Annotated in this window: 34 protein-coding genes and 1 tRNA gene (1 of these 35 running past the window's edge); 17 read left to right on the forward strand and 18 right to left on the reverse strand. The window is 42.1% G+C overall.

Going from position 1 to position 57,671, the window contains the following annotated elements; translation table 11 throughout:
- Positions 1-1,039: 1,039 nt before the first annotated feature.
- The 8 genes from ABJF11_RS06900 (at position 1,040) to ABJF11_RS06935 (ending at position 25,470) form a co-directional block, all read left to right on the forward strand.
- Positions 1,040-1,210, forward strand: coding sequence for a hypothetical protein (locus ABJF11_RS06900; RefSeq protein ID WP_348118993.1), 171 nt, complete (start codon positions 1,040-1,042; stop codon positions 1,208-1,210).
- Between the two features lie 11 nt (positions 1,211-1,221).
- A complete protein-coding gene (locus tag ABJF11_RS06905) occupies positions 1,222-2,571 on the forward strand; it encodes a response regulator (RefSeq protein ID WP_348118994.1) in 1,350 nt (449 codons plus the stop codon).
- A gap of 238 nt (positions 2,572-2,809) precedes the next feature.
- The gene (locus ABJF11_RS06910; RefSeq protein ID WP_348118995.1) at positions 2,810-4,234 is read left to right on the forward strand and encodes a hypothetical protein; all 1,425 of its coding nucleotides are present in this window, start codon (positions 2,810-2,812) and stop codon (positions 4,232-4,234) included.
- Between the two features lie 154 nt (positions 4,235-4,388).
- Entirely contained in the window at positions 4,389-17,033 is a 12,645-nt protein-coding gene (locus tag ABJF11_RS06915) for a LamG-like jellyroll fold domain-containing protein (protein ID WP_348118996.1), read from the forward strand.
- Positions 17,034-17,528: 495 nt separating this feature from the next.
- Positions 17,529-20,189 carry a tetratricopeptide repeat-containing sensor histidine kinase gene (locus ABJF11_RS06920; RefSeq protein ID WP_348118998.1) on the forward strand — a complete coding sequence of 887 codons (2,661 nt, stop codon included), beginning with the start codon at positions 17,529-17,531 and terminating at the stop codon, positions 20,187-20,189.
- A gap of 460 nt (positions 20,190-20,649) precedes the next feature.
- On the forward strand, positions 20,650-22,347 hold the full coding sequence (gene ggt, locus ABJF11_RS06925) for a gamma-glutamyltransferase (protein WP_348119000.1): 1,698 nt from the start codon (positions 20,650-20,652) through the stop codon (positions 22,345-22,347).
- A gap of 585 nt (positions 22,348-22,932) precedes the next feature.
- Complete coding sequence (locus tag ABJF11_RS06930; protein WP_348119001.1) at positions 22,933-24,078, forward strand: T9SS type A sorting domain-containing protein; 1,146 nt, start codon at positions 22,933-22,935, stop codon at positions 24,076-24,078.
- A gap of 24 nt (positions 24,079-24,102) precedes the next feature.
- A complete protein-coding gene (locus ABJF11_RS06935; protein WP_348119002.1) occupies positions 24,103-25,470 on the forward strand; it encodes a S8 family serine peptidase in 1,368 nt (455 codons plus the stop codon).
- A 42-nt stretch (positions 25,471-25,512) separates the two neighbouring features.
- On the opposite strand, the gene ABJF11_RS06940 is transcribed toward ABJF11_RS06935, so the two are convergent.
- Complete coding sequence (locus ABJF11_RS06940; protein ID WP_348119003.1) at positions 25,513-27,939, reverse strand: ATP-binding protein; 2,427 nt, start codon at positions 27,937-27,939, stop codon at positions 25,513-25,515.
- 167 nt (positions 27,940-28,106) lie between these two features.
- Between ABJF11_RS06940 and ABJF11_RS06945 the strand changes: the two genes are divergently transcribed.
- The gene (locus tag ABJF11_RS06945; RefSeq protein ID WP_348119005.1) at positions 28,107-28,691 is read left to right on the forward strand and encodes an RNA polymerase sigma-70 factor; all 585 of its coding nucleotides are present in this window, start codon (positions 28,107-28,109) and stop codon (positions 28,689-28,691) included.
- A 30-nt stretch (positions 28,692-28,721) separates the two neighbouring features.
- On the forward strand, positions 28,722-29,732 hold the full coding sequence (locus tag ABJF11_RS06950; protein WP_348119006.1) for a FecR domain-containing protein: 1,011 nt from the start codon (positions 28,722-28,724) through the stop codon (positions 29,730-29,732).
- A 63-nt stretch (positions 29,733-29,795) separates the two neighbouring features.
- Here the strand turns inward: ABJF11_RS06950 and ABJF11_RS06955 are convergent, their stop codons facing one another.
- The gene (locus ABJF11_RS06955; RefSeq protein ID WP_348119007.1) at positions 29,796-31,028 is read right to left on the reverse strand and encodes a 3-phosphoshikimate 1-carboxyvinyltransferase; all 1,233 of its coding nucleotides are present in this window, start codon (positions 31,026-31,028) and stop codon (positions 29,796-29,798) included.
- A gap of 271 nt (positions 31,029-31,299) precedes the next feature.
- Here ABJF11_RS06955 and ABJF11_RS06960 point away from each other — a divergent pair, with 271 nt between their 5' ends.
- Positions 31,300-31,479: a hypothetical protein gene (locus ABJF11_RS06960; protein ID WP_348119008.1), complete on the forward strand. Its 180-nt coding sequence runs from the start codon at positions 31,300-31,302 to the stop codon at positions 31,477-31,479.
- A 21-nt stretch (positions 31,480-31,500) separates the two neighbouring features.
- On the opposite strand, the gene aroB is transcribed toward ABJF11_RS06960, so the two are convergent.
- Positions 31,501-32,553: a 3-dehydroquinate synthase gene (aroB, locus tag ABJF11_RS06965; RefSeq protein ID WP_348119009.1), complete on the reverse strand. Its 1,053-nt coding sequence runs from the start codon at positions 32,551-32,553 to the stop codon at positions 31,501-31,503.
- A gap of 215 nt (positions 32,554-32,768) precedes the next feature.
- Between aroB and ABJF11_RS06970 the strand changes: the two genes are divergently transcribed.
- A complete protein-coding gene (locus ABJF11_RS06970; protein ID WP_348119011.1) occupies positions 32,769-34,706 on the forward strand; it encodes a YgiQ family radical SAM protein in 1,938 nt (645 codons plus the stop codon).
- 3 nt (positions 34,707-34,709) lie between these two features.
- Here ABJF11_RS06970 and ABJF11_RS06975 read toward each other — a convergent pair whose 3' ends face one another.
- Positions 34,710-36,827, reverse strand: a complete 2,118-nt coding sequence (locus tag ABJF11_RS06975) for a molybdopterin-dependent oxidoreductase (RefSeq protein ID WP_348119013.1) — start codon at positions 36,825-36,827, stop codon at positions 34,710-34,712.
- 122 nt (positions 36,828-36,949) lie between these two features.
- Entirely contained in the window at positions 36,950-39,040 is a 2,091-nt protein-coding gene (metG, locus tag ABJF11_RS06980; protein WP_348119079.1) for a methionine--tRNA ligase, read from the reverse strand.
- A 106-nt stretch (positions 39,041-39,146) separates the two neighbouring features.
- Between metG and ABJF11_RS06985 the strand changes: the two genes are divergently transcribed.
- Positions 39,147-39,695, forward strand: a complete 549-nt coding sequence (locus tag ABJF11_RS06985; protein ID WP_348119014.1) for a hypothetical protein — start codon at positions 39,147-39,149, stop codon at positions 39,693-39,695.
- Here the strand turns inward: ABJF11_RS06985 and ABJF11_RS06990 are convergent.
- From ABJF11_RS06990 to ABJF11_RS07035, 10 genes are all read right to left on the reverse strand, one after another.
- The gene (locus tag ABJF11_RS06990) at positions 39,692-41,413 is read right to left on the reverse strand and encodes a hypothetical protein (protein ID WP_348119015.1); all 1,722 of its coding nucleotides are present in this window, start codon (positions 41,411-41,413) and stop codon (positions 39,692-39,694) included. The genes ABJF11_RS06985 and ABJF11_RS06990 overlap by 4 nt on opposite strands.
- Before the next feature lie 90 nt (positions 41,414-41,503).
- Positions 41,504-42,823 carry an RIP metalloprotease RseP gene (rseP, locus tag ABJF11_RS06995; protein ID WP_348119017.1) on the reverse strand — a complete coding sequence of 440 codons (1,320 nt, stop codon included), beginning with the start codon at positions 42,821-42,823 and terminating at the stop codon, positions 41,504-41,506.
- Positions 42,823-43,974 carry a 1-deoxy-D-xylulose-5-phosphate reductoisomerase gene (locus tag ABJF11_RS07000; protein ID WP_348119019.1) on the reverse strand — a complete coding sequence of 384 codons (1,152 nt, stop codon included), beginning with the start codon at positions 43,972-43,974 and terminating at the stop codon, positions 42,823-42,825. The genes rseP and ABJF11_RS07000 overlap by 1 nt, the downstream gene beginning before the upstream one ends.
- Positions 43,975-44,096: 122 nt before the next feature.
- Positions 44,097-45,593 (reverse strand): GH3 auxin-responsive promoter family protein, encoded by a 1,497-nt coding sequence (locus ABJF11_RS07005; RefSeq protein WP_348119020.1) that lies wholly within the window; start codon positions 45,591-45,593, stop codon positions 44,097-44,099.
- Between the two features lie 2 nt (positions 45,594-45,595).
- Entirely contained in the window at positions 45,596-46,183 is a 588-nt protein-coding gene (locus tag ABJF11_RS07010; RefSeq protein ID WP_348119022.1) for a DUF6624 domain-containing protein, read from the reverse strand.
- Complete coding sequence (locus tag ABJF11_RS07015; RefSeq protein WP_348119023.1) at positions 46,180-47,232, reverse strand: M42 family metallopeptidase; 1,053 nt, start codon at positions 47,230-47,232, stop codon at positions 46,180-46,182. Before ABJF11_RS07015 ends, ABJF11_RS07010 begins: the two co-directional genes overlap by 4 nt.
- A 100-nt stretch (positions 47,233-47,332) precedes the next feature.
- Positions 47,333-47,416: transfer RNA gene (locus ABJF11_RS07020), tRNA-Leu, on the reverse strand.
- A 102-nt stretch (positions 47,417-47,518) separates the two neighbouring features.
- Positions 47,519-48,493, reverse strand: coding sequence for an L-histidine N(alpha)-methyltransferase (gene egtD / locus ABJF11_RS07025; RefSeq protein WP_348119025.1), 975 nt, complete (start codon positions 48,491-48,493; stop codon positions 47,519-47,521).
- Complete coding sequence (gene egtB, locus ABJF11_RS07030) at positions 48,486-49,772, reverse strand: ergothioneine biosynthesis protein EgtB (protein WP_348119081.1); 1,287 nt, start codon at positions 49,770-49,772, stop codon at positions 48,486-48,488. The genes egtD and egtB overlap by 8 nt, the downstream gene beginning before the upstream one ends.
- Positions 49,773-49,849: 77 nt before the next feature.
- Complete coding sequence (locus ABJF11_RS07035; RefSeq protein WP_348119026.1) at positions 49,850-50,818, reverse strand: cytochrome c peroxidase; 969 nt, start codon at positions 50,816-50,818, stop codon at positions 49,850-49,852.
- Positions 50,819-50,897: 79 nt separating this feature from the next.
- On the opposite strand from ABJF11_RS07035, the gene ABJF11_RS07040 reads away from it, so the two are divergent.
- From ABJF11_RS07040 to ABJF11_RS07050, 3 genes are all read left to right on the forward strand, one after another.
- Complete coding sequence (locus ABJF11_RS07040) at positions 50,898-52,040, forward strand: cytochrome c peroxidase (protein WP_348119027.1); 1,143 nt, start codon at positions 50,898-50,900, stop codon at positions 52,038-52,040.
- Positions 52,009-52,743, forward strand: a complete 735-nt coding sequence (locus ABJF11_RS07045; protein ID WP_348119028.1) for an MbnP family protein — start codon at positions 52,009-52,011, stop codon at positions 52,741-52,743. Before ABJF11_RS07040 ends, ABJF11_RS07045 begins: the two co-directional genes overlap by 32 nt.
- A gap of 75 nt (positions 52,744-52,818) precedes the next feature.
- Positions 52,819-54,351: a carbon-nitrogen hydrolase family protein gene (locus ABJF11_RS07050; protein WP_348119029.1), complete on the forward strand. Its 1,533-nt coding sequence runs from the start codon at positions 52,819-52,821 to the stop codon at positions 54,349-54,351.
- Positions 54,352-54,416: 65 nt separating this feature from the next.
- On the opposite strand, the gene ABJF11_RS07055 is transcribed toward ABJF11_RS07050, so the two are convergent.
- The 3 genes from ABJF11_RS07055 to ABJF11_RS07065 form a co-directional block, all read right to left on the reverse strand.
- On the reverse strand, positions 54,417-55,019 hold the full coding sequence (locus ABJF11_RS07055) for a superoxide dismutase (RefSeq protein ID WP_348119030.1): 603 nt from the start codon (positions 55,017-55,019) through the stop codon (positions 54,417-54,419).
- 110 nt (positions 55,020-55,129) lie between these two features.
- On the reverse strand, positions 55,130-55,588 hold the full coding sequence (locus ABJF11_RS07060; protein ID WP_348119032.1) for a nucleoside deaminase: 459 nt from the start codon (positions 55,586-55,588) through the stop codon (positions 55,130-55,132).
- Positions 55,585-56,139: a hypothetical protein gene (locus ABJF11_RS07065; RefSeq protein ID WP_348119034.1), complete on the reverse strand. Its 555-nt coding sequence runs from the start codon at positions 56,137-56,139 to the stop codon at positions 55,585-55,587. The genes ABJF11_RS07060 and ABJF11_RS07065 overlap by 4 nt, the downstream gene beginning before the upstream one ends.
- A gap of 133 nt (positions 56,140-56,272) precedes the next feature.
- On the opposite strand from ABJF11_RS07065, the gene aspS reads away from it, so the two are divergent.
- A protein-coding gene (gene aspS, locus ABJF11_RS07070; RefSeq protein ID WP_348119035.1) for an aspartate--tRNA ligase crosses the window boundary here: on the forward strand, positions 56,273-57,671 show its 5' portion. Its footprint extends 356 nt past the window's final position; 1,399 of the gene's 1,755 nt are visible here — the first part of the coding sequence; the start codon lies at positions 56,273-56,275; its stop codon lies off the right edge, out of view.

The following is a 57,671-nucleotide window of genomic DNA, read 5'->3' on the forward strand; positions in this document are numbered from 1 at the left end:
TGATGAAAGCATAAAGCGCAAAGAAAGAGGCACTTATATTGAAGAGGCATAGCACCGCTATGGTGATTCAATAAATATATGTTAAGTGTCTATTTCAAAGTGCTTTATGATTGGAATAGATTATCTAATGCATATTTCAGGTTAAAACACAAGGAACTCCCATCTACTTATTAGACGCCTCAATCTTAGCATCCAGGCGGCTAAATATTAGAGAAATAGTAAAACCCATAGGGAGCAAATAAATTCACCTATTTCCAGCACCTCAATATTATACTCGGAGCAAACAAGGAGTTCCAATTTGCTTTGTACTGTTGCGCAAATAGACCTTCGTACTAATTGAAGGACTCATGCATATGCCGCAAATCATGAGTCATGGTCTCATTATCACAATTATCCACCCTTAGCTGTCCGAATTCCAAACTATTTAGTCCAATTAAAAGACGATTTACCTGATACCTTTACAATAATTACAACGGACTGCTTAAGTATCTTCAAAATTCAATTGTCGACCACATTATAATATTAGAAGTCTTGTAGTCTATTTATTTCGGGTCGTTCTTGAAAGGCAAGTAGTATTTGTAGAAAAATAAAGTGAATGATTTTAAATAAGTTATTTGAAACAGGTTCCATTTACTGAATCTCTATGATTTTCTACTGAAAAGAGAATCAAAAGAGAATCAAAAGAGATTCAGATGATGAGGGAGTCTACGCAACTCAGGAAATCATACGGCCCATTGGCCTCATAAATAGAAACTAAAATCACTTATACGTGGCTGATCTTATTCAGCTGATTGCGGGGTAATAATAAACCCCAACGAGAAACCAGCTTAATTCTTTTTTTGACATTGAAATCATGTCATCGGATCGCTTAATTGAGATATGATGATACGCAATGACCAGTGGCCTTGCAGCCACCTAACTCAAAAGGAAACCTTTCCAACCTGCCTGATTAAGGGTCGTACTTTTTACGGACCCAATAGATCAATGTCTGTCTGGCTATTTGTAGTTGATTTTTTTTGATTCATCATCAAATGAGGAGATGAAAAATATAGAGGTACAATTCAATAAGGATAGTAAGTTTTGGCGAGAAGAATTAATAATTATTAAAGAAGCTGTTTCATCTTCTCAGATCGCAGAAAACAATTTATTGTTCAATCAAGGAATAGAAAAAGTCTCCGGATATGAGCCCGCTAGAAGAAGTCACATGTAGCAAAATCGAATATGCATAAGGAAGAAAATCCGTCTTATTACGTCTATAATCAAGCTGTGTATGTCTTTGATACCCTCAGAGAGACCGCTTGGAAAAAGGGTATCAAATTATTTATGGACTATCACAAGATCGGTAACCTTCGAATTGAAGGAGATCGGAGGATCTTCAGAGACTTGCTTACGCTACTGATCAAGCATGCCTTGAGGTCTTTTGAAGAGCCGGAGTTTATCGAAATCTCGTTCGGCGAATCTGCAAACAAGCAACTTTTGATCGAACTCAATATTAGTAAATCCGATGTGGCTAATGATGATTCCAAATCATTAACAGGTCACGATCAGCCGCAACATAGTGGAATGAGTGATTTACTTCGAAAAGTTAGAGGTAGCGTCGAACTCTGTAGGCTTGAAGATTTATTGCTGGATATCAGTGGAAAATTGAAAATGACAATAGTATCTAACCATCACATCAATCTTGAAATTGTACTACCGATAGTAAAGTTGTCAAATATGGACAATTCATTACCCAGGGGTGTATTGGGTTCTATCGAAGAAGTCAAAGTGAGTGCTGATGAGCCGAAAGGCCAAACAACTGCTCAAAACAGAATGACCTTAATTGTAGAAGACTTGCAAGAAATGGCAGATTTTCTTAAAGCTTCAATCTCAACAATTAGCCAGGTACATCAGGTGTCCAATGGGAATGAGGCACTCGACTGGCTGAAGGAACACGCCGAAATAGATTTGATTGTTTCTGATGTGATGATGCCAGAAATGGACGGTTTCGAGCTGGTTGAAAAAATCAAAGCAGATGATCGACTATCACAAATACCGATTGTTATGCTCTCCTCCCGATCAGAAATTTCTACAAAACTCAAAATATTTAACCTGGGTGCTGATGACTATATCATCAAACCATTTTATGATTCAGAGCTGTTGGTGAGGTGTGAAAAGCTTTTTCAGCGTAATCATGAACGAAAGCTCGCCAATGTCGCAGAGCAGAGCATGGAAATAAAAAGCCTGGAGAGTATTTCAGCCAGTGAGCGGTTTATTAATCAGGTAAAAGAGATCTTATTGCGCGAAATTGCCAACTCTGCTTATAATCTGTCACAGTTGTCAGAGGATTTAGAAATCAGTAAAACCACGCTTTTTAGAAAAGTGAGGCAAGCCACAGGCATGAGTGCCAATCAATTTTTCAGAGAAACTAAATTGCAGCAAGCGAGAATTTATTTGATCCAGGGAAAGTATAAGTCCGTGGCTCAGGTAAGCTATGCTGTTGGCATTGATACCCCGAGTTATTTTTCCAAACTTTTTTATGAGCGCTTTGGAATCAGGCCATCTTCTTCGCTCTATGATTCTTTGAAGTAGCAGCATCGGACCATGTTTGGTCTGGCTACCGTTGAAGTGTGCCGAACGACCCAATAATCAGAGCATATTCACTAATTCATGCCACAAACATTCCAATCCTATATACAAATGATTCATATGGTCTCCTTTAAGAAAAAGATCTGAGAAATATTGACCAGATTAGAATTTACCTATCTGGCCGAAACAACCCATCTGACCTCTATTGTCAATTTACATAATATTAAAACATTCATCGATTATGAACACATTAGAGCAAACCTTCGGATCAAGGCCAAATCAATCATTTTTAAAAGCGCGAATGCTGATCATGCATTTGACCCTGTCATGGGTATTTATACTGGTCTTGAGTACTATTTCTTATGGGCAGGACTACTCAGCCATGGATTTCGAGGCCAATCATAACGGAACCAATTCCGTTCGAGGCTACAAACAAACTGCTACAGAAAAGCCAATCTTCTTTAGGGTGACCACCACAGGTACGGATAAAAGTGGCTACTATGGAGGCTTTGAATTTTGGAATAGTAGTAATTTCGATAATACAACCGAAGCCAAAAGGTTGTTTGGTCTTTATGCTCAAAATAATACTATCCAATTTAAAGCTGGTACGGATGTCGTATTCGATTATAACGGTTCAAATTTATTTACTATTTCTTCTTCTTTGAAGGTCACAGGAGATTTGGATGTATCTGAGGGCATGATAGTCAAAGGCCTTTTGGAGGCAACTCAGGGTATGAAAGTCACAGGCCTATTGGAGGCAACTCAGGGTTTGAATGTCATAGGCCTATTGGAGGCAACTCAGGGTATGAATGTCACAGGAGATTTGGAAGTCAATGGACATTTGAAAGCAAATAATGGCATGACAATCACAGGAGATTTGGGAGTCTCAGCCGCGCTGACAGCTAATCATATGGAGGCAAAAAATGATATGACAGTCGGAGGCCATTTGAATGTATCTAATATCATGTCTGACGTAGATAATGTTGATTTTGAAAGCAATATAAAATTTACTAAAAATAATTCACTTTCGTTTTCAAGAGGGTTTGGGCAAAGGATCAATTTAACTGAAATAGTTTCATCAAATACCAAATCAGACCAGTCAACAATAGCATATGGAATAGGTGTGCAAACCAATACGCAATATTTCAGAAGCGCCAAGAACTTCGCTTGGTTTAAAGGAGGCTATCATAGCAATAATGAGGTGAATTCGGGTTATGGGAAAATAATGATGGTATTAAAAGACGGAAAATTGGGAATTGGCACTGATACTCCAAGTGCAGGATTAGAAGTAAAGGGAACGGCCAAAGTATCTGGCTTGGCCACTCTGGGCGGAGGAATGATCGTCGGAGGCGTCTCTGAGATAGAGAAAATAAAATCTCCTGAAATTACAGTTATTCCAGACATGACCCCTGATAAAAATAATGGCGCATGGCCAGACTATGTGTTTGAAAAAGACTACAAGCTGACTCCGCTGAACGAAGTAGCTCAGTTTGTAGAAGATCATCATCACCTACCAGAGGTGCCATCGGCAGCGGATATTGCAGCAGAAGGCTATAGCCTGGCAGAGATGGATGCCATTCTACTCAAAAAGATCGAAGAGCTCACCTTACACATGATCAGACTCCAACTGGAAAATGAGAATTTGAAGGCCCAAATGGGCCAATAATCTCTCGAAATCACCAGAGTGATGAAGTAGGAGGTCTGCAGAAAAATTCCTCATATTATTTCAAACTCCATTCTATTCTGACCTCCTCTTGTTTTGCTTCGAAGATATCCGACAAGCAAGTTGTAAGATCATTTTATAGCACTTAAAATCAGAAATGATGAAAAAAATATTTACTTTAATTCTGCTGCTAGCGTATAGCTTGGTATCGCAGGCTCAGACTGAGGACTCAAAAGAGCCGATCAGGATAAATGTTAATGACAATCTTGTTTTTTATACCGCCCTAGGCGATTCGCCTATTATACTGACACTAGGTGATGCCAGCGATGTTTTTGTGAATGCTGACAAGATTACTGGGTATACCAGCACTAATGATGCCCTCTATATATTTGGAGATAAAGTGAGCATAACTGGTGGGCCTTCTACGGGAGGTTTTGAAACCATAGGGCTTGGTGAATATAATAAGGTAAGTGCAAGCGATTTAAATCTTTCCATAGCCGATATAAGCGATAACCGAATTAGTTTGATATGGAATGCACAACACGACGCTGATGGTTATTTAATATTCAGAACCGATAATTTGGGGGGTGAATTCTCAGCCATGGATTATGAAAATCCCTATGCTGTTATTGCAGGAGCCGCGATCGGTGGCTACGATGACAATGAGGTGAGTCTAGGTCTTAATACCGTTTACAGATACCAAATGTTGGCCTATCGTATTTCTGATTCTTATTGGATCTCTGCACTTTCTGATGAGGTGGAGAAGGTCACTACCAGACCTAAGTATACCGTTTCAAACCTAAACGAATATATAGTAAATCACAATATCTCTATTACAGCGGATGCCTTAAGCAATACTGAAAATAATACTTTAATCTACAAAATAAAGGATAACGATACGTTTTTGAGTGAATTTGAAGGAGAATTGCATCTCTATGAGAATGATAACACAGGGATGTCTTGGGATTATGCGCTGAGCCTGGATGGAGAGGATAACGAAGGGATGTATATTGAATTTCCAGTCGAGGTATCCAATCTTACGGATGATTGGACAGTGGAAATGGTGATCAAACAAAATGACAGCGAAAGTACGCCAGCCTACCTAGTCACCTCCGATTTTTCTGTAATCGGTGACGGAGAAGGCAAACTCCAACTCGTCAGTACAGATGGTGCTCTCATTGCTGAAGTATCATATACCGCCGCTAGTGACTGGCTTCACTTCACCATGGTCAAATCAAGCACCAATTTTCTAATCTATGCGAACGGAAGCCTGGCGACATATACTTCAGGGTCTTCTCCTGCGACTACAGTTACGACGCCAATCAGTATTGGTCAATACAAAAACGTTCATTTCTTCAAAGAGGCTCAATTGGGTATGGTCAGGGTATGGAAGAGCGCAAGATCCGCTCATCAGATCGTAAACGACAATAATAAACTCTATCGTAATGTAGAATCCAATACTCAGCCTCAAGACTTGGTCAACGAATGGATTTGGGACATCCCGAATGCTAGTGACAACTCTGGCTTGCTAAACAATCTACTTTCTGTAAAATCAACGGATCTTGAGAAGTATACAGCTACATGGAGCGATGTATCCGATGAGATGATTAGTGCTGGTAATATTTCTTTCACCCAATACGTGACCCCTGGCTCTTCGCATGACTATGATGTGTTGTTCTACGAGCAAGGGTCTGGCCTTCTACTAGCTACTATTTCTGCTAAGCCAAATGGTGCTACTGCCGCTGATAAACTTGTAGTGCAGAAAGAGTTGGACCCTGAGGTTAGAGCTGACCCTTCATTGGTGGAGGCCGTTGGCGAATGTATCGAATCTACAGAAAAATACAGTGTCAAACTTGAGTATTTGACCAACTTAGCGGCTGAGCGATTTATAGTCAAAAGACAAGAAATTGGAAGCGACGTGATCATAACGCTCGGAGACCTTACCTTCGATACAGACTCTGATTGCACCTCCTCTTCTTATTCAAAGCGAGGCGTATATTTTGATACATTTGATGGCGAAGATGAAAATTCGATAGTAGGCAATACGGAATATACCTATACTATCACTCCGTATTATGAGTACACGGAGCATTCAGGGACACCCACAATAATTTCATCATCGACCTATACATCATATTTCACGGCGACTCCAGCTACTGATCAGGTAGACTTATCCTGGGATCAATCCAGACTGGCCAGTACATTCTCCGCCGACACAGTGCTGATCATTCGTGATGCCGAGATCATTGCCAGACTAGTAGACCAAGGGGCCTATACCGATACGGATATGACCTACGGCAAAACCCATACCTATGGTGTGCACCCGCTCGTAAACGGTGAGCAGGTATTTGCAGAATATGTTGAAGCAGGGGTAGATGCAAATGGAGCAGTCTCCGGTTGGTTGCTGAGTGAGAATGGATTCTTCTTATCAAATTTCTCTTTAGAAGCAGCTACTTCTATTGGCGGAGATGTAGGCCCCATACTGACTTCAGAAGCAGACGGCAGCTTTAGTGCGACAGATATCTTTTATGATGCTAAGGCTACATTTGAATTGGGCGAGTTCGATGATGGGAACCCTGAAACCAAAACTGCAGATTCAAACGATTTTTTTACGCTTTCTAAACAAGACAATGAACTCACGAATCAAATTATAGTAACGGATTATGTCGTAACAAATACTCAAATAGAGCCCTCTGATTTTGGTTATATTGACCAGACTGATTACTTCTCTGGCAGCAGCTATGTGCAGTTCGCAACTACCTTTGGTTGTACCGTTTGTGGGAACCATGGTCCGTATAGAGTACCGGTGATGGTTACATTTAGAGACGATGTGATCATAGGGTTTACAGTAGCAAGTATTAATACTAGGAAAAACCATTATAATTTTAACTTCACGGATACAACTGGTGTGCCAGGACAATCATATGAGTATAAAATTTTGGCTCAGTATTATGATGAAAAAATAAACAAGTTTTATTACAATTATGTCATAAAAAATATTATCTATCCGGAAGTACCTGAGGTAGGTAACTTAACCGTGAAGGCTACAAAGGAATTGGATAATACCGACGTTGAAGATGCTGTAGTCATAAATTTTGATTATGAAAATGTTAGCAACACAGCTGTAGGATATGCAATAGTTGATATTGATTTAGACTTCACCTATAAAGATTTTTTTAAACTGTATCGTCGAGCCGATACTGAAGGAGCTGAGGAAACCCTTATTCAGGAATTTGATTTCGACAATACCAAAACTGATCCATATTCCTACACTGACTACACCGGTATCCCTGGAGCTACCTACACCTATTATGTGACAGCCGGACAGGGAGCAAACGAGTCAGATTATGAGGGAATTACAATAGAGTATCCGTCTAGTAGCTGGGAGTTTACCGTAGTCAATACCTCTTCGGGAAATTCAGATTATTTAGAATTTGAACTCACCACTCTCTCCACCGAAGCCGAACTAAACAATGGCAATGTAGACGGCCTGGTGGTGATCGATGCTCAGACCCAAGCACATGTGCATTGGATTCCTATGACTGATTTTCGGGACGTATCTGGAACCATCACCTCTCCCAAAGTATACTTTTTGGATACAAAAGGTGATGATGCGAGTAGAGCGTTCTATCTGCACTACTACAAGTCCAATGAGAATGGTAAGGTTGTATTTGCAAATACTTCTGATACTAATATCAAAAGCATAAGTAGGGAGAAATTGGGACTAGCTGATTTGAATACCACTTTCATTGAAGGAGCTGGCTTTTACAAAGTGAGCTGGACTACCATCGGTAGCGCAGCAGCCGACGAACGCAGAGCCTACAAAACAGTGATCAGTAAGAACAAAAATAGCACGACAGGTTCATTTGAAGTAGATCACGCGAAAGGATCCTGGGCAGGAGAAGACGGCTTGGGAGCAGGTACTCGCTATCTCCTACAGGTAGATAGTGAGGGTAGCATTGCTTCCTCAAATACGCTCGATTTTACGGCTCAGTCAAATAAAGGATATGCTGACTTTCCTGAGATAGGTAATCTTACGGTCAGCAAAGACCTACGGACAGGAGTGGTGCTCACCTGGGAATACGAGGATTTCGCCGATGCTGGTTTTGAAATCTTCCGGGACGGAATAAAAGTAAATACCGTAGCCCCTGGTGTGTATAGCTATGTGGATTTACACCACGCTACGGATAACATCATCCATGTCAATGAGGCCTACGCCTACCAGGTGCGAGCGATCTACGATCAGGATGGGGATGGAACCTACGAACTATTCAGCCCAAGAGCTACCGCTACAGGTATGCGGCGGGTACCTTTCGTCGCTGAAGGATTTGTGTATGATACCGAAAAGCGTGGAGTACCCTATATCGATGTGAACATCGGCAAAGCCTGGACCAAAACGGATAGGACGGGATATTATCAGCTGACCGATCTTTATTATGGGCAAGGGGAAGAAGCTACTTTGAGGATCAGGTATCAGGAAGATGAGACTAACAGCATTGAGTACGATTCTAAGCCACTGCAGTTTGATGAATCTCAGCTAACGTATATCAACCATTTCAAAAATATCAAAAGGGCCAATAATATTTTGGAGAATAGGCATAGAACTGCAGCCGATGGATTTGCTGTATCTGCTTACCCAGATCCCGAGTCACTAAGTGTGCAATTGAATATGCAACTGACCAATGACAACTATGATGGTGTGAAGGTGAGTACTGGCAATGTGGTCATCGCAGAATTGGATGTGACAGATGCTCTCACCTATGTAGACAATGATCCGGAATACGGTTTGTGGGTTAATTATTGCATCACACCCTATCTGATCGATACAGAAGGTGAAGAAATCTCGGGGATAACCGTATGTTCTGATCAAATGACTGCCCCGAGTCTGTCTGCTCCTGATTATTTGTTAGCTGAGGCCACTGATGAAGGATATGTGTCATTGCAATGGTTTATGCCCTGCAGTGCTGGCCGCTCCTTTGACCTTTACAGAAACGGTGATCTCTATAGCCAGGTTGAGGGCGATTTCTATACCGACGAATCTGGCTTGCTGGGACAACCCTATCTGTACGAGATATTTACAAAAGCAAATGCTACAGGAGAGCTGTCCGAGTCCTCGGCAAAAGTGGAAGCCACCTATCCATTGCTACCCGGGGTAAGGGATTTTGATGCTGAGACCAATGAAAGCACTGGCGAAGTGACCCTAAGCTGGAATTATGAAGACAATGAGAATATTGTAGGGTATCAGGTATGGAAAAACGATGCCCTGTTTGCTACAGGATCGATCCCTGATGCAGGCTTGACCGGTTCAACCACTGTGGTGGATGATGGCGGCATACCTGGGGCCCTTGCGCATTATAGCATGGTCGTAATAGATGACAATTTGAATGTTTCCAAGGATACGTCCATACTGATTACCTACCCCGATTTACCAAAGATTAGCAGTTTCACATTTGATGATAAGACCAAAATTGATACAACCATTATATCCTGGGATTATGAATTGGTTAATGTATCAGGGTTCTACATAAGTATTGATAATGAAATGCAGACATTTGATGAAACTTTCATTGATACAATAGTCGAAGTGACTGGTGAGGAAGACAATTCCTACGAATACATCTGGACTGGTGGTATTGCAGGTTATGAATATGACGTCAAGATCACACCCTATACCGAAAGAACAGGAGAAGACGGTGAATCCAGTATCTATAAGGCACCAGGGCATAAGGAATCACATTCCTTTGATCCGTTGCCTACAGAGATCGAGGTGGCTATAGCCAGTGGCTACGAAGCCGCTACTACTATTAGCTGGGAATATGAGAGTTTCAATTATCATAAAATAATTATCACTCTTTTCCCATCTAATAAATCAACTGAAATATTGAAATTTGAAGTCAATGAACCTTCACAACGCTATCAAAATGTAACACTTGAAGATGGTGTGGTCCAGGGTGAAAGATATACCTTGTCTTTTGAGGCAGTAGCAGGAAATACGAAAACTAGTGCAGGATCTGCCCAAAACCTTACCCTATCAGGTGACAAGACCTTGACTTTGAGGGATTATGAGCTCCTTGACTACTCAGAGGCCAAAGTATCCAGTGAATCAGAGGGCTTACAGATCTCATTTAATCTGACTGAGACTTCCACTATTAAAGTTTGGCCAGGTTCCATCAATCTCTATAGAAAAGGAGATAGTGGAGAATATACGGTAGTTGATGCGATGTACGTTGCAGCATATAACGCAGAAAAAGTGACGCTAGTGGATATTGACGCTACGGCTGGAGTCGTCTACCAATACAAAGTAGTATATGAAAAAGAAAATAGTGACTTTAAGAGGACTATCCTCAGCCTATCTGGAGAAAACCTGAATCTCCCTGGCACAATTGATGGCCTTATCTTCAGTGGCGGCAGTGCGCCAGAGGGCCTACCTGGTATTGCCGTGACGGCAGTAGCCACAGTAGATGGCATTCAATATACCTATGAGTCAACTTCGGAAGTAGATGGCAGCTTTAAATTTGAAGACCTTCGGGTGGAAGATGCCAGTGGCGAAGCTGTCACCTATACCCTCACCCCAGGCGATGGTGATCGGGTGTTCAATCCGGAGTCGCAGACTCTGGCTTTGAGCAGTGGGGTAGTCTCCCGATCCCTCAATCAAAGTTTCTTGGATGTGAGTATCGTGACTTTCCAGGGGCAGCTCAGCTATATACATGGCGAGGCGAAGAGTGGAGAAAGAAATATTGCCGTATATGGAGTACAGGCGACGGACGATACAGAGAACCTACTTACGCAGGGGCAAACTGAAGGTGGAGCCTATGACTTGGAAATCACCCTGAGCGATGCCTATTCCAGCTATCAGTTAAGAATGGCTGATCAAGGTGAAAACAGCGAAGTGGATTATGTATACGATTATTATGAAACCACCGAGTCAGGGAAATATCACTTTCAGAACCTGGCCTACGGTGATGTCATTGAAACCAATTTTATAGATACCCTAACTGTGTCTACCACGCTTTATTTTAAGGACGCCTGTGGTGATGGGATCGACGGCTATCGCTGGAAATTGTCTGTGATGCAGCAAGATGAAAGTTTTAGTGAGTTGGTGTATACTGACACCAATCAGGACTATATTGAGCTGGACCTGGCTCCGGTCAATTACGAAATACGAGTCATGGACGTATCGCCTTTGACTTCAGAGTCTAAAGCCATGCTGGAGTTCTTTAGAGGAGAGCAGGTGACTTTCAATCATGGAGATTCATTACTTAGTTTTACGAAGACAGAACAGAAAAAGGACCAGAGTAATCGTCATTCGATCAGTGTAAGTACTGACTTTGTTACCGATTATAGCTATACCTTTTTACCTGATCCTGTATTCGAGATGGAACTATCCACATTCAGCACAAGTGAAGGTCACTATGTGAGCAAGGCTTGTATTGGCGATGAGGCCGGAGGCTTTTGGGAAGTAGGGTTGCATACACCCTATAATCTGAAAGTAAAAATAAAGAACGAATCCGATTGTGAGCTGACCGAAGGTTATATCCTGATCAGAAACAATGCTTCTGAGAAGGTTTTTGCTCCAGACAGTAGATATGTGTCAGACAAGCTGGTCTATGTGACGGAGGCTATAGCAAAAGAATACGGTTTGTCCGCTACGCCATACGACCGATGGATGAGGGAAGTACTGGATGATGAGGGTACAGTGACTGGCTATGAAGACTATGCCGAGACCGCCGGCAATATCAATGTAGCCAAGCCCTATACCCGATTGATAGAAGCGTATTATTATACCGATCAGGGACGGTATGTAGCTACCGGGTGGTTGACTGTGGTGATCACCGGCACTAAGGCCATGAGCGGACAAGATTTCTTGTTCGATATCGAATCAGACGAGCAGCTGGTGCCCTTGTACGTATTGCACGACCCACCGGGAGACAACAGCTCGGCTACTATCAATGCAGGATCATCCATAAGCTACAGTTTTGATGTAAATCATGATGGAAATATCAAATATAAAAATAATGTGAGTAGCACGAGTTTTGTAGGTGGCTTGTTTAATGGTGTAGAATTAGTGACTCAATTAGATGTAAAAGAGTCATATAATCAGAACTGGGGATTTTCGCTTAATTTCTCTGAGTCCATTAGCACGCCGTCGAGCAACACCTACGATCCCAACTTTATCGAATATATCACCGGCGACATTGCCGATGTGATCGTAGGGGTCGGACTGATCCAGCAATACGGGATGGGGAGAAAAATAGCCGTAGGAACGGAGGAGGATGCGTGTGAGCGGACAGAAACCCTCGAGCTGATCGTAGAACCCAAGGAGCTCACCACCGATTTTGTCTATACGGTGCATGAGATATTGACCAGTCTGAGGTATTATAAAATCCTGCTGGAAGATCCCACAACCCAAATCACCGACGAGTCCTTGGGAAATCTTATTGATGAGGATGACGATGGTGATGTGGACAAAGCCGATCTACTGGTAGGCAGAATAGAAAACCTCAACAATATTCTGCTATGGCACCAGGAAAAATATCGGGTGCCCGTACAGGTCTGTGACATGACCAAGCATATTAAAAAGAAGATTTTGGGTGCTCGTCAATGGGAGTTGGGCATTGATGGGAAGATTAATAACATCATGAAGTTTTGTAATAATGATCAGTACATGGCCTATCGCTATTCTGAGCGTGCTACATATGATGAAGCCACTGGAGAGGTCTCTGTGGCAGAAGAGTCAGATTGGGGCAAATCCTATCATATGATCACCGAAGACTATGTCGTACCGCAAAAAGATCTGCAAGGGGATAATCAGGACGACCTGAAGCTGCAGGGCATGCCCTGGGCAAAGAAAAGAGTCGTTTGGGATGATGCTACTTTTGAGAAATTTGATAAGGTGATGGCAGATTACATGGACGTTTTGGTGGCCTACGAAGTTCATCAATTAAACGAAGCGGCCATACTGGATTATGATGCAGATAGGGATAATGAATTCACTTCGTATAGCGGTTTTGACAAGATAGGAGACCTCAGTGAAAACCGTACCTTCTCTGGTTTGGTACCTTATAGCAGGTCTTTGACAGTCAATCGCAGCGCCAGTGACAATCTTAAACAGGGAATATCTACAGAAATTACAGCTGCTTTCAAGACTGGCTTAACTCTTGAAAATAAGACGGCTACTATTTTTGGTATGGCTATAATGGTTGACTCACATGTAGGTGATGTTAATGCCAAGATTAATAGAAGCAATGCATTAAGCATAGGGTTTAGCGTCAATTTCAATCAAAAAGTATCCAAATCCAACAGCATGAACATCAGCTACAAGCTGTACGACGATGATGCGGGCGATCACTTCAATGTATGGACGATGACGGATCCCTCCGGCTATCTGTGGGACAGCTCACCAGAGTTTGCGCTGACCTCTGGCAAGTCATCGTGCCCCTACGAAGATGGTACGATCGCACGAGATCAGGTATCTCTGACTACCATCAATGAGCAGGGTGAGGTAGTACCCAATGTGATAGTGGATCAGTCGATTGATGAGGACCTGTTTTTGCCCTTCCGACTGACCAATGAAGCCCCTTTCCGTGAAGTGAGGTTCTATCGCATGTTCTTGTTCAAAGAAGCTGATTTGAGCACCGAAGACACAGGACTGGGGACCCAGGATATGGAAGAAGTGCAGATTCTCGGCGATCCTGACTTTGAGCGCGACATCATCCTGTTCGACCATTGGTCGTCAGGTCTTGGCTCCGATGAGGAAAGCGACAACTCACCGGGCTACAAAGATGTGATCTGGAAAGACCTGGCGCAGTGGCACGAAGACCAATGGGATCATGTAGAGTTTGTGGCCTATGTAGCTCCGAGTTGCGCTATGACCTTTCGCGAGGCAGTGCGTACCGCTTACGATGTCTACTTCGATCGGCCGGCATCAGAAGTCACTCTGCCCACCGAGCGAGGCGACTGGCTGATCAATGCCAGACCTGGTGACATAGATCCTGCTGTAAATGAAGAGGATTTAGGACCAAATCAGTACCTGAGCATAGAGCTGGATGATATGGAGGTAGAAAATGAGTTTTATGAACTTGAAGAGGTGTATCTGGAAATACGAAATAAATATGATGCGCAGAACGATTGGGTACTGGTTTCTACTAAAACGAACCTCAATACGAATGATACGGATTACACCTTAAATTCTGGTTATTCCCGCGAAGAACTATCAGAAATGGGTGAATTCCCGGTAGTATTATGGATACCTGCTGATACCATCCCGGATGGAGACTATCAGATCAGGGCATCTATCGTAGGAGATGACGATGGTTTCTATCAGACCCAACCCTGGGATGGTCGCATAGACCAGACCAAACCATACCCTGCCAAGCTGCCAGAGCCGGCTGATGGCCTGCTATCCAAGGGAGATGCTATCGGGGTAAAAATAAGTGAGGAGATCAATAGTGGTCTGTTTTATGCGCTGCCCGACAATCATACCATCAGAGTATTTGAGCTGGATGGATCTACCCCCTACGACTTTAGAGAGGGCACAGGCGGATTCAATGATGTGGTGGGCGTGCTTACTTATGATCAGGATCCGACGGTCAGCGACTATACCATCTTTGCCAACGAAAGCGAGATTGATATCGTGATCAAAAACAGCATCCTTGATGAAATCGACGGATTGATCGTGACCGTAGAGATAGTAGGAGTAGAAGACCTGGCTGGTAATGTCGGTGCCGACATCAAATGGACGTTCCAGTCGGACCATGAAAACTATCCGGTGACGGAGATTTCACTCTATGATCCTGAGATACTGGTACTCAATAGTGCTAGTGGATCGGCCTCTGCAGTGGAGTTAACCATCGCAGACCTGGATGTCTTCGAGACACAGTCAGTATTGGACGAGATTTGGGTGCAGTATAGCCACGATGGCCATACCTGGATTACATCTTCTACACATACGATTCAGGATTTGAGAGCGACCTACCAGTCGATGGGGCTGAGTACAGTCACTACGAATCTTACAGGACTGTCAGAAGGCGATTATAAACTTCGCTTGCAAGCCTGGGGTCTGAGCAATTTTAGAAATTCGAACGAGATAGAGCTGCTAGTCGATATGACGCCTCCGGAAATCCTGAGCATTGCCCCAGGACTGCTGACGCCATCAGACGAAGTGATCACCATCGAATTTTCCGAAGCCATGGACCTATCAGCAGCGACAGTGACCGCCACGCTGAAAAATCCATTTGTCACAATTCCAGCTGTCGAATTTCAAGCGTTTACCTTGGTCGCACACAATGGGTTGACCTACACTACCGATCATGCGAGCACTATGTATATCAAGCTGGATGAAGCACATGCGGACTATGCGCTACTGTATGCTGCCTATGGCAATGACCTGTCATTCACCATTAGTGGTGCCACAGATAGAGCAGACAATGCCTTGACCGGGACAGTCAACAGTACAGCAAGTACCACAGTTGGAAATTTCACAACCACGCTGCCTGAGATTACCCTGACGCCAGGAGACTGGTCGATGAATAAGACCAGAGAGCCCATAGATCTCACCTTGAGTAATATGGATCTATTTGGTACGGAAGGCAGTGATTGGGAGGGTATCCGTATTCAGGTACTGGAGACTGGCGAGGTGCTGGTGAACAGTGATGGGTATGAAATAGACTATACCAAAGCTCAATTCGAACAATGGCATGCGCTTGGAGAGCTGGGGACTAAGACTGCTCCTGAAAAGACCTGGGCCTGGAAAGGAAAAGTGAAAAGAGAAGTAGCAGGCAGCATGACTAACGTAGATCTTGAGGAAGGCAGTTGGACATTAAACGCAGTGGCCTATTCGGGCACGGCAGCCAATGGTGATCTCAAGGAGTATCACTCAGCTGACATCAATGGAGTCATGGACTTCACCAGTCCGATGTTTACCGGATCATATACACCGACCAATGATAGCATTGAGGCTGATGATTATACTTTGTCCTTGAGTTTTACAGAAAAATTATCTGAGAAAGCTATAAGCGAGGTTGAAATTCTTTATAGACCTAATGGGTCAAACTCTACTACGCTCAGAGCTCAGAATAATGACCTCTGGATGGTGAAGAATAGGGATCATGAGGTTTTAATTCAATTGTCTGATGACTTCAAAAGTATCTATGAAAACACAAGAATTATCGTGCGAATTGTTGAAGTGGAAGACCCTGCGGGCAATGTTCTTGAAGAGCACGTGACTAAGTATTTTGAAATGGATTCATATAAGCCAACATTTGGTTATTATGGGACTGATTTCTCTGGAGCCAGATTGGAGACTGGAGAAAATGAGTTGAGTTGGACTTCCTATCAGGCCTTTGATCAAACGATCCTGGAGAGATCCAGAAACGGGGTGGACTTCACCATGATCGCTGAGTATGACGGTAGTGAAAACTATCATATCGATGAGGTCAATTTTAGTAAAGTCATCTTCTATCGACTCACTCAGACGACAGCAGAGGGTAGAGTACATATGACCAAGGCCATAGCCATCGAGAATCCTGCTGCCTTACCCTTGCTCAACGTCCACTTGTATCCCTCCCTCCTGGATGGTACCGAAGTGTCATTGAGCGTGTTGACTAATGATGCCGAGACAGCATTAGAGATCGAGGTGAGCGATATCAAAGGAATGATTCAGCAAGCGTTCAGGCTTCCGGCCGAAGACATTCTGAATTCGAATGCTACGATCAAATTTAGTCCGGCACTGAAACCAGGCATGCATTTGATGACTATCAAACAAGGAGAATCTATAAGCATCAAAAAGCTAATTGTTCAATAAGAAATAGTACTTATTGATTGTTTTGAAAGCCGATCCAACAGGATCGGCTTTTTTTATTCGCACTAGTGTCATTGAGGGGTCACCATTCCGATCCAACAGGCGTGTACTACATTATTGATTAGTTGATTTCATTTTATTATTAAACCTGGATTATGCATTAGGAATCGTGATGAAAGCATAAAGCGCAAAGAAAGAGGCACTTATATTGAAGAGACATAGCACCGCTATGGTGATTCAATAAATATATGTTAAGTGTCTATTTCAAAGTGCTTTATGATTGGAATAGATTATCTAATGCATAATCCAGGTTAAAGAGATTGCCACTGTTCTTTGGAGCCTATCAATACTCGTGTCCTATACGCCTATATTGGTGATTAATACTTGAAAACCTTGTCCGATCGCTTGCCTTATATGGCCGATTTATAATTCTATTAGCAAGTATATTAACTTTTTAATTTCAAGTTGTGAATACTTCGAGTTTCCAAATTCCTGCACATGAAAACTTTTTTAATGCATTTATTTTTAACGTTCTTAAAAAGTGTCTTAGCCCTGGATGTGATTCTTTGTTTCATTTGCACACCGTATGTTGTGGAGGCCAGAACCTTGCATTCGCAGAAACTGGAAAATTCACCATGGCAATCAAAGGATACGATTAGTCGGGAAAATCTAGAAGCCCAAGTCGAACTTATTAGGCATTATTCGGCTCAAAATCCATTGCAGACCATCGCCCTTAGTCGTGGAGTAAAGGAGTATATCAGTGACGGAATCAATCGACATATCGTGAGTGATAAGTGGTACTATAAAGGCATTCTCCTCCATAGACAAGGTAACTTTGATTCACTATTAGTCTATTCTAGAGCACTCAAAGAATGGGCCAGGGAAATAGGAGATATTAAAGGAGAGAATTTGGGTCTGCTGTTGGAAGGAGAGTATTATTATTTCAAAGGTCAACATAAAAAAGCAAAACAAGCTTTTGATCTGGCTCTTTCAGGGTTCAAATTAATTAATGATACCTTGAATATTGCCAAGACCATGAATTCAATTGGTATTCTTTATATCGAACAATCTGATTATCAAGAAGCACTTTTGGCCTATACCGAAGCTTACTACATCTATAAAGATATGGATCATAAAGTAGGTATGGCTGCCGGACTTGGCAACATGGGGTATGTATATACACACCTCGGGAATTTTGATAAGGCACTCACTTATTACAATAAGTCCATGCAGCTGTTGAACAACTTTGATGACAAATGGCTAATGGCCACCAACTTGAATAGAATGGGCTTGAACTACCTAAATGGGAGAAAATTCAAGCAATGCATGGAGGTTTTTACAAAAGCACTGATGATCTGTGAAGAAAACGGAGACAAAGCTTATTTGTCTTATGTATTAAATAATATTGGGAAAACTCATTTATACCTTGGCAACTATGAGACTGCCATTGAATATTATGTTAGATCCCTTTCGATCATGGAAGATCTCGATTATAAGTTTGGTATTGCATGGATCAATCATAGCCTGGCCAAGATTTATAATGTACGGGGTGATGATTCTACAGCTCTGGTATTATTACATAAGTCATTAGATATTAGAAGAGCCATAGACCACAAATATGGAATCGCCCTTACCCTCGCTCATATCGGAAGTACACATGCCAAACTTGAAGACTACACCCGTGCTTCGGTATTTTATTCAGAATCGTATTCAATTTTTGAAAAAATTAATAATCAAAGAGGGCTTACCGAAGTTCTAATCAAACAAGGATCCATTGAACTCAATCTTAACAATTTTATCAAGGCAGACTCCATCTTCTCATCGGCATTGATCTTAGAAGAAGATATAGAGGATCCATTGCTCATGGCAAATACCCGCCATCAATTGGCAATTCTTAAACGCAAACAAGGTAAACTTAAAACGGCATTACACAATATAAACCTGGCATTGAACAAATCAAGAGCTTTAGGAGTAGGGTTGGAATCAAGAGATTTTTTAGCTGAGAAAACATTGATTTTGGAGGCAATGGGTAACTATAAAGAGGCATTGGTTGCCCATCGCAAATACAAAATACTGAATGATTCATTGTTTGCCGCAGCCAGTCAAAGAGACATTAATCATGTCAAGGTCATCTACGAATCCCAGCAAGAAAAAAAAGAACTCCTACAGAAACAGGAAAAACAAGAGCTAAAATCCAGGGAGCAAGAGCAACAGATTGAAATTCTAGAACAGAGGAGGAAAATTCAGAAGTTTTGGGTTATTGGACTGCTTGCGGGTCTTTTGCTCCTGGTAGCAATCGCTCTATTGATTTACTTCCTACTGTCGAATCGAGTCAAGGCAAAAAATATGCTACTTGAACAAGAGTATCTATTGGAACAAATGAAATCAGATATGTTTCTAAATATCGCTCATGAGTTACGGACCCCAATGACACTAATCCTAGGTCCGCTTGGCAAACTAGAAGCGAATAATAATTTGTCCTCCAGAGATCAGAGATGTTTCAAGCTGATTCGTAGTAACAGTGAGAAAATGCTAGCAATGGCGGACGAAATTTTACTGGTTTCTAAACTAGGGCAAGAGAAGGTGAAGGCCATTCTTGAACCTGTACCGCTAAAACAAACGCTGTATCAGGTATGGGCTGGATTTCGGACGTTGGCTGATAATAAGTCAATTGCTTACAAATTTGATGTAGCTCTAAGTAATGATTTTTGGATTAAAACTGAGAAACTAAAACTTGAAAAAATTCTTGGTGAGTTGATTAGCAATGCCTTAAAGTATAGTCAGGCAAATGATCAAGTTGTCGTCACAGGTAGAGAATATCGAGGACAATTCGAACTGACAGTCAGTGATACAGGCCCAGGTATCGATCCCAGCGAACAGCACCAAATTTTTAGGCGCTATTTTCAATCAAGCAAAGCTGGAAAGCGAAAATTGGGTGGAATTGGACTTGGACTCTCTATTGTCAAAGGTATGGTTGAAGAGCTGGGAGGTTCAGTTCGCGTGTCTAGCCAATTAGGAGAGGGAACCTCTTTCATTGTCCTAATTCCAATAATATTAACTAATAATGAGAGCCATGACGAAACCTCTTCGAATGACCCCACTATCGATTTATTAGATAATGTAAGTAAGGCAACGACAGCACAGTATCAAATATCATAGTACATGGTTCCAGTGCCAGCCTGCAGCTTTGGTTGTTGATAATCTGCAGAGCACGCCGAAATTTATGTTGCTCAGGATTGTATTTGAGAATCCACATTATTCAAATTTTCCCCGATAGCGCTCATCATAAAGTCCGATACATACTCTGTTACGTCCGAATTTATGAATTGAAATGCTATTCATTTGCATAAGGAAGTTGAAGTCTTCAATCGGATATTTTTGAAATTTTCAACCTTACGAAGATTCAACATGGATTATGCATTAGGAATCGTGATGAAAGCTATAAAGCGCAAAGAAAGAGTCACTTATGTTGAAGAGGCATAGCACCGCTATGGTGATTCAATAAATATATGTTAAGTGTCTATTTCAAAGCGCTTTATGATTGGAATAGATTATCTAATGCATGTTTCAGGTTAAATCAATATTGAATAAAATAACCTATCCATAAATAATAAAAACAATGAAAATCGTGCTTAGAAGAATATTTGTATTAATAGGTTTTGTATCCATGTTTTTGGCTTACAACACCAGCCATGCCCAAGTTTATGCTAAAAATGGAATGGTGGTGTCTGAGAGTGAAATTGCTTCTTCAGTAGGGACTGAAATCCTTAAAAAAGGAGGTAATGCAATCGATGCAAGTGTGGCAACAGCATTTGCAATGGCCGTTACTTTTCCGCAAGCTGGAAATATCGGAGGTGGCGGTTTCCTGGTTTTTAAAAATTTGGACGGTGAGTCTACAACCATCGACTTCAGAGAAAAAGCGCCACTTGCCGCTTCGTTAACCATGTTTCAGGATCAACAAGGTCGATTGATCAAAGGGGCCAACCATCACGGGCTAAAGTCAGTAGGTGTACCAGGCACTGTAGCTGGTTTATTTATGGCTCATGAGAAATATGGCGTTTTGCCCTGGAAAGACCTGGTTCAACCCGCCGTCGACCTGGCTGAAAATGGGTTTGAATTGACCTGGGCGCTCTACGATTGGGCGAAAAAAATCGAAGAGTGGGACCCTTCCAAAGATATACTGATCAATTACTTTCGAAATGAACAAGGGGCCATGGTTCAACCTGGTGAAATTTGGAAGCAGAGGTCCCTGGCCAATACATTGAAATTAATAAGGGACCATGGGCAAGATGGGTTTTACAAAGGCCCTGTTGCAGACGAAATCACTGCCTATATGAAAGCTAATGGTGGAATAATCACAAAAACAGATTTGTTGAAATATACAGCCATCGAACGGGAGGCGTTGAAAGGGTCATACAAAGAATTTGAGATCATTACAATGCCTCCGCCAAGCTCAGGTGGAGTGGCTTTGATTGAAATGATGAATTTGATAGAACAAGCAGATATGGAATCAATTGAATTTAATTCAACTGAATATGTTCACTTGATGGCAGAAGTAATGCGCAGGGCATTTGCTGATCGTGCACAACATTTGGGAGATCCGGATTTTAATTTCAATATGCCGCTTGAAAAGCTTGTGTCCAAGGACTTTGCCAAAACACGTTATAGAATGATTGACCAGCAAAGAGCATCAGTAAGCGACTCATCCAAATTCGGTCAATTATATGATGGTAGTAGTACCACACATATTTCTATAGTTGACAAGGACGGAAGTGCTGTATCACTTACCTATACCCTGGAGCATTCCTTCGGCTCAGGAATGGGTTCTTCCAAATTGGGTTTCATATTCAACAATGAAATGGGGGATTTTAACCCGGTGGAAGGATTGACAACCAACAAAGGATTGATAGGGACTCAACCAAATCTAATAGCACCCGAAAAAAGAATGCTCTCCAGTATGTCACCAACCATAGTTGCTAAAAATGGAAAAACATATTTGGTCATAGGAAGCCCTGGAGGAAGAACTATTATCAATACAGTATTCCAGACAGTGCTCAATGTTTTGGCTTATGACATGCCTATAGACAAAGCCATTGAAGTAATGAAAATTCATCAGTCTTGGCTCCCGGATGTTATATTTTATGAGAAAGAACTACTCTCTCCTGATACGCGTGATGCACTAGCAGAGATGGGTCATACACTAAAAAGTGTCGATTATTTAGGAAGACTTGCAGGTATCAAATACGATGAGAAAAATGAGCGGTATGCTGGCGCCTCAGATACGACCAGTAAAGATGGCGGAGCTGTGGGTTATTGATCTTATAAAGATTGAAGAAGACCAAATAGATGTTGGAAACCAATAGGAGGACTCCTATCCAAAATATTTAAGCACTAAAATCAGGTAAAGTATGATAGTGGAATCAAGTCTACTCTTTTTAATAACGAGGATTGTCAACCATGAATCTGAGCTAACCAAGATAAACTAATCTCATATGTATGATCTGGAAGGTTTACAAAATACTATGCTTTTAACCTGGATTATGCATTAGGAATCGTGATGAAAGCATAAAGCGCAAAGAAAGAGGCACTTATATTGAAGAGGCATAGCACCGCTATGGTGATTCAATAAATATATGTAAAGTGTCTATTTCAAAGTGCTTTATGATTGGAATAGATTATCTAATGCATATTTCAGGTTTAAAGTAATTCAGATAGAAAATTTGATATGATACAACATATGCTGGACATAAATCAGTTTTTAGTAAAAAATCCCGTAAATTGCATCTCTTCTTTAGCCATCAGCTAGGCTAAGGAGAATTTCAGCTAAGAAAGAAGGAAGCAGTTACTTTTGGGCCCTTTATTGGGTGCTGTAGCGACTGCATATATACCATCGATCTTAGAAATGAAGCAACTAACACACCCAAAATTCGCCCCACGGCTGTATGCCGTAACCTTATTGGTCGTTTTGACCTTGGCTGTTTCACACACTTCTTATGCTCAGGAACTTAGCGTAGATAATCTTCCCGGAGATTGGAGCCTTGCAGCTACATGGGATGCGTCGGGTAATTGGGATGTAGGCGGTGCCCCTACTTCAGGCGTCAATCGCTGGGCTACCATCCGAGGAGATATTTCCATAGCCGGATCACTTGATTATTCTCATACTACCTTTTCCGAAGGGCTCACGATTGAAAGCAATGATACGCTTACCATATTCGGAGATCTCACATTTACTGGTGCAATCATGACACTTGATGTGCAAGACAACGGGGTATTAAAAGTATATGGTGACTTAGATACCAATGGTTCTACTGTCAGTCTGGTAGGTGATGGTGTGATTGTCATCTCAGGAGATTTGATCGTAGATGGTGGATCTATTTACACTGACAATGCTGGTGGAGATGATCTCTATGTCAACGGTAGCACCACGGGTACAGCGAATGGCGGTGACTTCACCGATCTCAATTCAAACCATCCGGTTTTATACAGCGAAGTGTCATCCGAATTGCCAGTAGTATTACTCGATTTCACAGCTCGAGCACTCGATCATCAGGTAGAATTAAACTGGACGACAGCTTCAGAAGAAAATTTCGATCACTTTGAGGTTCAAAGATCCTATGATGGTGCTGAGTTCTCAGGAATAGGATACGTGACTGGTCATGGCAATTCGAACATAGTGCTTCATTATCAATATTCTGACTATTCGGCTACAGGGAGCACGCTATATTATCGACTCATGGCAGTGGATTACGACGGATCCTACGAGATCTTTGAAAGCGTACGGGTAGAAATGCTCGACGCAGGTGGCGGAGTGGTGGTCTACCCCAATCCGGTACAACAATCAGAAAACCAACTTGCGGTCGAAATTTCGAAAGATTTGAATCCAAGCCAGATTGAAGTGCTCGACCCATCAGGCAGAGTGTTGATTCAAGAGCATTTTATTGCTCCGGTCACGATGTGGCGTTTGAACCAATCGCTAGCTAAAGGAATATATCACATTAGAATTTATACAGCCAGTAGGGTACTGGCAAAAAGATTTTTGGTCAATTAAGAGTTAGGTTAAGAGAATTTTGTCATGAATAGCATTAAAAATTGGGTAATAATAGTATCGGCAGTAGTAATTACTAGCTGTGGAGGTCATCATCAGGACCCTCCCGTCTGTCTGGATGAAAACGCTACAGATTATCATATGGTAATATTTCGAGGTAGTGCGAACAGCCTACTTAGCATGGTTACCAGAGTTGGTGGCACAGTAGAACGAATACATCCAGAAATCGGAGTAGCCACAGTCAGTGGACTATCTGAGAGAGCTGCAAAACGACTGGGTCGTAGCCGCAGTGTGATGTCCATCGGGTCAGACATAGAAGTGGATTGGCTTAGAGAGCGTGTCGATGAGATCGTAGAGACTGATGGTGGCGTATCTGCCAGAATCGGAGAACACAAGGACCCTACTACTGCTGCGTTTTACAATGTATTTCAATGGAATATGCGCACGATAGGTTCTACTGAGGCTTGGGAGCTAGAGCAGGGAGACGAAAGCGTAAGGATAGCCATTGTGGATAGCGGAATCAGTGATAATCATTTTGACCTGGATGGTAAATATGATATCTCTAGCAGTATGAATTTCACAAGCAGTGATCCAACAGATTTAGTAGATTTTAATGGTCATGGTACACAAGTAGCCGGTATCATTTCTACAAACAATCATTTCATAGCGGGACTGGCTCCACATACCACGCTTATTGGTATAAAAGTACTTGAAGATGATGGTTCAGGAAACTTCTCAGACCTAGTAGCAGGGATTATGCATGCTGTAGATGGTGCTGATGCCGATATTATCAATATTAGTTTTGGTTCACACTTCTCACCCAACTACTACCTATGCAGTGGGCTTAGAACATCTATTGCTGCATTGAAAAAAGCAATCCAATATGCAAATACTCAGGGAGTACTGGTCGTAGCAGCTGCCGGAGATGGGGATGATATGTACGTCGGACATGACCTTGGATCCGTTGGGCTATTACATTTTCCTTCGCAGTTTCATCAGGTATTGTCAGTGGGAGCAAATGCACCCATCAATCAGCAAGATTTTGACAGCCTTACGTCTTATTCTAATTATGGAAGAAGAGCTGTGGATGTCGTAGCTCCCGGAGGCAACGACCTATTAGTAGATGGTACCTTCCTTGATGGGATAATGACCGCTGTGTCGCCAGAATTGGTGAACGGTTCTACCAATAGATACAATACTACATCTGGCACAGGTATTTCGGCGGCTCATGTCTCTGCATTGGCCGCCTTGATTAGTGCTCAGAATAGTGAGACACTTTCGCCATATGAGCTAAAGCAAAAGATAAAGGATACAGCAGACGATCTGGGAGTCCTTGGCAAAGATGAGCTTTATGGAGCCGGCCGGATCAATGCCTACCGTGCGTTAACAGAATAAAATAATTTAACCTGGATTATCTAATGCATATTTCAGGTTTAATTAGGAATCTTGTACGACTTCATTCTTATCCTTCATCAAGTCAACCTGGAGGGTAAGAATGAATGCGGTACCAACTCCGACCTTGCTTCGTACATCGATATGACCACGATGGGTCTTCATAATATCTGTAGATATCGAGAGTCCCAGTCCGGTGCCCTTGCCAGATTCCTTAGTCGTATAGAGGGGCTCGAAAATTTTCTTTTTGACATCGTCGGTCATCCCAGATCCACTATCCTGGACGATGGCTCTCACGTATTTCCCAGAAATATCTTGTAGCATGATCTTAATCCAGCCTTCTCCTTCAATGGCATCGGAGGCATTGCCAATCAAGTTGATAAATATCTGATTGAGCTGCCCCGGGAAGCAGTCGATCGCAGGGATATTATTACCATATTCCTTGATTATCTGCACACGACCTTTGTACTTAGATTTTGAAATCAGAAGTGCCGAATCTATGATTTCATGCAGGTGTGCTTTCTTGAATTTCTTTTCATCTTTTCTTGAGAAAATCCGCAGACCGTCTACAATCTCAATAATTCTGGTCGCACCAAATTTCACATCTTCGAGTAGATCAGCAGTATCCTTTTTTAATACAGACACACTAGTATTTTCAGCTTTGTGAATATTATAGTTGCTCTTGATCTCATCCAAATTTTCTAATTGCAGAATTTGTTCGAAGGTCGAAAGACTATCGAAGGCCTCAGAAATGTTTTCTTCAAGAATTTGTAATCCGTTCGATACAAAGCTGATAGGATTGTTTACCTCATGGGCAATTCCGGCGGTGAGCATTCCAAGAGCGGACATTTTCTCAGCCTGAATCAGATTTGCCTGGGTGCGTTTTAGCTCGTCATGCGCTCTGTGCAACTTGGCATTCTTTTCCATTATCGTTGCGTTGCTCAGCTGAAGCTCAACGTTGCGCTGATGAATAGTGGCCTGTTGCTTCTTTAGTAAGCTGTTGAGTCGGCTCACTCTCACATATTCCACACCCAGGATCAATGCAATGATCACAAAGGCTCCACCGATAATGAGGTAGATGAGTTGTCTTTTTTCACTGATTTCGGCTTCCTGCTCCAGGATGAGCTTCTCTTCCTCTGCTAGCTTCAGCTCTAACTGATGTCGTATCAGGCTCTCCTTATATCTCAGTATTTCGGCCTGTCTTTCTGTACTTTCAAACTCATGCTGAGCAATCATCAAATCTTGATGGATATACTCCGCTTCCAGTGCTGAGTGTCCCAAATTTCTATTCCCAACTAGCGCTTCATGCTCAAGAATTTTTAATCTGGCAATTTCATCATTTTTGATTTCTTCTCTTTTAGAGCTTTCTGCTTGTGTTATAATCAATGCCTCTTCCTCCACGATGGCACGAGCCTCTTGTTCTAGTGACCTGGCTGTAGCTTCAGCTTCTTCAAATCCTTGTGCATCATAGCTCACAGACTTTGGCAACCTTGCACTTAGTGATTTATACTTTTGATCATATGTTTGGGCTTGCTGATCCTGATTCTTGGCCTGATAGGCCTTTGCGAGCTGCTGATAGGTGTTCGCCAGAATTTTATTGTTTATTGAGTTTGTCAAACAAATGTTTTCAGCTTTCTTGAGTGCTTCAATCGCTTGGTCATTTTCGCCAGCATTGAGATACAAAGCGGCTATTTGGTTATTGGCATTGGCAGCCATTTGCGGACTTCCTCCCTCAGTCTGAATCAACTGAAGATAGGACTCACCTATTTCAAGGCCCTTGTCATAGTCATTCAGCTTTTGATACACCTCCAGCAATCCATCATGCGCAATCAGTTTGAAGTAGGCTAAACTATCCTGTACCGCCAATGATAGTAATTGTTGATAGGCCTTCAATGCCTGCTCATTTTGATTGGCGATCAGAAAATTGAGACTGGCAGCTGCTTTCACTTCAATCATGCCAAGTTCGTAATCGATTTGATCGAATTGCTCGTAGGCTATATCATAGGTCTCCGCAGCTTTGGTAAAAGCGCCCATATGAGAATATATATTGGCTAGAGATAGATATCCGTTGGCTGACACACTGTAGTTGTTGATTTTTTCGGCATTCATACTCAGACCTAAAAAGAGCTGAATGGCTCGCTGAAAGTCTCCCTGAGTTAAGTAGATTTCTCCGATAAGGTTTTTTGCTTCCCAGATCTTTTGTTCATCACCAATAGTAGTGGCAGTCGAAAGGGCAGATTGTGCCTGCGATAATGAAAGCGAAAGGTTCTGGCGATTGAGATTGGTTTTTGCATTCGTCAAAAGTGTAATTACCCGCTCTTCACTTCTATTATTACTTATCTGGGCATTTGCTGTATTTCCAACTGCCAAAAAGTGTATGATGAGAAACAGGGGAAGTCTTGATTTATTGAACAATAAAGTCATAAATGATTTACCGAAATGGGGGCTATTTTGTAGTTGCTGTATGGACATGTTTGAATCCGCTGTCGATTCGAGTCAAACTAAGCTACGTAAATCAGCCAATTCACCAAAAAAAATAGGACTAAAATGAGTGGATATTTCGACGAATGTCTCTACTGAGGGTAAAAATTGGAATTAACGATGAGATTACTGTCAATTCTTAATAGTTTCGCTAGTTGTTGAATACTGATTTAGATATCGAAAAAAGCACCCTTGATCTGTCTCAAGAACGGGAATATGAAAGGGTTTTTAAGTGCTATTACAAGCAACTCGCCACTTTTGCTAATCAGTACGTAGAAAGCTCGCAAATAGCTGAGGAGATTGTTCAGGACGTTTTTACTAACGTATGGATTAAGTCTGATCAAATAGAGATCAGAACGAATATCAAATCTTACCTCTACGGTGCCGTCCGAAATGGATGCCTAAACTATCTCAAGCACAAAAAAATAGTACGTCGACATGAGGCGTACGAAGCGCTAAAATCTGAATCATTTGAAACAAATTTTATGGAGATCGATGAGCTTCAGCAGGAAATAGATCAGGCGCTGGATAGACTACCAGAGAAGTGTCGGGAGATTTTTGAAATGAGCAGGTTTGAAGAGAAAAAGTATAAGGAGATTGCCGAAGAGCTTGGCTTGTCCATTAAAACTGTTGAAAATCAAATGGGGCGAGCGCTAAAGGTGATGCGGTCTGCATTGAGCAGACATTTGCATGGACTCACTTTATGGCTTAGCACGTTACTTCAAAATGACTTGTGGGGGTAAAATGAACGATAGTTGTCCACAATATAAGGAATGAGTAAAGAGGAAAGACATATCGTATCTGAAGAAGAATTGTATCTGCATTTTGCCAGCGAGCTGAGTGATGATCAACAGGCTCAAGTGCTGGATTGGAAGTCGCTCTCCGGCGAAAATGAGGCTGAGTACAATCGCTTGAAGCTTTTGTTTCTGGATCTAAAGGCCGTGAACACTATAGGCGCAGAAGATGAAGGCTTTGATGTGGGGCAGGCTTGGGCCAAATCGGTCCGAAGGAGACGTTCGACGAACAATCATCATTCTATTTCGCCGTACTACATACTCAGAGTAGCTGCCATGATTGTTTTGATGATCGGAGTAGGCTGGTTTTGCTGGGATATGGGTACTAAGTCCGAGTCTACAAATCTGATAGAATACGTAGCCTCGGGGGAGATGAAGTCTATTACACTACCAGACGGAACTAACATCAATCTAAGCAAAAACAGCCGGCTGATTTACTCCAAAAACTTTGATAAAAAGAATCGAACTGTCAGTCTTGAAGGTGAAGCCTTTTTCGATGTGACTCACAACCCCAAACTTCCGTTCGTGGTGAAAACCGGAGAAGTGCAAGTCAGAGTCCTTGGCACTTCGTTTAATGTGAACAATGCAATTTCCGATAGTGTAGAGGTAATGGTGAAAACCGGAAAAGTGCAGATGACCGCTTCACGCAAGCGTACGATCTTGACACCGGGCTATCGTGGCGTATATTATCGAAGCACCCGGCAGCTTGTTAAAATTGGTAACACTCGTGCAGAAAGTCCACTACCGAAAACCAACAGAAAGCTTTCATTTGAAGATCAGCCATTATCAGAGATATTAGCTTCCCTCCATCAAGCGTATCAGATCAAAGTGAACTTATCCAATCCGGCTATTGCCAATTGTAAAATTAGTATATCGTATGAAGGCGGTCCTATTGAAGAATTTCTCAATGGTGTTGGCTACCGTCTGGGGATCGTCTGGTCCAATCAGGGAGATGCTTACCTGCTGGCAGGCAGAGGATGCCCAGAGTGATCTTGATGGCGAAAACCTCTATCTGATAAATACTAAGTATGTTTTTTGCAAAACCTTAACCGTTTATAATTCAGTTATTTCTACCCCAGCCATTTCCAAATGCTCCCAGTATTCCGGGTATGATTTTACAACCACTTCGGGTTCGTGTATGACACATTCAAACTTCATGCACAGCGGTGCAAGCGCCATGGCCATTCGGTGATCATCATAGGTGTCAAACTCAACTATGTTAGGTACATCCAGTATAGAAGGAGAAGTAAGCACCCAGAGTCCATTTTCTTTCTCCTCCAATTTTGCGCCTATTTTGGCCAACTCAGTAGCCATCGCAGCCGTGCGATCAGATTCTTTGATCCTGAGACTTTCCAAGCCAGTCATCTTCAAATTTACCCCCAGTGCTGCGGCACATGCCATCACAGTCTGTGCCAGATCCGGGCAAGACTTAAAATCTAAGGTTAGGTCTTTTTTTATTGTCGTTCTACTGAGGGTTACCGTTTCGCCGTCGAAGGTAGATTGTACACCCAGTTCCTCCATGATAGAGACGATGGCATGGTCTCCCTGATTGGACTGCTGACGCAATCCTCTAAGCTTAATGGAAGCCTCATCCGCAAGGGCAAACAAACTGTACCAGTAGCTGGCACCTGACCAATCTGATTCTACTCTATAATTGTTTGATTTATACGCTTGCGGCTGAATGCTTATTTTTTGATTCTTAAACTCCCCATGGACTCCGAAGTGAGCCATGAGGTTCAATGTCATTTCGATGTAGGGTCTACTATAAATTTCACCTTCCAGCGTGATGGTCAGCCCCTTTGGTAGCAATGGGGAAATCATGAGAAGCGCAGAAATATACTGACTGCTGATGTTTCCAGGCATAGTTAGAAGATTGGTCTTTTGCTCACTAAATGGGTTGAATAATAGCGGAGGATACCCCTCTTCGCTTTCATAGGTGATACTTGCACCAAGCCTATTCAACGCTTCCACCAGCACCTTGATGGGTCTTTTGCACATTCGTGGCGTTCCTGTGATTCTTCTTTGCTTATCCCCAAGTGCAAGGTAAGCCGTCATAAATCGCATCACCGTGCCAGCATCCAGCACATCCAGTGAAGACTCATCTGTGGCCAGCAAAGCCTGCATGGTCACTGTATCTCGGGCAGTAGATTTGTTGTCTAGTTTCGACAGTCCTCCACCCAGTTGTTTCATAAGCAATACTCTGTTGCTCTCGCTTTTGGAGGAGGTCAGAGGAACATCGAGGGATAATGTTGTTTTGGGCTTTCTTAATCTGATAGATCCACTCATGTTCTCGTATTGATTTTTAAAGAGTTGCAATATTAAAGTTTAGGCAGGAAAATGAAGTCATTCGACAGGATTTTAATTCGAGTCATTGCTTACTTACAGTATACTTAGTTGATGGTCAGAATCGGAGTTGCCCTAAATCAACCCAAAAATTATCCGGTCTGCCCTCAATTTGGTATATCTATTGCATAGCAATTACGTTAAATAATTCTAACTGAGGTTTGAGGGATTTCAATACTGAAGTTGTTTATTAGTTAGGTCAGAGAATAATACAATGAAGCAAACAAAAACAAAAAAAAGAACGGGAATTTTAGGTAAACTAGTTGCAGGCGCCACTGCAGGAGCAACACTTGGTCTGGCGACTTATCTTTTTTTGAAAAGCGAAAAGTCAGAAACTAAGAAAGTTGAAAATGTAGTAGTTTCAGAAGATACAAAAGCAGACTTATTTGTCTAGCAGCTCATTGGAGCCATTACTTCAATTACTTCCCACCAGCTTATTGAAATAAAACAGGCTGTCTAGCATGTCAGGTGCGTAAATAGGAATATTAACCTGGCATTTGCCTATGGCGTTGAGCAAACTGAATTGCACACGCCCCCCTTCATTCTTTTTGTCCTGTAACGTTAACCCTACGATTTCGTCGAAGAGCGACTTATCTATTGCCACTGGATGATAGATTTTGATTAAATATGTGACTGTCTCCTCTAGTTCATCAGTGGTCAGACCCGTGAATTTATACGACAAATATGCCTCACAAATCATTCCCACTGCAATGGCCTCTCCATGGAGGAGTCTATCTTCACCTTTGTCAAGGAAATATGATTCTACCGCATGACCTAGTGTATGACCAAAGTTGAGAATCTTTCTCTTTCCAGATTCAAACGGGTCAGCCAAAACCACTTCTTTTTTAATCTCAATTGATCGAGCCACTAATTCACTCCATTTAGCAGAAATAACATCAACAGACTTTATTTTATCCCAATATGCATGATCATATATCAGCCCATGTTTGATCACCTCTGCAAATCCAGAGTACAATTCTCTCTCTGGTAAAGTTGAGTAAAATGACGGATCGATCAGTACGGTCTGGGGTTCTGCAAATAAACCAATGTGATTCTTGTATCCGTTAAAATCAACACCAAGTTTGCCCCCTACGCTGGCATCTACCTGAGCTAGCAAAGTGGTTGGGATGTTGAGAAAATCCATGCCACGCTTATAAGTAGACGCTACGAATCCGCCCATATCTCCTATGACTCCGCCGCCAAGATTGATAACCAGGGCTTTTCTATCAAAGCCGGCCTCAGTCAGTGCCATCCAAAGCTGCTCACAAGTACCAAGGTGCTTATTTTCTTCCCCACTATCGATCCGCAACAGGTAGTGTTCTGGTAAGGCATCAAGAATTTTTGGTAAGCAGTGGGCTTCTGTGTTTTCATCGCAGATGACCGCTATTTTGCTATAATTGTTACCGTTGAGGAAATTACGGATACTTTGGGCAATGTCGTTCGTGATTTCGGTACGGTGATTTTCCATGATTATTCTTTGTGAGCAGCAAATGTAATGTTGCCTATTCTAAATTCCTTTTGATTCGAGTATCAATTCTCTTAAACATGTTTTGCTATGTGCATCGTCTGGAATGGAGACAGTACTCCAGGCAATTAGTCAATTGACCTATATTAAATGCGGTCGTAATCATTGCCATTTCAATATATAGGCCCTATTCACTGCTTTTTGCCTAGCTTTGCCAAATGGCACCGAAGCAGGAATTAAAGGATTGGTTACCAATCACGAAGAAGGAGTTGGAGGCTCATGGATGGGACGAATTGGACGTAGTGATTATCTCCGGAGATGCCTACGTGGATCACCCTGCTTTTGGTGGTGCAGTAATCGGCCGAATCATAGAGTCCGCTGGCTATAGGGTGGGTATTATTCCTCAGCCCAATTGGCAGGATGATTTGCGTGACTTCAAAAAATTTGGTAAGCCAAAATTGTTCTTCGGTGTGACCTCTGGGTGTATGGATTCCATGGTAAATCACTATACTGCTAACAAGAGAAAAAGATCGAATGACGCATATACACCCGGTGGCGCGGCTGGATTCAGACCTGATTATGCCACAATTACCTATACCAAAATCCTAAAAGAGCTATATCCAGACGTGCCAGTTGTCATCGGTGGAGTGGAGGCGAGCCTCAGAAGGGTGACGCACTATGACTATTGGTCGGATCGATTGATGCCATCTATTCTCGAAGATAGTGGAGCAGATCTATTGGTCTATGGGATGGGGGAGCAGCCACTCAGAGAAATCATGAGCCTTTTGGGGAAAGGGGTGCCATTTCATCAGTTGACCAGTATTCCACAAACGAGTTATAAAGCCCTACGGAAGGAAGAAATTCCTAAAAACAAAAACTGGAAGGACATTACGCTCCACTCACATGAAAAATGTCTGCGAGACAAAAAGTCCTATGCTGCCAATTTTAAGCATGTAGAACAGGAGTCCAACAAACTGAGGGCCGATAGAATAATACAAGCTGCGGGTGATCACAACATCATCATCAATCCTCCATATTACACCATGACTGAACAAGAAATCGATCAGTCGTTTGATTTGCCATATACGCGGCTACCACACCCCAAATACAACAAAAGAGGGGCTATTCCAGCCTATGAGATGATAAAATTCTCGATCAATATGCACCGAGGATGTTTTGGAGGATGTAGCTTTTGTACCATTTCGGCGCATCAGGGTAAGTTTATTGCCAGTAGAAGCCAGGATTCTATTATGAAGGAGGTAGATCAGGTAGTGAATATGCCGGACTTCAAAGGATATATTTCTGATCTGGGAGGGCCTTCAGCCAATATGTATGGGTTGAAAGGCAAAGTGCAAGAGATCTGCGATCGATGTGTGAGTCCGTCATGTATCCATCCCGTCATCTGCAGTAACTTGGATACCGATCATAGCTCTATGACCGAGATTTACCGAAAGGTAGACAAACATCCAAAGGTCAAGAAGGCATTTGTAGGAAGTGGGATCAGATATGACCTGTTGACTAAAAGCTATAATAAAAATGCAAACGATAGTATAGATGAGTACATGGAGCAATTGGTCACTCGACATGTCTCCGGGAGGTTGAAGGTGGCACCAGAGCATACCGCCGATGATACCTTGAAAATCATGCGAAAGCCTTCTTTCAAACATTTTCATGAATTCAAAAAGAAATACGACAAGATCAATGAAAAACATCAGCTTAACCAGCAGCTGATTCCGTATTTTATCTCCAGCCACCCTGGTTGTAAGGAGGAGGATATGGCAAATCTGGCAGCAGAGACGAAGGATATGGGATTCAAGCTGGAGCAGGTGCAAGATTTTACTCCAACCCCGATGACTGTGGCGACCGTGATTTACTATTCCGGCTATCATCCCTATACCATGCAGCGATTGTTTACGCCCAAGTCAGAAAAGGAGAAGCGCAATCAGCACATGTTCTTCTTTTGGCATAAAAATGAATACCGCCAGCGGATAAAAGATAAGCTGACAAGCAAAGGACGAGAGGATCTTATAGAAAGATTGCTAAGCAATCGCCCGACTCAGAAGCGATTCGGCCACAAGAAGGCTGAGGTGTCAGGTGTTTTTGATAAAAACAAACCGTTTAAGGGCAAACGATCTGGTAAAAGCCGCAAGAAATAACCACTAGACTACCAGCTCTATTTTTACAGGGACGCCGTTTACTGCGGCATTTCCTGTCAATTGATCCACAAACTTTTCATCGGTCAACTCGTTTACGTTGGTCCCCGGAGCAGTCGACGCTACGTCCAGCTTTATATCTCCTTTGTGGCCCCAGCCGTGAGGCAGGCTGACGACCCCTTCCATGATCTCGCTAGTGATTTCGAATGGCACTTCGACTTCCCCTACTTTTGAAATGACTTTCACGGTCTCTTGATCAGTCACACCAAGGCGATTGGCATCCTTTGGGTGAAGGTAGAGATTGCAGGGATTATTTTTTATTAGCCGTTGGCTGTTGTGAAGCCAGGAGTTGCAGGTTCGAAGCTGGCGCCTGCCGATCAGTAGCAGCTCATCCTTGGACGAGACTAGCTCTTCAAATCTGGTTTTGACTCTGTCTAAATCACCTTTTATTGCATCAGGAAAAGCGTGGATGTTTTTATCCTTGTGGTACAATGCCTCAGGCATTTGTGATTTGAGCGCACCCAAGTCGATGCCATGGGGGCTCTTTTTTAGTTTCTTAATACTCAACTCTTTCTTGTATGGCCCTCTTTTTAATAGAATGTCAAGCATTTTTTCTGGCGGGAAAAAGGATTCCGCCAATAGCCGCATCCGCTTGACTAAGGTCAGCTTTCCTGTAGCCTGTAGGTAAGCTTTTCTCAGGGCTCTATACAATTGCCAATCATATTTTGCATCACTAGATTTAGCAAACAATGCTTCGGAATATTTAGTGGTATTTCTTACTGCGAGACTATGAAAAATTAGATCATAAAGCTCAGTTTCCAATCCTGTGGCCGTGGGTAATATGATATGAGCAAGCTTGGAGGTCTCATTGATATAAATGTCGATGGAAACCGTAAAATCCAACGATTTTAGTGCTTTCTCAAGCTGCAAGCCGTTGGGTGTAGAAAGCACGGGGTTTCCGGCGTTGATTATCATGGCCTTAATTTGACCGTCACCTGGAGTCAGGATTTCCTCAGCCATTACTGATGAAGGCAGCTCACTACCGGTTTCTGGCAGCCCACTGACCCGACTTTTCCATTTGCCGATATGGCCTCTGGATAGTTGTGGTTTCAGATCGATGGCCGGTGTAGTAAACATATATCCTCCTGGCTCATCAAAGTGTCTGGTTAGAATATTGATAATGTTGACCAGCCACATGTTCATTCCACCAAATTCTTGTGTGCACACGCCCATTCTACCATAGAGCACAGCTTTTTCAGTTTGTGCAAATTCTCGAACCAAATCTCGTAGCATGTTGCTTTTCACTCCAGTCACAGTTTCTGTTTCTGATGGAGCATAACTCTCAGCCAGCTTTTCTATTTCATCCAACCCCTTTATAGAACCTTTGAACCTTCCGATGTCAACCAGATTTTCTTCAAAAAGGATATGTAACATACTTAGCAATAGATACACATCTTTGCCTGGTCTGACATAGATATGCTGATCAGACTTGGCCGAGGTCTCCGTATATCTAGGGTCTATGTTTAATATTTTGCCACCGCGTGATTGAATATCCTTGAGTCTTTTTTTGATATTCGGAGCGGAGAGTAAACTGCCGTTGGAGACGATTGGGTTGGCTCCTAATATGATCAAAAAGTCGGTGCGGTCGATGTCAGGAATAGGAATTTGCAACTGATGGCCATACATCAGATAAGCCATGAATTGATGAGGCAACTGGTCTACGCTTGTCGCTGAAAATCTGTTTTTTGTTTTGAGCTCTTTTTGAAAATCAGGAGCAGACAACAAAGCACCAGAATTGTGGACATTTGGGTTGCCGCTATATACACCTACAGCGTCTGAACCATGGTTTTTCCTGACCTTAGCGAGCTTAGTTGCTACTTCGGTTATGGCTTGCTTCCAGGTGATCTTCTTCCACCCATCTACTGTACGTTTTATCGGTGTTTTAAGTCTATTAGGATCTTCGTAGATGTCTTTCAAAGCCAGGGCTTTGGGACAGATGTGTCCTTGGCTAAATTCATCTTGTAAGTCTCCCTTGATCGAAAGTACTTTTTCTCCATCATGTTCGATGGCCAGGCCGCACATGGCTTCGCACAGATTGCAGGTTCGGAAATGAGTCTTGGTCATGCCTTATCTTTTCAAAAAGATAAGGCATTTGATGCTTTCGTCCAATATGCACTCCACTGAGCGCCGGACTCTTGTATAAATTAATGATTGGCCCGACTAATTAAGCAGTGACAAACAAAAGATCAGCTAATCCCCATTCCATTTTGAGTGACCTCATTGGGCTGGACCAGACGTAGTTTACCGTCGTGATCTTCTGCCATCAGAATCATGCCTTGAGATTCAACACCCATGATTTTTCTTGGCGCCAGATTGAGCAATACTGTTACTTGCTTTCCAACCATTTCTTCTGGCGAGTAGTGCTTTGCTATCCCGCTGAGAATGGTACGAGTATCTACACCGGTATTTACTTTGAACTTGAGAAGTTTGTTCGATTTGGGTACTGCTTCTGCCTCTAGGATAGTACCGGTACGGATATCCATTTTCATGAAATCATCAAAAGTCACCTCTGGTTTCTGAGGTGCTACCTCTACGTTTTCTTCATTCACTGTCTTGCTGGCCTCAGTGGCCTTTAGTTTTTCTACTTGTTGATCCACGAGTTGGTCTTCTATTTTCTCAAATAATAAAACAGGTTTCTCAATATTTTGGCCTGTCAATAGCATGTCTGCTTTTCCTGCATCATTCCAGTTTTTGTGAGCGAGATTGAGCATGGTCGCTATCTTGTCCGATGTTCTTGGTAAGAACGGTTTGCACAAAATAGACAGGTTGGCTGCAATCTGAAGCGCCACATTCAAGATGGTAGCGGTGCGCTTCTCATCAGTTTTGATCAACTTCCAGGGCTCGGTATCTGCCAGATATTTATTGCCTGTTCTTGCCAAATCCATCAAGTGTGCCAGGGCTTCTCTAAACCTATATTTTTCTAAGCTTTCAGAAATTTTGTCAGGGAAAGCTTCGAGATCCTTGATCACTTCCAGATCTATACCCTCAGGTGCCGCTGCGGGCAACTTCCCATCGAAATATTTATGTGTGAGTACCAGAGCTCGATTGATGAAATTCCCAAAGATGGCTACCAGCTCATTGTTGACACGAGCCTGATAATCTTTCCAGGTAAATTCACTGTCTTTGGTTTCAGGGGCGATAGAGGTAAGTACATAACGCAGTTCATCTTCTTTTCCAGGAAATTCATCCAGGTATTCATGAAGCCAAACAGCCCAGTTTCTTGAAGTAGAGATTTTCTCTCCTTCCAAATTCAAGAATTCATTTGCAGGTACATTTTCCGGTACTATATATTCACCATGAGCGTGTAGTATGGCTGGGAAGATTATACAATGGAATACGATATTGTCTTTGCCTATGAAATGAATCAGGCAAGAGTCATCATCAGGGTTCTCTTGCTTTTTCCAGAAGTCCTCCCAGTTTTTGTTGTTGGCTTTAGCCCAATCTTTGGTGGCAGAAATGTACCCGATAGGGGCATCCAGCCATACGTATAGCTTTTTTCCATCGGCATTTGGCAGCGGGACACTCACTCCCCAATCAAGGTCACGAGTCATCGCTCTAGGCTGAAGGCCTTCTTTTAGCCATGAGCTACACTGTCCGTAGACATTAGTTTTCCATTCACCTTTTTTGCCTTCGATGAGCCATTTTTCCAGCCAGGGCTGGTATTTGTCAAGTGGCAAATACCAGTGTTTAGTATTCTTTAGTACAGGTGTTTTTCCACTGAGAGTGGAAACTGGATTGATGAGATCTGTAGCATTTAGTGAGGAACCGCATTTTTCACATTGATCGCCGTATGCGGCAGGATGGCTACACTTTGGGCAGGTACCAGTCACATATCTATCGGCTAGAAACTGCTTGTATTCCTCATCGTAAAATTGCTCGGACTCTTTCTCTATAAACTCACCATTTTTGTAAAGCTTAAGGAAAAACTCCTGTGAGGTTTTATGATGGATCTGTTCTGAGGTACGATGATAGATATCAAAAGAAATTCCAAAACGCTCGAAGGTATCTTTGTTGATCTGATGATACTTGTCAATGATCTCCTGTGGAGTAGTACCTTCTTTTTTTGCTCTTAGCGTAATAGCCGCTCCGTGCTCATCGCTGCCACACACGTAGGCTACTTCCTTTCCGCGAGAGCGTAAATATCTCACATAGGTATCGGCGGGCAAGTAGGCTCCGGCGATATGACCGATATGCAATGGCCCATTGGCGTAAGGTAGGGCGGAAGTAATGGTGAATCTTTTGAACTCTTTTTGCACGAATTTTTTTTCGGCAAAGATAAAAATATTACGAGGCTCTCGAATGGATTTGGGAGTTATTTAAACATTGGCGATTATCTCATTTGATTTCTTGGTATCTTAAGTGTTGAGAGAGCAACGAATCCTTATGAAAAATAGTCTGATTTCCCTGTTGCGGAAGAATGGTTACACCATCTATCATACTGATGATTACTTTATTGTCCGTAAAAATATTATTTCCTCCTGGGGTATTTTGGTGCTTTTTATGATTCTGGGTTTTTCTTTTACTGTCCTGGGAGTTCTTACCCTAACCATGGGCTTGGATTGGACCATCGGAGTCCCGATTACTGTTGTCGGTGTCTTGTTTCTAATTGCTCCATTTTTCAATTACCTCACGGCATCCTATCGCAGTTTGGTGATTGATAGACATAATAAAACCATTCTTTTCAGATCAGGGTATTCAAGAGCCTATCTTTTTACAGAAGTCAAAGAAGTGAAGCTCGAGGTGCAAGCCAGTCAGGCGGATGCCAACGCTTTTTCGGAATCCAACAAGGAGTTTCAATATACAATCTCAGCATATATGGTCAGGGGAGGTAAGGAACAGCTGCTTTCGCTCAAATTTAGAAATGAAGAGAGCGAGCAACTCATGTTTGCACTCAAAGACTATTTTCAAACCCTACTGACGTACAATTCTTAATATTTGAGGTGTAGATTTTTTTTGAGTAAATATTGGATGATCTCATCAGGGTTAGAATGGAGAATTTTAATGAAAATCAAACTGCCACCTTGCCTGATGGCTATAGCCCCACGCTCGCCAGCGCTGGTATATCCTAATTTTATTTTTTTGTCAAATTGAATTTCACAATTAGGGTCCCTGACCGATTCCATAAGTTCTTTTTCGGTTTCCTGTTCGGTGATCTCCGATAATGACAGCAATTGATAGAAGATAAGTGACTCGCGATCGTCGTTCGTGAGTGTCAGAAAATTTCTATCAGGTTTTGAGGTGCCATCAGCAGAAATTCGAAAACCTGATGGAATATAGAAGCGCAATCCCAGCCCTTCATTTTCATATACCGGGTGCTCATAATAGTACTGAAAAATCTGATTGGATACAGAGTGTTTTCTACCTGCCAACTCATACGATTCTATCTGAATATTTGTCAATGAGGGTAGATTTGCTAGGTAAAAGTCATTCAAATTGCCTCCAGCTGGACTTTTCATAAGGGCGATTTTGAGCACAGCATTATGAGTGATTTGCGAGGTAGGATCTATTGTGACCCAACGCCCATTTTGAGCTATTTCCACCCAGTACTTAGCTTTCCAAAACCATTGGTCATAGGCATAGCCATACACTAGTCTTGTTGGAATCTCAGCATGTACACACAACTCATAAAGCGCTACAGGGGCATATGAATCATGTTTTTTGGCATAAGTGATCAGCGTCTCTAAGATCATTTGATTGGTCGAGTCGCTAGTCAGGGAGTCTGCAATTCGCTGTCCTTTTTGATAGGACCACAAGTAGGAGGTAGAAGTCAGATAGATTGAATCTTCGGGTAGAAGCGGCACGGTTTGACTGGTGAGCCTTAAATAATAGGAGAGGCTATCTACCATTTCTGCCGATTGATTTTCATGGCTTGCTAGCTGATATGTAGAATCAATTCCGGTTATTTTTAAGTTGATGGCTTGTATTTGATTTGGGTCGGGAAGCAAGAGATTAGATTTCAGTAAGGATTGACTTGATAAATCTGATTCAAAAAATTGTGGGGATCGGAGATCATTTACTCTTTTCAGTGCGATCATTCCCAGCTGTGTTTCCGATTCTGTACTTAGCAAATTATATCCAGAGTCAAACTTCTTAATGGTGAACTGTTGCTCATTGAAATATTCTTTGACTATATATACTTTCTGCGCCTTCTCTATCTTGGTGGCTATCAGTTCTCTATGCACCAGCATTGGGCGGTTGAGCTCGGATACGAAAGTATGATAGCTTATGGTGTCATTGATACTATCTAGAGATGAAACAGATTTTTGTCTGATCTGCATGGAGCCAATTAGTCGATAGGGATATACCTCAATACTTTTTTCTTTGCCTGGCTCTATTCTGATAATGGAATCATTTCTAAACAATACCTGATGATGAGTAGAATCGAGAAGAACTTGCGTCCAACGGACTGATTTGAGCAGACCAGAATCAGATTCTACCAGATGTAGGCTCTTATAATATTGGGTTGTATCCTGCAGCGTACGTATCTGAAGGTTCAGCTGTGAGTAGGTATGTACCTCGCTAGAATATTCAGTGTACTGTAGAAAATGGCCAGCTCTGTGTCCATTGATTTCGACCTGAAACTTATAATCCTGCGCAATGGAGATGTTGTAAAGAAATAGCAGGCTCAGAAAGATCAGGAGTATTTTCATAAATGAAGCTAGATCGCAATCGGCCAACAATATAAATAAAAAAAGAGCATCGAAATCTCGATGCTCTTCATTTTGTGAATGTCTTATTTTTTAAAACAAAGTCTGAACAATATCATTGTAGAAGGCAAAAACCATGAGGCTAAGCAAAATGACCATACCGACTTTTTGAGCATTTTCTAAAAATCTATCCGAAGGTTTTTGTCCAGATACGATTTCGTAGGTGAGAAATACCACATGTCCTCCATCCAATGCTGGGATAGGTAGAAAATTCATAAATGCGAGTACCATTGAAAGCAGTCCGGTCATATTCCAGAATTTATTCCAGTCCCATTTGCCACCGAACATTTGAGCGATACGGATCGGACCGCTCAGTGATTTTGATACAGCTACATCTCCTGAAAATATTTTGCCCAATCCCTTAATGTTTGCCCATACGACATTGAAGGCCTGAGTCGTACCAATTGGAATGGCTTCGCCGAAGGTGTAGTCGTCATGTTGCAGCTTTATTAGTGGCACTGGATGAAATCCTATAGTACCATCTGGATTGACATGAAATGTTAGCGTTTCAGAAGTATTATCTGCTCTTTGGACTGTGGCCACCACATCCTTGTCATTATTTTCATGTAGTATATTAGAAAGCTGGTCAAAAAAAGTGGTGCTTTCATTGTTGATCGTAATGATCTTATCGCCTTCTAGTAATCCGCCTTTAGCAGCAGGACTACCAGCGACCACTTGCCCTACTTTGTAGGTAAATCTAAAATCGATAAACTGATCTTTGTATTTTTTGTCTGTAAGTTTATTGAGGAAACCATCAGGAAATTTCAAATCGAAAACTGAGTCTCCACGTTGAACTTTATAGCTTGGTTCATCAGCAAAAAGCACATCCATGCTTCGAAGGTCTGAGAAGCGTTCGTATTCTTTGTCATTGACTTTCAAAATCACATCTCCATTTTGAAGTCCAATTTCTTGACCCAACATATTTGCTACAATGCCATGCTTGTTTAGCTCTTCCTTAGGCAAATATGAATTGCCATTGCTATAGACCAGGAAAATAAAAATAATGATACCTGTAACTACATTGACAATGATACCGCCCATCATTACGATGAGTCGTTGCCAAGCCGGTTTAGCTCTAAATTCCCATTCTTCCGGTTCTTGAGAGAGGGTTTCGGTATCGAGAGACTCATCAATCATACCTGAAATTTTTACGAATCCACCGAGGGGTATCGCGCCAAAAGAGTATTCTGTCTCGCCGTATTGAAATCCCCAAATCTTAGGTGGAAATCCAATTGAATATTTTTCAACCCTCATACCGAAGGCTTTTGCGGCTATTAAATGGCCAAATTCGTGTACACCCACCAAAATGGATAATCCCAGCAAGAGCTGAGCTGTCATTATTAGTCCTTCCATTAATTAATCAATTCTGTTGCTAATATTCGAGTTTCTTTATCAGTCTCTATGTAATCATCCAAATTAGGAGAAGAGATATACGAAATTTTACTAAGACAGGATTCCACCACATCTGACATCTCAAGGAAGCCAATCTGGTCTGTCAAAAATTTTGATACCGCAATTTCGTTAGCCGCATTCAATATACAAGGTTGATTACCACCTTTTTTTAGTGCTTCAAAAGACAATGCTAAATTTTTGAAGGTTTCGAGGTCAGGTTTCTCAAAAGTCAATGCTGCATAATCCTTGAAGTCGAACCTGGGAAAGTTAGTTTTCAGTCGATCTGGATAGGTCAGCGCATATTGGATAGGGAGCTTCATATCTGGCAGTCCCATCTGTGCTTTGATCGAGCCGTCTTCGAATTGCACCATCGAATGAATAATACTTTGCGGATGCACGACAACCTCAATTTGATCATCCGTCAATCCAAAAAGCCATTTTGCTTCTATGACCTCTAGTCCTTTGTTCATCAGGCTGGCTGAGTCTATTGTAATTTTTGCTCCCATATCCCAGTTGGGGTGTTTGAGCGCCTGCTCCTTCTTGACTGCACTCAGAAAATCCCTGTCTTTGCCACGAAATGGCCCACCAGAGGCCGTCAAAATAATTTTTTCTATTGGATTAGAGTATTCACCAGTCAGGCATTGAAAAATAGCAGAATGTTCGGAATCAACAGGTAGAATAGGTACACGTTTTTTTCTAGCCAGTCTGGTTACAAGATCTCCGGCCACGACTAAAGTTTCTTTGTTTGCCAATGCAATCGCTTTGCCAGCTTCTATGGCTTTCAAAGTTGGTCTGAGTCCAGCGTATCCAACCAGTGCTGTTAGTACCACATCGACTTGCTCCAGCTCAGCGGCATGGCATAGTGCTGAGTCTCCCGCATAGACTTTGATATCCAAATGATCGAGGGCATCGAATACTTTTTGATATTTACCTTCATTGACTATTACGACAAGGTTTGGTTTGAATTTTACTGCCTGCTCAATCAACAAGTCCGCATTTTCGTTTGCGGTGATAGCCTCTAATTCGAAATGATCTGGATTGGATTCAATTACTTCTAGTGCCTGTGTGCCGATGGATCCTGTAGAACCAAGAATAGATATTTTCTTTTTCAAAGGTTAATTTCTTTTGGGTTTAGCGGCCAGTTGACACACCAAATCGTAAAATGCAACTGCAAAGCTATAAATAATAGATGGCAAGTGGACAACATTTCTGAATGTTCCAACTTCAGGCTCGTTTACTCACGATTTTTTATTAGGACATTCGCAATTTTTCGGTCGTTGGACAATCGAGGTACCTTGTTTTGACCACCAAGTTTACCTTGTGATTTCATATAATCTATGAATGAGTTCTTCTTCAAAATCACAATTTCTAACTGCTCCAGGATGTTTCCACTGATGAGATCATCGTAGTAGCTATTTAGCTGTCGTAATTTTTGATCAATGGTGGAGGCAAACTGTTCCATATTCTCAGGTGGTCGTCCAAACTCAACGAACCACTGGTGTCTTGGTAGGCCTGAATCTGGATTGACTTGAGGTGCAACTGTAAATTCTGTGATCTCCGTGTGATCTTGCTCCTTCACAGCATGATTGATGGCTTTTTCCACTTCCTGACCGATGACATGCTCGCCAAACGCAGAAATAAAATGTTTGATACGGCCTGTGACCAATATTCTATACGGGTCGGTAGACACGAATTGAATGGTATCACCTATAGAGTAGCCCCACAATCCGGCATTGCTATTGATGATGAGTGCATAGTTGACTCCGGTTTTCACCTCACCGATACTTAGTCTTGTAGGGTGCTCATTATAATATTCATCAGCCGGAATAAACTCGAAGAATATACCGGTATCTAGCAGTAGTAGCAATCCCTCCTGATCCAAAGTATCCTGATAGGCAATGAATCCCTCAGAGGCTGGGTAGGTCTCTACAGAGTCTATTGTCTTACCTATGCTTTCAAAAAGTTTTGCTCTGTAGGGTGCAAAATTGACACCTCCGTACACGAAAAGGGAAAAGTCTGGAAAAATATCCTTGATGGGTTTTCCGGTCTTCAGGGTTAGTTTATCAAAATACATTTGCACCCACGGCGGAATACCTGAGATCAGAGTCATGTTTTTTTTGCAGGTCTCTTCCACAATTCGGTCCACCTTTTCTTCCCAATCTTCAATACAATTAGTTTCAAATGAAGGCATTTGGTTGGATCTCAGATAGGCTGGGACATGGTGATTGACTATGCCAGAGAGTCTGCCAGTATGAATACCGCTGGTTTTGGTCATAATGGGGCTGCCTGATAAGAAAATCAGGTTGCCATCGAGAAATTGGCTATTCCCGGAGTTGTGGACATAGTTCAGAAGAGCGTTTCTTGCACTATTGATATGATTAGGTACCGAATCCCTGGTAATCGGAATGTACTTTGTCCCAGAGGTGGTACCAGACGTTTTAGCAAAATAGGAGGGGAGCCCTGGCCAGAGCACATCAGGTTCGCCAGTTTTTATTCGATCTACATAGGGTCTTATTACCTCATAGTCTCCGACGGGAACTGCACGCTTAAAATCCTCATAGCTTTTGATGTCCTTAAATCCATGGTCTTTGCCAAAGGCGGTTTCTGAGGCTTTTTTAACTATAGCTGTCTTTATAGATTCTTGGGACTCAACAGGCCTGGATGCCCATTTGTTTTGTTGATTTACTATGTATTTGGCGAATGGTTTACTGAGTACCGATCGGATGCCCATTTTTATTGGTATTTGCTTTGTACGGTTTTTAGTTCGTCTTTGGTAAGTGGCTTTAGACCTACTGAGACTCTTTTTTCATTCACCGAATTTACATCTTCCAAGGGAAATAAAACAGTTTGTTCACCTACATAATTCCATTGTGTACCGTACTCTTGAGGTACTTTTTGATTAACAAGGATTCTATCTTTGATCATTGCCATCTGAGATAGGTCAGATTCACCACGTTGAGCTGATGCTTCCAGCAAAGGGAAGTATCTTTCTCTGACCTCATTTCCCGGCGATTGCTGTATAGCAAGAAACAAAGAGATATTCGCTTTTTTACCGATTACAGAAGTGCCTAACCAGCCATGTTCTGCTAGTACAGAGACTACAAATTGAAGGTGTACCGAATCCCGAAAGTGCATCAGCTGATTCAGGGAATCCATCTGTATGGATTGAAATCCATATGTATTAATGATGGGCATCACAGCCTCTCTCGCTTCAATATTCTGATCAACAAATCGCTCCAATTTATATCGCAGTGAGCTATAATCCTGCGCTTCGACTTGCGAAGTGATAAAAAGACAGATTAGTAATGCAAAGTATTTCAAGTCCAACTCCAATTATATTTATGAATATTTTCCAAAGCAGCAATTGTCAAATCTATAGAGGCTTGGATGTCATCTTTATCAGCCATTTCGATTACCTGATGCAGGTGTCTGGTTGGGATGGAAATAGCCCCGGATATTGCTCCGTTTTTGCCCTTTTGTTGAATCCCGGAAGTATCTGTCCCACCTGCGACAAGAATTTCATTTTGCCATGTGATTTTATGATCATCTGCTGTTTTTCTTAGAAAGTTCACCATGCGAGTATCGCATATGGTCATAGCATCTAGAATTTTAATCGCTGTTCCCTTGCCAAGTTCCGTGACAAACTCATGTGGGAGAGCCCCAGGAAGATCATAAGCTATGGTCGTATCCAGTGCGATTCCAAAGTCTGGATTGATACTATGCGCTGCCACATTGGCTCCTCTGATACCCACTTCTTCCTGGACAGAAAACACGGCATATATATCGTATTGATTGTTTTTTAGATTTTTTAATGCTTCTATTAAGATAAATACAGAAACTCGATTGTCAATCGACTTGCAGTTTACGCAATTGCCCATTTCAATCAGTTTACGTTCACGTGTGACAGGATCGCCGACAGAGACAATTTTGACCACTTCATCCCTGGACATGCCTAGGTCTATAAAATAGTCTTCTTTTTTCGCTGGTTTCTCTCTCTCGGCAGGAGTCATTACATGGATGGGTTTGCTGCTCATTACTCCCACAATGTCTTTTTTGCCATGGACGACCACTCGCTGGGCAGTAAAAGTTTTTGGATCGAATCCACCTAAAGTTTGAAATCGCAGAAAGCCCATTTCATCAATATGGCTTACGATAAACCCTATTTCGTCCATATGTGCTGCGAGCATCACCTTTTTGGGGTCTTCTGACGCTCCTTTTTTAATGGCGATTAGGTTGCCCATGTTATCAATGTGATATTCATCAACGTGGGACTTGATCTCTTCAATGACCAAATTTCTAATTCTTGATTCAAATCCAGGGGCTCCTGCTATTTCGCAGATACTTGTTAGCAAAGGGATGTTTAACGACATATGATAGGGGGAAATGAGGATATAATTTACCAGGAGCGACCTTCGCCTTCCACGGGATTGCTTACCAAAAGAATAGTCTTGTGAGCAAATTAAAAATTTGTGCGCACGAGAAGATTCGAACTTCCACGGGATTGCTCCCACCAGCCCCTCAAGCTGGCGTGTCTACCAATTTCACCACGTGCGCAAATATTATGTGATGAGCCCGTCATTACGGGAATGCAAAAATAGGAGGATTGTTGAAAAATCATTAAAATACCCTTTAAAGTTCTCAACTTTTTAAAAGTATTTACCCCTTGATCTCCCAAATCGAATCCACAAAGTATTGATTAGAGTCTAATAAATCCAGTTTCACCTCAAAACCAGAATTTACAGCCATGTTGTGTAGCTGCTTTATTGAATATTTTCTTGAGATCTCTGTATGAATTGGTTCCCATTCGGTAAAATGGTAGACTTCTTCGTCAATCGTCACTTCCTGATCTTTTTTGCTCAGCAGTGAGCTTTTACACTCTCCAGTCACTGGATCATAGGTTGGATAATGCTCAAAAGTGGAGGGGTCAAAATTGGCACCCAATTCACGATTTAATCTTCTCAGCAAGTTGTAGTTGAACTCTGCAGTAATGCCATTTGGGTCATTATATGCTAAAAGTATTTTTCTAGGATCTTTTTTGAGGTCGACACCAATCAGCAATAAATCCCCTGGATTAAGTTTGTCGCTTATGTTGGATGTAAAAGTCTCAGCCTCCTGATCGGTGAAATTTCCAATATTGGATCCAAGAAACAGGACTACATTTCTTTTGTTGTTGTCTTCTTTAAGTTGGTTTAAAACTTCAAAATAGTCCCCCTGTATCCCTCTGAAGGAGAGCGAAGGCATTTCTTTGTCAAGTGAGCCATGGAGTTGATCCAGTGCATTTTGAGAAATATCGACAGGCACATAGTCAAATGGAATCTCTTGAGCCAGCAGTTCTTCTAGTAGGACTTTGGTTTTGAGGCCGTCGCCAGCGCCGAACTCTATAAGGTTGAAGGGTTTTTGATCTGGAGAGAAAATCTTTGCAAGCTCCAACTTGTAGGTTTCAAATATATTGAATTCAGCATTTGTGAGATAATACTCTTCCATATGCATAATGCGCTGAAAAATTTCATCTCCGGTTTTATCATAAAAATATTTTGATGAAATACTTTTGATATCCCCGGACAATCCTTTCTTGACATCCGAGAGAAACTTCTTATTCTTGACTACTTCTTTTTCTATAGTATCAAACATGCTTTGCCAGGCGAATTCCCGTGAAATGCCATTTTAAATGTGGGTGAAAAAAATTTCTATAGGTTGGTCTAATGTGATCTTTTGGAGTAGCAAAAGATCCACCTTTCAAGACCATTTGGTTGATCATAAATTTCCCATTGTACTCGCCGACTGCACCGGCATCAGTTTTGAAATAGGGATACGGCAGATACGCAGAATTGGTCCATTCCCAGGTGTCGCCATAAAACTGATAGTGTCCTGCTTCGGCAGTCTTTGTCCTCAGGGCACCGCCTTCGACAAAGTTGGCATTCTTATGCCTATCGGGTTCATACATCTTACAAGCTACCTCCCATTCAAATTCGGAGGGCAATCTCATCTCGCGCCATTGTGCGTAGGCTGCAGCCTCATATTGGCTTACATGCGTCACGGGTTCGTTCAGATTGAGTGGCTGCAGTCCTTGAAATGAAAATTGAAACCATTCGCCATCTATTTTATGCCAATGCATAGGGGCCTTCTCTTTGTTATCCTGCACCCAAGTCCAGGCTTCCATATACCAGTGATGAAAATTTTGATAGCCTCCAGCTTCTATAAACTCCAGATATTCACCGTTGGTGATGAGCCGATCTCCAATTTCGAACTCATGCAAAAACACTTGATGTACACCTAGCTCATTGTCGAAACAAAAACCTTCTTTTTCGTGACCAATGGTATATTTACCTTCAGAAACGTGAAGGAAATTTAGCTCTCTGGAGTCACGCGTACATTTGTCTTCTCCTTTTCTGTATGCTGGAAACAAAGGATTGTTGCCGAGTATATACTTGATATCGTAAACGAGAAGCTCTTGATGCTGCTGCTCGTGTTGAAGCCCAAGTTCAAGTAGTTTGAGTACTGATCTATCGATTTCATTCTTTGAATCTAAAAACCCCAGCATCTTTTCATCGACGTAAGCTCGATACTTAAATATCTCGTCAGTAGTGGGCCGGGTTAGGTTGCCACGGTCAGTCCGTAAGACGCGTTTGCCAATAGTCTCATAGTAGCTATTGAAAACATAATTATAGTCCTTATGGAATACCTGATATTCCGGGTCAAAGGATTCAAGGATCATTTTTTCGAAAAACCAAGTCGTATGTCCAAGGTGCCATTTCGGAGGACTAACGTCTACAATGGGTTGAACCACAAAATCTTCTTTTTCCAGCGGCTCACAGATGATAAGTGATTGATTTCGAACTCGTAGATACTTTTCTCTTAGGTGAGAAAAAATATTGGAAGTTGGTATTGATTCGGTAAGCGTCGAGATAATGCTACGGTTTTGATTAATTCAAAATTAATGCTTCTTACGCATTTATAGTACGAAAGTTGAACTATTTGAAATTCATTTTAATTATCAGGTTGATCATTTAAGGTTTCTAAAAAAGCTTTAATAGCCTGTTTGTCGTCCTCAGAAAAACTTATGCTCCTAACAAGTAAATCTTGATTTTCGTTCGCTGAATCTATTGATTGGTAGTGATTCAGCACCTCATCAATTGACTCAAATCTTCCGTCGTGCATATAAGGAAATGTGCTATTGAGATTGCGGAGTGTCGGAGTTTTGTATTTGCCCAGATCAGCAGAATCTCTTGTGATCCGAAATCTTCCGGTAGATAAATACAAGTCTTCTGCAGAATAGGTTTGCGACAGTCCATTGTGATGAAATAAGTTGTCTTGAAACAACGGCGGTTTATGGCAAGTGGCACAGTTTGACATAAAGATTTGATAGCCCTGATTCTCCAGATGCGTGAAAGTGGTGTGCCCCTGCATGACACTATCATATTTGCTACTTGACGAAATCAAGGTTCGCATATACTGAGCGAGAGCTCTGCTGATAAAGGCAGAGGAAACCGAGTCCGTTTTATAAGCTTTTTTAAATCTATCAGGGTATGTCGGGTGCTGGTTGAGTTCCCTGCAAAGTTGAGTGAGGTCTATAGCCATTTCATCTGGGTTTAAAAGTGCAGCAAAAGACAAGGACTCAAGATTTTTCACTCCGCCATCCCAAAAGAAATGCTCAGACCAGGCCAGGTTTATCAATGCCGGAGTGTTTCTTTTTAGAGGTAACCCGCTATGACCAAGGCTAAATTTTTTACCATCCGAAAACGAAAGATTTGGGTTGTGGCAGGTGGCGCATGATATATTGCCGGTGGAAGACAGCAAAGGATCAAAGAACAAGGATTGTCCTAAAGCTACTCGTTCCTGCGTAAGCTTATTTCTGATTGGCGACGGGATAGGGTCAGGAAAATGGTTCGGATAGTCTAGTTGTAATTTATATTCTGAATTTGAGTTAGTATTACAGCTGGGAGCTAAAGACACCATCCACAACATACATAAAAGGTACCATATGATTTTGAAACTTTTCAGGCTGACGAATGTTTATGATTGGAAAGTTAAGTTAATGGAATTTCATTTTCCACCTGTTGCAGATGTAATGAAACTAAGGTTTGTCTCATATATAATTTTACTTCTGATCCTTGGATCATGTTCTGAGGATACACAAATCCAGGCTCCGACAGCTTATGAGTTTGTGCCGCCAGCGCACTTCGGCGACAATTTTGATATTCCATCGGATAATTCATTTACTATCCAGGGCATTGAACTTGGGCGGAATCTTTTTTATGAAAAAAACCTATCGCGCAATGGTCAGGTCTCTTGTGGCTCCTGTCATCAACAATCCAAAGCTTTTACCGACGGTTCAAAATTCAGCAAGGGGGTGGATCGTGAATTAACAGATAAAAGCTCGATGGCACTGGTTAATTTAGTATGGAATACCAAGTTTTTTTGGGACGGGCGAGCGGTTACTTTAGAAGAGCAGTCACTACAACCGATAGCAGATCATATTGAAATGGACCTGCCGCTCGATGAAGCCGTAGAGCGCCTCACTAATTCTGAGTCTTATAAGCAGCAATTTTTCTCGGCCTTCGAGACGGATGAGATTACAGCAGATTTGATTGCAAAGGCTCTCGCTCAATTTATGCGAACGCTTGTATCATCCAACTCAAAATATGATCAATTTTTGCTTGGTCAGGGTGAATTGACTGAACAAGAAAAACTGGGTATGAATCTGTTTTTCACTCACCCAGAACCGAGTACCGGCTTGAGAGGAGGCAACTGTGGCGATTGCCATCTCAATATTCTGACCTCTGGAGATCGAGAAGGTTATCAGGGTTTTCATAACAATGGATTGGATACAGAAAACAATCTTGAAGAGGGTCTTATGTCCGTCACCGCTAAGGCTGAAGACAAAGGAAAGTTCAAGGCTCCTAGCCTACGCAATATCGCTTTGACCGCTCCATATATGCATGATGGACGCTTTGCCACATTAGATGAGGTCCTGGATCATTATAATGAAGAAATACGTATAAGTAGTACACTAGATGTATTGATCTCTGACGCCACTAATCTAAATACAAAAAGCGATGAGCAAGTATTACTTGGATTAACTGATGAAGAGAAAGAGGCAATTATTGCCTTCCTGAATACATTGACAGACGATGAATTTATCAGCAATGAAGCATTTTCGAACCCTTTTAGGCCTTAGTGTTCTTATCATTTCCCTGATCTGCCTGAGCGCCTGCTCATCAGATGATGATATCGAAACTAAAACGCTAACCTTCCATTTTGAAGCTCAAGCTTTGGAAGAATCACTGATTTTTGAGGCAAAAAAGTATTTGACTCCATCGAATCAGACAATGACTTTTGAACGAATCAAAATCTATTTGAGCAATATCCAGCTTAAGGATAAAAACACCAATGAAGTATACTTTGAGTTGGACAGCTATCACTTAATAAGCTTTGACCAGGACAACGCCACGGCTTCCTTTACTGTGGAAGGTGTGCCAGCCGCCTATGTGATCTCTGAAATCGGATTCCACATAGGAGTGAACTCAGAGGCCAATACTTCCATAGATCACTTGGGCGATCTGGATCCTACTAATGGGATGGCTTGGGATTGGAATACAGGTTACAAGTTTCTTTTGCTTGAAGGGCGATACTTTTCAACCAATAATCCTATCGGGGAAGAAATAAAAATGCATATCGGGACAGACAAAAACTACTTCTCATATGATTGGTCACCTGACCAGCCTATCGCTATGAGTCAAGATCAGGAGATTAGTTTTATTGTTGATGGCTTTGCTCCATTAGGCACGATTGACTTTTCGGAAGGCACAGTCTTCATGAATGATGAAAGAGGAGATGAAGTCGCCCAGAATTACAAAATGGGGCTGATCCAACCAAAATAATTACGCCTTAATATTATCCCTATATTTTATAATCTACTAGCTTTATTCCAAATCTAAAAATGGGTAATAAAGAGAATGGAAGGAATAGAAAATATTGAGCTTAAGTATCTGACTCCAGGTGACTACGAGGAGTTAAAAAGTGCCATGATCGAGGCATATTCAAGCATGCCAAACTCCTATTGGAAACAAGATCAAATCAAGTCCTTGATTGATAAATTTCCTGACGGTCAAATAGTGATAAAAGTCAACGGTCAGCTGGCTGGATGTGCACTTTCAATAATTGTGAAATACAACGATTTTGATGAACATCATACCTATCAAGAGATCACTGGCAACTATTCTTTCGATACACATACCGATGTGGGCGATGTGCTCTATGGGATAGATGTTTTTATTAAATCCGAATTTCGCGGACTTCGATTAGGTCGTCGATTATATGATTATAGAAAAGAGCTCTGCGAACGCATGAATCTAAGAATGATCGCATTTGGTGGACGTATTCCCAACTATCATCAGTTTGCAGATGAACTGTCACCTAAGGAGTATATAGAGAAGGTCAAGCGCAAAGAAATTCATGATCCAGTACTAAACTTCCAAATCTCCAACGATTTTCACCCGTCTAAAGTGCTTACCGGATATTTGGAAGGCGACGAGGCCTCCAGTGAGTATGCGGTACTTTTGGAATGGGACAATATTTATTATCAAAAGCCGACTAAAAAGGCGGAAACCAAAAAAAGCATTGTTCGACTAGGATTGGTGCAATGGCAGATGCGTTTGTACAAAGACCTAGAGGAGCTGATGCAGCAGGCTGAGTATTTTGTAGATGCTGTATCTGGCTATCGCTGTGATTTTGCACTTTTCCCCGAGTTTTTTAATGCGCCCCTGATGGCTAAGGACAATCATTTGTCCGAACCAGACGCTATTAGAGAGCTCGCGCTGCATACTGAGGGAATCGTGAAAAAGTTTTCAGAGCTGGCTATATCTTATAATATCAACATCATTACCGGCAGTATGCCTGAGATCAAGGATGATCTACTCTACAATGTGGGCTATCTCTGTCGGAGAGATGGAACGACGGAGAGGTACGAAAAAATCCACGTCACTCCTGACGAATCAAAGGTGTGGGGTATGCAAGGAGGGCATGAGATAAAAGCTTTCGATACGGATTGTGGCAAAATTGGAATTTTGATTTGTTACGACTCGGAATTCCCGGAGCTCAGCAGATTGCTGGCAGATGAGGGTATGGATATTCTTTTTGTGCCATTTCTGACAGATACACAAAACGGTTATTCGAGAGTTAGAAATTGCTCACAAGCACGAGCGATCGAAAACGAATGTTATGTCGCTATCGCAGGAAGTGTTGGCAACCTGCCGAAGGTACACAACATGGATATTCAATTTGCTCAGTCGATGGTTTTTACTCCGTGTGATTTTGCTTTCCCGGCCAACGGGGTCAAGGCAGAGGCTACACCAAATACAGAAATGATTCTTATAGCCGATGTGGATATTGACCTATTGCGTGAGCTGAACCAATTTGGTAGCGTACAGAATCTCAGAAATAGAAGAAAGGATATTTTCGAACTGAAAAAGAAACGTTCTACGGCATAAAAAAAGAGACTGATCAAAAGAGCTAAAGCACCTTGAAAAGTCTCTTACTATTTTAATATTAGTAATTATTTCGCAGCAGCGAAACGCTTACTTACTTCTTCCCAGTTGATCACATTGAAGAAGGCATTGATATAATCAGGTCTTCTGTTTTGATAGTTGAGATAGTAAGCATGCTCCCATACATCCAGGCCAAGAATTGGAGTGCCACCACAGCCTACACCAGGCATCAATGGATTGTCCTGATTGGCAGAAGAGCATACTTCCAATTTTCCATCCTTCACGCAAAGCCAAGCCCATCCTGATCCAAATCTGGTAGCGCCTGCCTTAGCGAAAGCATCTTTGAAAGCGTCGAACGAGCCAAAAGCTGAGTCGATTGCTCCTGCAATTTCGCCAGTGGGATTTCCACCACCGTTTGGACTCATTACTGTCCAGAATAGCGAGTGGTTGAAATGACCACCGCCGTTGTTTCTCACTGCTGGTACATCAGAGTGCTCAGCACAAATTGCTTCAATAGTTTTGCCTTCCATTTCGGTGCCTGCGATAGCTCCGTTAAGATTGGTTACGTACGCATTATGATGCTTTCCATGGTGGATTTCCATAGTACGTTTGTCGATATGTGGTTCCAATGCGTCGTGTGCATAGGGTAAAGATGGTAATTCGAAAGCCATGATAACTCTATTTTTATGTTGAAAATTCTTTTAAGTAAAATTAGACGTAAATCTAGAATAAAGGTAGCCAATTGATCACTCTATTCTATGTGCCGATAGAAAATTGAAATTTACTTTCTCTTTTCCCTCATCTGAGCAAAAAAGGAGGTCACCATTTCACTGCATGCATCAGCCATGATGCCATGTTTGACCTTGGCTTTTGGGTGTAAGGCATTTGGTGCGAAAATCGTATAGCCTCTTTTCTCATCACTGGCTCCATAAATCACCTCATCGAGTTGAGACCAGTACGTAGCCCCAGCGCACATCGTGCAAGGTTCTAGCGTGACGTACAGTTTGCAACCGCTGAGGTATTTCGTACCAAGATAATTTTCGGCAGCTGTAATCGCCAAAATCTCCGCATGAGCGGTGACGTCATTTAACTTTTCAACCTGATTGTAAGCTCTTGAGATTATTTTATTATCACAGACCACCACTGCACCGACAGGTACTTCATTTTCGTCAAATGCATATTGTGCTTGTTTGAGAGCCTCCTTCATGAAAGCCTCGTCACTATGAAGTCCAGGGATCATCTTTTCTTCTTTTGAAATTCTACGCTATTCATGATGTCAGGAAGAGTAGCTTGCCATTCTTCTTTGAGCTGGACTAGGCAGGTGAAGTTGAATACCCAAGAATTTTTACCCACGATCATATATTGAATGTAGGTGTATTTTCTGACAGGGCTCTGAGATCTAAACGATTGCTTTTCAGGATTGACCATGGATACAAACTCGAAATAAGCCGCTTTGAGTCCATTTACCTCCTTTATTCCTTGGCTGATCATGTCAATTTGATCGTAGAAATTATAAATATTTGATTTTTGGAAGCTTACCATTATTTCAAGGTCTTCTTCCACCCACTGGGTAGCGGATTGGTTGATACCCAAATCTATATTTACAGATTCATCGGTGAAGATCGCCACCGGACGTTTAGTAGTGAAGTATCTGCTGGCGACCTCGTCGTCAGTCATAAGCCTAAAATCATCCGGGATCATCATGGTGATTTCCTCGGTGACTTCGACTTTTGTCAAATTACCTGCTAATAAATTAATAAATACTAAACTGAGAGATAGAAATGTACTCATGGTTTGCGAATTTCTTAAAGCTAGTGAAAAATCAAAATTAAACTACCCGGGCATGAAGCCCAAAACAACACAATGATTAAATTTGCGCGCCCGTTGGTGGACGGACTTTTTATTTAAGAAGAATACGATTATTATGCTGAGAACACAGACATGTGGCGAATTGAGGTTGGCTGATGCCAATAAAGAAGTGACGCTTTGCGGATGGGTGCAAAAAGTACGGGACAAGGGTGGTATGGTATGGGTGGATCTTCGTGATCGATATGGCATTACTCAGCTGATTTTCGAAGAAGGCAAAACCCCAACAGAATTAGTAGAGAAAGCTAAAGGGGTAGGCCGTGAGTATGTACTAAAAGCCACAGGACTTGTTGTCGAGCGATATGCAAAAAACGATAAGATCCCGACCGGTGAAATAGAAATTCAGGTTACTGATTTGGAGGTCTTAAATCCGTCCAAGGTGCCTCCTTTTATTATAGACAATGTCACAGACGGAGGTGAAGAGCTCCGGATGAAATATAGATATCTCGATCTACGGAGAGACGAAGTCCGTGAAAAACTAATGCTTCGTCATCGCATGCTTCAGGCCACCAGGTCCTACCTGTCCGATCAGAATTTTATGGAAGTAGAGACTCCAGTACTGATCAAGTCCACTCCAGAAGGTGCCAGAGACTTTGTGGTGCCCTCCAGAGTCAACAAGGGAGAGTTTTATGCACTACCACAATCTCCACAGACGTTCAAGCAATTACTAATGGTCTCTGGGTTTGACCGGTATTTTCAAATTGTAAAATGCTTCAGAGATGAAGATCTGAGAGCAGATCGACAACCTGAGTTTACACAGATTGACTGCGAGATGTCATTTGTGACTCAAGAAGATATTCTAAACACATTTGAAGGACTGACGAGACACCTGTTTAAACAGGCACTAGCTATCGAAGTAGGCGAGTTTGTCCACATGCAATACGAAGATGCCATGCGATTGTATGGATCTGATAAGCCTGATGTACGATTCGATATGCAGTTTGTAGAGCTCAATGAAGTCGCTCAAAACAAAGGATTTAATGTATTCGATCAGGCAGAACTAGTCGTAGGGATATGTGCCAGTGGATGTGCAGAGTTTACCCGAAAGCAATTGGATGCACTGACCGATTTTGTCAGAAGACCACAGATTGGAGCCAAAGGTCTAGTTTACGTGAAATGTAATGAGGATGGATCATTCAAATCATCAGTAGACAAATTCTATTCTCAGAATGATCTCAAAGACTGGGCAGATAAGGCGGGAGCCAAACCAGGTGATCTGATTCTTGTGCTTTCCGGGGATGTCAATACCACCAGAAAACAGATGTGCGAGCTGAGATTGCACATGGGTGACGTGCTAGAGCTAAAAGACCCAATGAATTTCAAGCCGCTATGGGTGCTTGACTTTCCCCTACTCGAGTGGGACGAAGAGACCAAAAGATATCATGCGATGCACCATCCATTTACCTCGCCGAAGCCGGACGAGATTGTATTGCTAGATACGGATCCGGGAAAGGTGC

Source organism: Reichenbachiella sp. (assembly GCF_039941815.1).
Classification (GTDB): domain Bacteria; phylum Bacteroidota; class Bacteroidia; order Cytophagales; family Cyclobacteriaceae; genus Reichenbachiella.

Bases quoted from the DNA above. Each gene is read 5' to 3' on its own strand.
- ABJF11_RS06900 (WP_348118993.1), top strand. From the start codon at position 1,040: ATGAAAAATATAGAGGTACAATTCAATAAGGATAGTAAGTTTTGGCGA.
- ABJF11_RS06905 (WP_348118994.1), top strand. From the start codon at position 1,222: ATGCATAAGGAAGAAAATCCGTCTTATTACGTCTATAATCAAGCTGTG.
- ABJF11_RS06910 (WP_348118995.1), top strand. From the start codon at position 2,810: ATGAACACATTAGAGCAAACCTTCGGATCAAGGCCAAATCAATCATTT.
- ABJF11_RS06915 (WP_348118996.1), top strand. From the start codon at position 4,389: ATGATGAAAAAAATATTTACTTTAATTCTGCTGCTAGCGTATAGCTTG.
- ABJF11_RS06920 (WP_348118998.1), top strand. From the start codon at position 17,529: ATGAAAACTTTTTTAATGCATTTATTTTTAACGTTCTTAAAAAGTGTC.
- ggt (WP_348119000.1), top strand. From the start codon at position 20,650: ATGAAAATCGTGCTTAGAAGAATATTTGTATTAATAGGTTTTGTATCC.
- ABJF11_RS06930 (WP_348119001.1), top strand. From the start codon at position 22,933: ATGAAGCAACTAACACACCCAAAATTCGCCCCACGGCTGTATGCCGTA.
- ABJF11_RS06935 (WP_348119002.1), top strand. From the start codon at position 24,103: ATGAATAGCATTAAAAATTGGGTAATAATAGTATCGGCAGTAGTAATT.
- ABJF11_RS06940 (WP_348119003.1), bottom strand. From the start codon at position 27,939: ATGTCCATACAGCAACTACAAAATAGCCCCCATTTCGGTAAATCATTT.
- ABJF11_RS06950 (WP_348119006.1), top strand. From the start codon at position 28,722: ATGAGTAAAGAGGAAAGACATATCGTATCTGAAGAAGAATTGTATCTG.
- ABJF11_RS06955 (WP_348119007.1), bottom strand. From the start codon at position 31,028: ATGAGTGGATCTATCAGATTAAGAAAGCCCAAAACAACATTATCCCTC.
- ABJF11_RS06960 (WP_348119008.1), top strand. From the start codon at position 31,300: ATGAAGCAAACAAAAACAAAAAAAAGAACGGGAATTTTAGGTAAACTA.
- aroB (WP_348119009.1), bottom strand. From the start codon at position 32,553: ATGGAAAATCACCGTACCGAAATCACGAACGACATTGCCCAAAGTATC.
- ABJF11_RS06970 (WP_348119011.1), top strand. From the start codon at position 32,769: ATGGCACCGAAGCAGGAATTAAAGGATTGGTTACCAATCACGAAGAAG.
- ABJF11_RS06975 (WP_348119013.1), bottom strand. From the start codon at position 36,827: ATGACCAAGACTCATTTCCGAACCTGCAATCTGTGCGAAGCCATGTGC.
- ABJF11_RS06985 (WP_348119014.1), top strand. From the start codon at position 39,147: ATGAAAAATAGTCTGATTTCCCTGTTGCGGAAGAATGGTTACACCATC.
- ABJF11_RS06990 (WP_348119015.1), bottom strand. From the start codon at position 41,413: ATGAAAATACTCCTGATCTTTCTGAGCCTGCTATTTCTTTACAACATC.
- rseP (WP_348119017.1), bottom strand. From the start codon at position 42,823: ATGGAAGGACTAATAATGACAGCTCAGCTCTTGCTGGGATTATCCATT.
- ABJF11_RS07005 (WP_348119020.1), bottom strand. From the start codon at position 45,593: ATGGGCATCCGATCGGTACTCAGTAAACCATTCGCCAAATACATAGTA.
- ABJF11_RS07015 (WP_348119023.1), bottom strand. From the start codon at position 47,232: ATGTCGTTAAACATCCCTTTGCTAACAAGTATCTGCGAAATAGCAGGA.
- egtD (WP_348119025.1), bottom strand. From the start codon at position 48,493: ATGTTTGATACTATAGAAAAAGAAGTAGTCAAGAATAAGAAGTTTCTC.
- ABJF11_RS07035 (WP_348119026.1), bottom strand. From the start codon at position 50,818: ATGGTGTCTTTAGCTCCCAGCTGTAATACTAACTCAAATTCAGAATAT.
- ABJF11_RS07040 (WP_348119027.1), top strand. From the start codon at position 50,898: ATGGAATTTCATTTTCCACCTGTTGCAGATGTAATGAAACTAAGGTTT.
- ABJF11_RS07045 (WP_348119028.1), top strand. From the start codon at position 52,009: ATGAAGCATTTTCGAACCCTTTTAGGCCTTAGTGTTCTTATCATTTCC.
- ABJF11_RS07050 (WP_348119029.1), top strand. From the start codon at position 52,819: ATGGAAGGAATAGAAAATATTGAGCTTAAGTATCTGACTCCAGGTGAC.
- ABJF11_RS07055 (WP_348119030.1), bottom strand. From the start codon at position 55,019: ATGGCTTTCGAATTACCATCTTTACCCTATGCACACGACGCATTGGAA.
- ABJF11_RS07060 (WP_348119032.1), bottom strand. From the start codon at position 55,588: ATGATCCCTGGACTTCATAGTGACGAGGCTTTCATGAAGGAGGCTCTC.
- ABJF11_RS07065 (WP_348119034.1), bottom strand. From the start codon at position 56,139: ATGAGTACATTTCTATCTCTCAGTTTAGTATTTATTAATTTATTAGCA.